Origin of the sequence: Gordonia sp. WA4-43 (assembly GCF_020520305.1) — a bacterium.
GTDB lineage: Bacteria > Actinomycetota > Actinomycetes > Mycobacteriales > Mycobacteriaceae > Gordonia > Gordonia hongkongensis.
Genome location: NZ_CP084736.1, coordinates 4539953 through 4597623, shown reverse-complemented (window position 1 = coordinate 4597623; position 57671 = coordinate 4539953). Strand labels below are relative to the sequence as shown.

Sequence of the window (57671 nt, the reverse complement as noted above, 5' to 3'; positions counted from 1 at the left end):
CCGAACCAGCACTGCCCACGACGCCGCATCTGTCGAAACAAAAAAATCCCCAGCAGTCTCAGACTGCTGGGGATCGTTGTGGTGGCCAGAGTCGGGATCGAACCGACGACCTTCCGCTTTTCAGGCGGACGCTCGTACCAACTGAGCTACCTGGCCGGAAGGTACCGGTTGACGATGAACCGAAACCTTTGGCGACCCTGACGGGACTCGAACCCGCGACCTCCGCCGTGACAGGGCGGCGCGCTAACCAACTGCGCCACAGGGCCTTGTTAAATTATCTGCGCGAACCTCGTTACCGAGTGCCGCGCAGGCGTACCCCCTACGGGATTCGAACCCGCGCTACCGCCTTGAAAGGGCGGCGTCCTAGGCCGCTAGACGAAGGGGGCCGGTCGTGTTCTCCGTTGGGAGCTCGCATAGCTTATGACAGGTCTCGCGCAAACCACAAATCGACTGGTCAGACCCGTAAACGGAGCATCGCGGCCAGCTCGACGACACGCACACCGAGGGTCTCGTTCGCACCGTTTGCACACGTTGTAAACTCATCGACGCCCCGGCTTGCCGGGGCCCTGCCCCTATAGCTCAGTTGGTAGAGCTACGGACTTTTAATCCGCAGGTCCCAGGTTCGAGCCCTGGTGGGGGCACCACGAGGGCGACGATGTTCGAGACACGCCTGGCGCCGAATTCCTCCGAACGGACGAAAATCCGGACAGCACAGCCAGTTTCGGTGAAATGCCGTGGATACTCTCCGCGTGATCCGAACCCGTTTGGCGGTTGTTGCCATTCTCGTCAGCGCTCAGCTGCATCGTCGCACCACCGGCATCGGCCGTTCCGAGCGCACCTGAGTACGTCGCCCTGGGCGATTCCCGCGCCGCTGCACCCACCCGCACGTCGGCCCGAGTGCCGGACGGGTCGCTGATCTCGGCCTGCTTCACGCGCACGTTCGGCCAGGACGCCCGGTGTCGCCACGACGGGGTCATGGCACGGCGAATCGACTCCGGCCTGAGCGCAGTCGCACCGAAGATCGGTACGACGTTGGACAAGATCGCCTCCAGCGCCCCCAACGCCCGTGTGGTCCTCGTTGGACACGGCGGCTACTACGGCCGAACAGGTTGCCCCGGCCAGGCCAACATGAGCAACGCCGACGCCGCGTACCTACAGACCTTCTTCCAACGATTCGACACGATCCTCCGAACAGCCGCCGTCACGCGATCGATGACGTTCGTCGACGTCGCCTCCGCTGCCGTCGGGCACGACGCATGCGCCGGAGCAGCACGCTGGTTCGAGGGGAACTTCTCGCAGTCCCAGACCCAACCCCGCCACCCGACCCCGCTAGGCAGCAGGGCATCGCGGGCCTGATTACTACGGCACTCTCACCGTCAGGCCTCTCGTAACGTTCACCGACACGGCTGGGATACTCCTGCCGTGACCCGATTCCGCCTCGCACTCGTCGCCGTTCTCGCCATCGCGATCAGCTGCATGTCGGTACCGTCGGTTCTCGCCGCGCCGGCGGCACCCGCTTACGTCGCCTTGGGAGATTCACGCGCCGCAGCGCCGACGCTGACCTCAGCACAGCATCCCGACGGGTGCGGACGTACTCGAGACGCCTACCCGACGCACCTCGCCTCCCAGCTCCAGATGAGCTACACCTCTGTTGCCTGCGTGAACGCCACCACTGCAGACGTCACGACCCGCCGACAGTCGACATCATTCGGCGCCCGGCCGGTCCAGATCAACGCACTGTCGTGGTCCACGCGACTGGTGACTCTCTCGATCGGCGGCAACGACCTCCGCTGGTGGTCGATCGTCTCCTCCTGCTTCACGCCAAGCTTCGGCCAGGACGCCCGGTGTCGACACGATCGAGCGATGGCCGACCGGATGACCTCGGCCCTCACCGCAGTCGCACCGAAGATCGGCGCAACTCTGAGCACCATCGCCGCCCGCGCGCCCCTCGCTCGCGTGGTCCTCGTCGGTCACGGCGGCTACTACGGCCGAACAGGTTGCCCCGGCCAGGCGAACATCAGCAACGCCGACGCCGTGTACCTCCAGACCTTCTTCAAACGATTCGACGCCATCCTCCGAACCGCTGCCGTCACCCGGTCGACGACCTTCGTCGACGTCGCCTCCGCCGCCGTCGGGCACGACGCATGCGCCGGCGCAACCCGCTGGTTCGAAGGGAACGCCTCGCAGTCCCAGACCCAACCCCGCCACCCGACGCCCCTCGGCAGCCGTGCGATTGCGAATCTGATCGCGCGAGCACTCTGATCCCGCGGCCAGTGTTTCGAACGCGAACCGAATACGGTCGCCGACGCATTGTCGTTCGGAGTGAAGGGGGCGGTACCCCATCCTTGTCGTCCGTCGGACGCCGGCCTTCCGTGATACGCAGGCTCAGGACAATCGGCAATACCGGTGGGACAATTGTGACTACAAAAAGGTGACGGTCTTACTGCGATAGTCGCGATACTGCCGAAACGGTTCGTATAGGCCGGTGGGCTCGGTGTTTGCGCACGAGCAACACAGACAGTGTGCACCGAACCGTGGGCCGGTCAGGCTAACCGTCTGGGTTGCTTCAACCGGACGACGACCCGGGGCACCCGAACATGTGTTAGTGGCGGATGAGCGGCGGCCATCGACCTGGACGTCAGGTGATGCGGCCCCTGCACTTTCGTATGATCGGACGCTATCTAAGCCGATCACTGTATTGACAAAGTGGACGAGTTCAGAGAGAACCAACAATGAGGAGTCCAAACGTGAAGCGCTTGTTCTCAATGACCGCTGCCGCGATCGCCGCTGCGGGTGTGGTTACTTCCATGGGCGTTGGCAGCGCGACTGCAGCCGAAGCAGACATCTTTTCGGTCAGCGCCACCGCGCAGGATGCGATCATCACGCTGACACCGCCGAGCTTGAATGTGTGCAACGCGATGGCTGTTACGTCGGGGACCGTAGCACCCCCGGTAGGAGAACTAGTCTGGACCGGCACCGATCAGCTGCTGTCACATTCGCCGGCACTAGCAGACACTGTGCGGTTCCGAGGCGTAGCTCAAGCATTTCCGCACTACTTCACACCGCGAACGATCACTATCACTCTGCAGCCGGGTACGTACACAATTGCAGGCCAGTGCACGCCCTACGACGACCAGGGAAACTATGCCGGCGATGACACAGTTCACACGGAGACCTTTGTCGTGAAAGCAACCGGCCCTGGCCCGGGAGACCCCGCCGAGGACGACGGGGCGTGGGGAAGTCTTGGCAGCTTGCTGCCAGGCTGATCCTTAGGACTCATCGAAAGGTGCCCCGCTTTCTGCGGGGCGCCTTTCGCAGTCCGCCCGTGGTGGCCTCTGACCGCCGCTTGAAGAGATGTGTGTGCGTGGTTGCGGGATGGACCCGGCAACTTCACCGGCGACCATCAATCACCGCGTCGGGACTCTTTCGCAGTTAGTTTCGATCGCCCGCGACGACAACCTCGTACGCAGAATCCATATCGTCACCCCGCTCGACCGCGAGCCGTTGCGGACACGACCCAGCGAACTGCGCTCACCCGCGACGAAACACATCGGTTCGAGTGGCCGCAGCGGCCAGCCCTCCCGACCATGCTCACGTCAGCTCATGGCGCGATGGGGATTGCGAGTGTTGTAGGCACCCGCTGTCCACATCACAAATTGCTTCGAGTCAGCAAGGCGCATCGCGGTGTACCCGTCTGGGGCAGGGGTTATCGGCAGCGCCCGTGCCGATGCCACCTGCCGTCCGACACGGCGTCGATGCTGCGACCGCTGGACGGACATCAGGCCCCCTCGATCAGCTCGGTTCCGTGCTCTGACCCGTCCGCACCGAGTTTCCCCAAACCGCAGTTTACGACGGTCCGAAGAGCCTCAAACAGTGAAACCCGCTCGGGCGCCATCAGGGCTCGGGCGGCGTAACCGCGGTCAAAGTCTGTTTGTGACCTGAAGGCCTCCGCTCTAGTAAGGCGGCCACCCACTACCAAAACTGTTCGCATCCCGCGTGTTGGTCAGGCACCGGTCGGCAAGCCCGGCAACTCAACCTCCCACCTTGCTTCGGCCGACGGTCGGGACATCGCGTTGCGCCCCCAGACACGCCGCCGGGATGCAAATCTGTGCCAATCCATCGACGTGTTGACCGTGTTCCGACGTAGCCGATGCCGTGGAATTCTCCAGTCCTGAGCCCCACCGACGCCCCTTTCTCGGTGCGGTTCGTGAGCATTTAATTCGTATCCACAGCATCCCGAAAAATTGATCCACAAACTCAGACAGTCAATAGACAACCGCGGTTCATCAACCTGGCGTTGTCAACTCGAAACACGGAAATGATCATGGCGACACGTCGCGTTGCGCACCGTCGCGCACATCGGAGGCCGAACAAGTCGTCATATGCCCAGCTCAGGGGCGCTTAGTTCGGGCGCAACGGATGCGCCGCAGTCGTTGTCAAGACCACATTCGCGTTTCGAGACAGTCGACAAGAATCACGTGACAAAGGTTTCCGGGCAGATCTGGCCAAGAGTTATGAATCGTCCTGACGCCGAGCATTGAGTCATTCGTCCCACTTCCCGGCCTTTCTCGACAATGCGGCGCCATGGACCGAAACAACGTCGAAAAGAAACCGTGTGAATGGCGCGGAATGCGTTGTAGTGTTCCGATCTGCCAAGGCAATGGGCCGCTCGAATACGCCGGCCGTTCGCCTGTTGTTTCACTCAGGGGGAGTACATGAGCGTTCCCATCGACCGGGTCACGCGTGCCTTCATCGGCACGGAGCGTGCTCCTGGCGCGACGCCGACGACACCGCACCGATGGCTGGTCCCGTACGCGCGCCACGTCGCCTGGACCGACCTGGCACTTATCTCGATCGCCGTCCTGGCGGGCCAATTCCTGCGGTTCGGCGCCGACCCGTTCCGGCCGATCGGACGCGACGGTATCCTTGCACTCCTGGTCACCGTCACACTCATCGTGGGGTGGCAGGCAGCGCTGCGCGTCACCCAGTCCGGTGACCCGCGCATTCTCGGCGCCGGGCCGGTCGAGTATCACCGTGTCCTGAGCGCGTGCTTCGCATGCTTCGGCGTCTGGGCGATCGCCGACGTGGCCTTCGCACTGGGTATTGCCCGCGGTTTCATCGCCATCGCGCTGCCGGCCGGCACTCTGATGCTCGTCGCCGGTCGATGGGGCTGGCGACGACATCTGTTGCTGGGCCGCGAAACCGGACGATACCTCCGATCGGTCCTGGTTGTCGGCTCGCGATCATCCGCCCGGGCACTCATCGAGCGGCTGGACGAGAACCCCGCTCTCGGTTACCGGGTCGTCGGGGTCTGCCTCACCGATGTGCCCGGCGCCGCTGCCACACCGCGGTTCTCCGGACTCGCGACCTACCTCGGGGGCGGCGACGTCCCGGTCTTCGCCGGCCACGACCGCGCTCCCGAACTGGTCCGCACCTGCGGGGCCAACACCGTCGCGGTCACGTCCGCCGACGCTCTCGGACACCGGGCGATGCGCGAACTGTCGTGGGAACTCGAGAACTGCGACGTCGAGATGCTCGTGGCCCCGGGACTGATCGACGTCGCCGGTCCGCGGATCACCGTGCGGCCCGAGGCGGGACTCCCGCTGCTCCACATCGATCGTCCGCGGTACAAGGGTGCCAACCGTTTCCTGAAGCAGACCTTCGACAAGGTCCTGACAGTGGTTGCGCTGGTACTTCTTTCGCCACTGCTCGCCCTGTGCGCACTGGCCGTCAAGCTCGACAGCAGAGGTCCGGTGTTCTACCGCGCCGAACGCATCGGCACCGACAACACCCCGTTCGTCATGTGGAAGTTCCGGTCGATGGTCGTCGACGCCGACACCATGCGTGCCGGTCTCGCCGTCCGCGACGACGGAAACGGGGTCCTGTTCAAGCTCCACACCGATCCGCGGGTCACCCGCGTCGGCCGGATCATTCGGCGCTACAGCCTCGACGAGCTGCCGCAGTTGTTCAACGTGCTGGGCGGGACCATGAGCCTCGTCGGTCCGCGCCCGCCGTTGCGCGAGGAAGTCGAATCCTACGACCTGGTCGTCCGGCGGCGCATGCTCGTCCGGCCGGGCATGACCGGCCTGTGGCAGATCTCCGGACGCAGCGACCTGTCGTGGGAGGACTCGGTGCGTCTCGATCTCTCCTACGTCGAGAACTGGTCGCTGACCTCGGATCTCGCCATTCTCTGGCGCACCGCGAGTGCGGTCCTGTCCCGCCGGGGCGCCTATTGACCGCCGCGTCCGACCACCCTCCGCCCCACCACCACGGATCGACACCATTCGAAGGAAGCATCATGAAAAAGGCCCTGATCACCGGGATCACCGGGCAGGACGGCTCCTATCTCGCCGAGCTGCTCCTGTCCAAAGGCTATGAGGTACACGGACTGATCCGACGCTCGTCGTCGTTCAACACCGCCCGGATCGATCACCTCTATCAGGACCCGCACGACCCGTTCGCCCGTCTCTTCTTGCACTACGGCGATCTCAGCGACGGCGCGCGACTGGTGACCCTGTTGGCGTCGATCAACCCGGACGAGGTCTACAACCTGGCCGCGCAGTCACACGTCCGCGTCAGCTTCGACGAGCCCGAGCACACCGGTGACACCACCGGCATCGGCTCGGTTCGACTGCTGGAGGCGGTGCGCCAGGCCGGCATCCGCTGCCGGTTCTACCAGGCGTCCAGCTCGGAGATGTTCGGCGCCTCTCCCCCGCCGCAGAACGAGGACACCCTGTTCTACCCGCGCTCGCCGTACGGCGCGGCCAAGGTCTACTCCTACTGGGTCACCCGCAACTACCGCGAGGCCTACGGCCTGTTCGCGGTCAACGGCATCTGGTTCAACCACGAATCGCCTCGTCGTGGAGAGACATTCGTGACGCGCAAGATCACCCGCGCCGTCGCCCGGATCAAGGCCGGTGTGCAGAAAGACCTCTACATGGGCAACCTCGACGCGGTGCGCGACTGGGGCTACACACCGGAGTACGTCGAGGGCATGTGGCGGATGCTGCAGGCCGACGAGCCCTCCGACTACGTACTCGCGACGGGCGTTCCGTTCACCGTCCGCGACTTCCTCCAACACGCCTTCGACCACGCCGGCCTCGATTGGCGCGACCATGTCGTCTTCGACGAACGCTACCTGCGTCCCACCGAGGTGGACTCGCTGATCGGCGACGCGTCGAAAGCCGAATTGGACCTGGGGTGGCGAGCCGCGGTCCGCGCGCCGGAGCTCGCCCGGATCATGGTCGACGCCGACATCGCGGCCCTGAAATGCGAAGGCACGGAGTGGATCGACAAGCCCCAACTCGTCGCCTGGAGTCGCGCGTCATGACCGCGACTCCACGAACGAGCTGGTCGCCGGGTCCGCTCGACCCGTCGGTCTCCGTGTACGTCGCGGGCCACCGCGGACTCGCCGGTTCGGCTCTCGTGCGTGCGCTGCGGCGCCGAGGTATCTCCGACATCATCGGGCGGACCAGCCGTCAGCTCGACCTCCGTGACCGGCACAGCGTCTTCGAGTTCTTCGCGCACCACACACCTGACGTCGTGGTCCTGGCCGCTGCCCGCGTCGGCGGGATCGCCGCCAACAACACCTGGCCCGTCGATTTCCTCTCCGAGAATCTGCGCATCCAGGTGAACGTTCTCGACGCGGCGGCCGCGTACGGCGTGGAACGCCTGCTGTTCCTGGGGTCGTCGTGCATCTACCCCAAGTTCGCCCCGCAGCCGATCCGGGAGGGCGCGTTGCTCACCGGCGCCCTGGAACCGACCAATGATGCATACGCGATCGCCAAGATCGCCGGGATCATGCAGGTACAGGCGACGCGCCGCCAGTACGGACTGCCCTGGATCTCCGCGATGCCCACCAACCTGTACGGACCGAACGACAACTTCTCCGGCGAGACGAGTCATCTGCTGCCGGCCATGATCCGACGCTACGAGTCGGCGCGCCGGGGGGCCGCGCCGAGCGTGACCAACTGGGGAAGCGGGACGCCGCGTCGCGAACTCCTTCACGCCGACGACATGGCCGAGGCCTGCCTGTACCTGCTCGAGCATCACGACCACCCGCGCCAAGTGAACATCGGTACCGGCGTGGACCATTCGATCGCGGAGATCGCCGGGATCGTCGCCGACGCCGTCGGTTACGACGGCGCCGTCGAGTGGGACGTCACCAAGCCGGACGGGACACCGCGAAAGCTGCTCGACGTCAGCACGATCCACGAACTGGGTTGGCGGCCGACGATCGGTCTCGAGCGGGGTGTCGCCGAGGTGGTCGAGTGGTACCGGGCGGCGCACCACCCGGAAAATGGCCGGTACTCAGAGGTCGGGGCCGGCGATGTCCGGATCTGAGTCATCGGTGATCGCCGACGACACCACCACCGTCCCGGGCGCGACATCCCGGGAGACCACCGCGGCGGCGCCCACGACGGCGCGTCGGCCGATCGTCACCGGGCCGGTCACCCGCGCACGCAACGCAATCCACGCACCGTCTTCGACGACGAGCTCCCCGTGCGCATCGGCCGGGCATCGCAACACCGCGGCCTGCGACAGCACGACGTTCGCGCCGATCCGGATCGAACCGGAACCGTCCAGCGTCACGCCCTCACCGATCCACGAGTCCTCGCCGATCGCGAGCCGTGCCGGACTGGTCACCCGTACGCGTGGCCGCATCAGCACACCGCGACCGATCTGCGCACCGAACACCCGAAGCGCCGCCAGGCGAAGAGAATTGGGTACGAACACCCATCCGATCGCACGCATCACGAAAGGCCAAGCCAGCGATGACAACTGAGCTAACACGATCACCATCGTATCGAATCGGACGCCTTTCGGGCCCGGCGAGCGCTGTCCAGCCACCGGTTCGGTCCGGGGGTCGCAAGTGTGTCGACTTCATCGCGATCAACTACGCGCCCGAGGTCACCGGTATCGCGCCCTACGTCACCGACATCACCCGGCGCCTCGCCGCCCGCGGGTGGAGCGTGCGCGTCATCACCGGTTATCCGCACTATCCGCAGTGGCGGCTCGACGGCGACATGTCGGACTACACGTCCACGGTCGTCGATCACGGTGTCATCGTGGTGCGAGTGCCGCACAGCATCCCGGAAGGCACTGCGCTGGTGCCGCGCTCGCGGATGGAACTCGAGTTCGGGCTGCGCGCCATCGTCGCTCATCTGCGACCCGAAGCGGTCACCGTCATGGCCAGTCCGCCGCTCATCGCGTCGGCGCTGGTGATGTTGCGCCGCAGGGTCGGGCGCCGCAACCTCTCGCCGATGGGGGTGTGGGTCCACGACCTGTACAGCCAGGCGGTCAGCGAGGCGGCCGCGGGCGGCGGCCTCAGCCGCGGTCTGGTGAGCAGACTCGAGAAATTCGCACTCTGTTCGGCCGACGAGGTGGCGGTGGTGCATCCGCGTTTCGGCGAGATCATCGTCGACCGTCTCGGCGTAGACCCGGCGGTGGTGACCCACGTTCGCAACTGGACGCAGGTGCGCCACGAACCACGCGCGCCGCGCGACACCGCTCGGACCGAGCTCGGCATCCCCGAGGACGCGATCGTCGCGGTCCACGCCGGCAACATGGGCCAGAAGCAGGGCCTGGAGAACCTCGTCGAGACCGCCCGCCTCGTGTCCGAATCACCTGACGCCACAGCGCGGAAAGTCCACCTGTATCTGGTCGGGGACGGCAACGAGCGTCGGTACCTCGAAGACCGCGCACGCGGTTGCGCGGACCTCACGTTCGTCGACTCACTGCCCGACGACCGGTTCCACCTCATGCTGTCCGCCGCCGACGTGCTGGTGGTCAACGAGAAGCCCGGCGTGGTCGAGATGTCGCTGCCGAGCAAGCTCACCACCTACTTCAGCTACGGAATCCCGGTGGTGGCAGCCGTTTCCGAGGAGGGGATCACCGCTGCCGAGGTCCGGCGCTCGCGCGCCGGCGTCGTCGTCCCGGCCGGCGACCCCGCAGCACTGCTGTCGACCATCGCACGGGTCGCCACGGACACCACCGCGGCACACACGATGGGCGACGCCGGCGAGAAGTATTCGCACGAAGTCCTCGGCGCCGACGCCGCCGTCGAGAGGTTCGAGATGTGGCTGCACAAGCTGTCCCACCATGCCTCGGTGCGGGTATGACCGTGACGACGCCGACCACGACAACCGCACGCTCGGAGATACTGGCCGAACTGGAACCCCGACGCCTGCGCGACTACATCGTCGACAAGTCCGATCGCGGCCGCAATCGCTTGTGGATGGTCACCTGGCTGGGTGTCGGTGCCGTGCTCCGGAGCGGGGTGGGCGGCACGCTGCTGCGCTCCTCCGTGTTACGCGCCTTCGGTGCGCGCGTGGGCGCCGGGTGCGACATCCACCGGAGCTTCCGGGTCCACTTTCCCTGGAAGCTGGACCTCGACGACGGGGTCCGCATCGACCGCGATGTGTGGATCATCAATCCCGAACCGGTGTCGATCGGCGCCGACTGCTCACTCGGTCCACGCACGGTCATCTGCTCGGGCGGGCACGATCACCGCTCGCCCACCTTCACCCGCACGAGCGAGTCGGTCGTCCTCAGCGAGCGATGCCACCTCGGCAACGGGGTCACGGTGCTGAAGGGTGTTGTGCTGCAACCCGGTACGCGGGTTCCGGCCGGCGCCTTGGTGATCCCGTCGATCTCGGCGAAGTCGCGTCGAACGACGTCAGGCGGCCGGCCATGAAGATCCTGCAGGTACTCACACTCCTGTCACCGACCGGCGAGTTCGGCGGCCCCGCAACCGTCGCGGTCAACCAGAGCCGCGCGCTGGCCGCACGGGGACACGACGTCACGCTGATCGCCGGCTCACGCGGCGGGCCGGCGTCGGTCCCCGACGTGCCGGGGGTTCGTGTCCGCACGTTCCCGACGCGAACCGTCGGCCTCGGGCACAGCTGCTCACGCATCGTCGCGCCGTCGATGCTGCGCTGGATACGTTCGCACGCAGTCGGTTTCGACGTCGCCCACGTCCACCTCGGACGTGACTTCGTGACCCTTCCCGCCGCACGCCTCCTGTCGAGGAGCAACGTCCCGACTCATGTTCAGACACACGGGATGATCAATCCGCGGCCGTCGCTGCCCTATCAGATGATCGACCGGACCCTCACGATCCCGGCGGTGCGCGACGCTCGAACGGCGTTCTATCTCAACGACGTCGAGCTGCGGACGCTGCGAACAGCGGTCGGCGATGCACCCCGCTACTCATACCTCGGCAACGGCGTGCCGCTGCCCGACGCGGTCTCGGCAGCCCCGCCAGACGGACTACCCGAGGTCCTCTTCCTCGCCCGGCTGCATCCCCGGAAACGAGCGGTCGCCTTCGCCCGCGTCGCCACCGACCTCGCGCCTCGATTCGCGGCCCGCTTCACGATCATCGGACCCGACGAGGGCGACGGGCCGGCCGTCGACGCGGTGCTGCGCACCTTCCGCGCGACGCACGACGCCGAAGTCGCCGACCGCGTCCGGCGCGAGCCGCCGATCGCCACCGACCGGGTGGCCGGTCGACTCGCACAGGCCACGATCTACGTTCTCCCGTCGATCCACGAACCGCTGCCGATGTCGGTCCTCGAGGCGATGGCCGCCGGGCTGCCGGTGGTGGTCACCGACACCTGCGGATTCGCCGGTCTGGTTGCCGATGCCGACGCCGGCCTCGTCGTCGACGACTCGATGGACGCGTTGTCCGCGGCCCTGACCGGTCTCCTCGCCGACCCCGACCGGGCGCGCGCGCAGGGCCTGCGGGGGCGGCGCGCCGTCGAACAGCACTGGGGCATCACGTCGATCGCACGACAACTGGAGGAGCACTACGATGCGGTCAGCTGAGCTCACCGACACGACGGACAGCGTGGAGACAGTGAGCATCTCCGTCCTCGTTCCGTCCTTCGATCCGGGTGCTCACTTCGAGCCGGCGATCCGGTCGGCACTGCGTCAGTTGGGTCCACACGACGAGATCGTCATCCAGGACGCCGGTTCCACGGATGGAACCCAGGACCTCATCGCCGCTCTCGCCGAGACGGAGCCGCGGGTGAAAGCCGTGATCGAGGCGGACGAGGGTCAATCGGACGCCCTCAACCGAGCGCTGGCGCGTGCCACCGGACAGTGGGTGCTCTGGCTCAACGCCGACGACGTGCTCGTCGAGGGAGCGATTGTCGCCATCCGTGCAGCGATTCGTGAGTCACCCGGCACGACGGTGCTCACCGGAGATCATCAACTGCTCCGGGCGGCCGGTGACGTGGTCGGGACGTACCGCGGCAAACCCATCGAGACGCGAACCCTGCTGCGGCGGTCCACCTGCGCGTCGTTCTCCGGGTCGGTGATCATCCGCCGCGACTATCTGGAGTCGCTCGGCGGGTTCGACAAGCATCTGCACTGCACGATGGACTACTCGTTGCAGTTCCGTATCGCCGAAACCGCGCCAGTACAGCAGTCGATGCCGGTTCCGATCGGCGCCCTGCGTTTTCACGATGCCTCCAAATCGGCCAACCTGTGGCGGACCTTTCTCGCCGAGTCGTTCCGACTGCGGCTGCGATATGCAACGTCACCGACGGAACGCCTGCTGGGCCTCCTGGGCACCGCCGAGCAACTCGTCTCGTTCCTCGTGTTCCGCATCCGGTTGACGCCAGGCTATCGAAGGTTGCGCGGTGTCCTCCGCGATTGAGCAAGGTCACGCCGACAAACGACTGCGCACCGACGCCACCGTACGGATTCTGGCCCGGGTGGCGAGTTCCGCGATGCTCGGCACTTTTCTGCTGCTCCTGGCCAGAGCACTGCCCGTGGACACCTTCGGGCAGTACATCCTCGCCTACACGCTCGGCGTGGTGGTCGGCCTCGCCGCGGGTTTCGGTGCACCGATCCGGGTGATGCGTGTCAGCGCATCCGACGACACCCCCACCGCCGCAGCTCTGTACGTCGCGCACACCGTCGCGGTATCCGGCGTCTTCCTCGTCGCCGTAACGGGTCTGATCCTCGCCGGGTTGCCCGCGATCGTCGTTGTGGGCGTGCTGTTCGCCTACTCCGACACCGTCCAGAACTTCGCGCAGAGCTATTTGGCCGGCACCCATGCGCACACCGCCGCCAGTTGTCTCGTCGTCGTCCAGCGTGCCGTACCCCTCGTGGTGTGGGGCGGGTTGGCGCTGTCCGGGGCCGGCCTCGATGCCGCCGCACTAGCCGTGAGCTTCACGTGCACGGCGGTGACCGCACTGGCGGTGCCCGCGGTTCCCATCGGAGTCCGGGGATTGCGGTGCGCCGCCGGTCAGCTCCGCCGGCCCGGTGCTGAAACCGTCCGTTACTGGGCGCTCGCGATGTCGGGAACACTGGCACAGCTGCAGGTCTCGGCGCTCGCCGTCTTCGCCACCCCGCTGACCGTCGGCTATTTCGCGATGGCCACACGCGTCACCGGGCCGCTCACCCTGCTGTCCGCCGCGCTGTCGACAGTTGCGGTCCCCGAACTCGCTCGCACCGTCGACGACGCGTCGACGTTCGACCGGATCTACCGCCGCTACCGGAACCTCGTCATCGTCTACTGCGTCGTCGTCATCCTCGCGGCATGGCCGGCCGCCTGGGCCGTCGTGCGTGTCGTCGGCACCAAATACGAACCCGCTCAACTGCTGTTGACCGGTGTGATCATCGCGGCCGGGATCTCGTCGCTCTCGCAGGCGATCAGCGCCAAGCACATCGCCGCGGGCCGCCCCGACTCGGTGACCGCGGCGATCGTCCTGGGTGGTGGGGCCACCCTGGCCCTCTTGCTCCTCGCCGGCGCGCTCGACCACGTCGGCGCGATCTGGCTCGCACCCATCGCCGGTCAACTCCTCGTACTCGCTGCCCTGCTCTCCGACGTCCACGAAGGTGGGAGAATGACCCGACTCGTCCGAACTCATTGGGAAAAGGCACTTCTGGCGGTCATCGTCGTGGTTCTCACCGCCACCACCGGAGTGGCCTTCGCAGTCGCCCGCGAACCCGCAACCGACACCGCGGCGCACAGCGCCGGGGTCGAGGTGACCTCCGCCGCATCGACGTCGCGGTCGGCGAACGGCGCTGGGGTCGGAGGCGCAGCGACCACCGATGCGGCGGTGAAGATCCTCGTCGTCGGTGACAGCTTCACCGAGGGAACAACATACGGCGGGAAGGGCAGTTCGAACTGGACCCGCATCGCCCAGGGCCGGTTGTCCGACGCCCGACCGGACACATGCCCCGTGCTGTTGCGGGTGTCCGGCCGGGGCGGCGCCGGGTACCTGACCGCCGGTATCCGGCACACCACGTTCGCCTCCGAGGCGCAACGACTGCTCACGCCCGACGTGTCGGCGATCGTGCTCGTCGGCAGCGGCAACGACCTCTCGCATCCGTCCAAGCAGTACCGCGCCGCGGTCGACGACACCATCCGGGCGGTCCGCAAAGCTCGACCGGACCTGCGCGTGGTGATCGTCGGACTCTCCTGGATCCACGACGGCCCGATCGCCCCTGACTATCTGCGCGCCAACAGGTTGCTCGCGGACGCGGCGAAGCGGCACGGCGTCTCCTTCATCGATCCGAACAGATCCGGGTGGTACTCCGCCCCCCGCGACCATTCGATCGTGGGTGCCGATCACCGTCATCCGACCGACGAGGGACATGCCCTCATCGCGGAGCACATGACGCCCGTACTCGAAGGTCTCGCGCGGACAGGCAGGTGCGCATGAGCCCGCTGCGAGCCACCCGTGATCGCGTGCGGGTCAGCCGCGTGGTGACCGCGCTGGGAGTCACCATCTGCCTCGGACTGATCCTCGCGATGGGGATGCTCACGTACTCGTCCCAACACGACACGGTGCAGGCGACGTCGCGCGTCGTACTCACCTATGAACGCGACGCACTGCAAACGCCAGAGGATTTCGATCCCGCACCCACGATGCTCCTGACGCGGAGTATCGAGTCGTACTCGTCCTTGGTCACGAGCGAGAACTTCCTCCGTCGGGTGATCGACACCCACCACATCGCGATGAGTCCCGCCGACCTCCGCCGTGCGGTGTCGATCACGGCCCCACCCGAGACGACGATCATGGATTTCACCGTCCGCGGCGACGACGCGCGCACCGTCGAAGCTGCCGCCATGGGCGTCGGACGTGAATTCACCGCAGCGCTGGCAGAACTCGAGTCACCCGCGCCGATTGCATCGCTCGTGCTCGGGCCGGCCGATGCCGGCCAGACGTTCCCCGAGGCGCTGCTGCGCACCGCTCTGCTCGCGACCCTGGCAGGTCTGACCGTACTGGCGCTGGCCGTGATGTTCACCCGACGCCGCGCCGACCGACCACTCCCCCACCCCACACCGCCCGCTGATGTCTGGAGGACACCATGAAGCGACCCAACAAGTGGCTCAGCCTGATCGTCTGGCTGCTCCCCGCGTCGAAGGCGAAGAACGCAGCGCTGCGTGCCCTCGGCAACACCATCGGACACGACGTCAGCCTGGGACCGAACCTCGTGCTCGGCTGCGGACCGTTCCGCATCGGAGACCGCGGAGTGATCTCCCCGTTCAACATCTTTCGGCAGATGGCACGAGTCGAACTCGAGAAGGACAACTTCATCGGGCGGCTGAACCAGTTCACGTCCGCGCCGTCGTATCAGAAGTTCAGCGACCGCGCCGGAGTGTTGTCGATGGCTGAACAGGCCGCAGTCACGAACCGTCACTACTTCGACTGCTCGGGCCGGATCGAGATGGGGCCCTACAGCGCGGTGGGCGGCACCCGGAGTCTCCTGCAGTCCCACGAGATCGACATCGTCGAGGACCGGACCACGATCGGCACGATCACGATCGGCGAGCGGAGCCTCACGGCGACCGCCTGCCTCATCCTCAAGAACGCTGCCATTCCGCCCTATTCGCTCGTCGCCGCCGGCTCGGTGGTGACCGCGTCGACGGATGCCGCCATCGGCGACGCCGGGCTGTATGCCGGCGCTCCGGCGCGGTGGCGACGCGACCTCCCCGAATGCAAGTGGTGGTACCGGTCGTCGTACATGACGCCGGTGCGGGAGGTCGAGGGATTCTGATGGTTCCGACCTCCAAGTCCCGGCTGTCGACGACGACGGCACTGGCGCTGCTGGCCGCCGCTGTCGTCGCCCTGGTTTCGGCGTGCGACACCGCGGCTCAGGCCGAACGATCCGACGATCGTGTCGCGTCGGCGCAGGGCGCCGCCGTACACGTCGACTACGCCACCGCGGCCGCCGTGCCTCCCGGTTTCGTCGCCGTCGAACGTGGCCGCAACAGCCACCCGCTCCGGGTCTCGGACGGTCGTCTGCTGCACGGCACGTCGTCGGCATCCGGTGCGGCGTCGTACATCTCGACCGACCTCTCGCCCGTCCGGGTCACCCGGATCGGCGCTACGGTGAGTTTCACCGGAGACGATGCCGGGGCGATCGCCCTACTCGTCAGCGCGAAGCCGGTCCCGCAGAACGAGTCCGACGCAGCACCCGACGCCGCGGTGCACTTCGTCGCGACCCGGACGCGATGGTCGTATGCGATCTGGCAGGCGGGTGACGCCGGACAGACGATCCTGGGCCAGGGCACCTACCGGACCGCGTTCGATCGTGATGCGGCGCGGTTCGAGATCGAACTGGACGCGGACCGGGCGAAGGTCTATCTGCCCGACGCCACGTCGATCGTGTTCACCGACAACCGCATCGCCGAGTTCGGCGGCAGCTGGGCGACCTGGGAACTGTACGAGGATGCCCCGGGCACGAGTCCGGCGTCGTTCCGCGAGTTGTGGGCGTCATGACCATGATCTTCGCGACGCTGCTGGTGGCACTGGGACTCTTCGTCGCAGTCGCCTACGACAGGCAGTGGGCTCAGCGTGTCGATCGGTTCCTGTGCAGCTGGCTGATCGCGTTGACGGCGTGGCCGGTCATCGTCATCTACGCCGTGGCCCCGGCGTTGTGGTCGTCGGCCGACGCCGCCGGAGCGATCTTCGCGGTCCTGCTGTACGGCCCCGCAGCGGCGATCAGCGTGGCGGCCGCACTGCATGCGGTGGCCACCCATGACTTCCGCATCGACGGTTCGGCGGCGATTCTCGCGCTACTGATGGTGTACGCGTGCGCGGCCATGATCGTCGACGGGTCGGGCCGGACCGTCAATCTCCTGATGTCGATGGCGCTGCTGGTGGGATTCGTGTTCCGCTACCGATCCTTCGAGCTCGACGACGTGGCCAGGTCTGCCCGCATCGCTCTCGTCGCGACGACGGCGATCCTGCTGGTCTCGGTGCTGTTCAACTCTTCTCGAGTCGTCGGCGCATGTCGAATCGACAAGTGCACCGATCTCGGCGCGGTGCTCACCTCACCGTTCGCCGGCAACGGCAACCTCGCGGGGATCACCATCACGGCACTGCTGCCGTTCGCCGTGTATCGCGTGGCCATGTGGCGTGTGCTCGCCGCGGTCGCCGGGGTCGTGTTGATCGGCCTGCTGGCCGGCAGCCGAACGGCATTCGGCGGAATCGCGGTGGCCGGTGTGCTCGGGGTGCTGCTGGCCGTCCCGTCGATCACCTGTCGCGTGCGCAACCTGATGGTGGGTCTCGCACTCGTGGCGAGCGCGGTCTACTCGCTGTTCCCGCTCTATATCGGTTACACCAACGCCGATTACAGCTTGCGGGGTTATCTGTGGAACCAGGCGCTGCGGGAGATCCCCGACCAGTGGTTCTTCGGCCACAACCCGGCGTTCTGGGTGGAGTCCGGCGCGTCGTTGTTGTTCAAGGCCAACTATTCCCCGCACAACGGCTGGCTGGAGATCCTCCTGTCGGTCGGGGTCTGGGGCGTCGTACTGATCGTCCTGGCCGCCGTCGTCAAGGTGGTCCAGACGACCGACGGCACGACGCGGGCGTATCTACTCGCCTACTTCAGCACCATCCTCGCCCTCAGTTCGCTGGAGGCGGTGTACGTCCCGTACTTCCTCGGCATCGCGCCGTTCGCCGCACTCCTCCCGTACTTCCTGTACCAACACCGTTCGCCCCGATCCCTTCCACCCGTGCGCAGTCACGAGGTGCCCACCGAGTCACAGATGGAGCTCCGATGAAAGTCCTCAATGTCATTGCCGCGAAATGGATGCTCGTCGTGGCATTCACCCTGATCGGTCTCATCGCGGCCATCGGGTACTCGTTGCTACAACCCCAGACCTATGTGGCGACCGTCCGGACGTACATCGCCACCGGCACGTCCGACATGTTGGAGGCCTACCAGGGCAATCAGGCGGCCCGCGCGAGTATCCAGACATTCGCGGTGCTGGCCACCGATCCGACCGTCGCGCAGCGGGCGATCGACAGGTCGGGAGTCGACATCTCGCTGCCACAGTTCCTCTCCGAGATCTCGGTCAGCGTCCCGCCGCAGACCGTCATCCTCGATGTCTCGGTCCAAAACTCGACGTCGGCCGACGCGGAGCGGTTGTCCACGGCGCTCGCACAGGAACTCGTCGGCACGGTCACCGCTCTGCAGGAACCGACCAGCGGCGGTCCGGGTGCGCTGCGCCTGGTGGTCGTCGACCCGAACACCCAAGGCGCCGTGCGTGAGCAGCTCATCGACCCGATACTCCTCGGCATTGGCGCCGTCGGCGGCGCGCTCGCCGGCTTACTGATCGCGCTGCTGCTCCACAGGCGACGCGGTGGCATGTCTGATGTGGAGGGGTTCGACACCATCCCCGACCGCCCGACCACCGGTGATATCGAAGTAACCATCAATCGCCCGTCGAGCGCGATGCGAAGCCAACATGTGCCGGTCGAGCAGTCGACAGCGGCCAACAACCGTCCCCCGGTGGCTGAGCTTGTGACGGGCGAAGCGAGGAGCCGTGTCGAAACCACCGACCGTCCCGCGACTTACGTCGCTCGTCACACCGTCAGTCGGCATTCGGCCCGAGGTGGCGGCGGATTCGGGCGAGGCTAAGCAAGATTTGCTACGACGCGAAGACCTTCGAAAGTAGGCCCGATCGGCGAGGGGTGCCCGTGACGAAATCCCTTGCCGATCATCCGAGCACTGAACTTCGCATCACTCGAAGTCGCGCCACGTCGGGGCGGCGGTCAAGAAAGAAGGGCGCGGATGGTGGTCTCGTACTCCGAGGCGATGTCTTCCGGTTCGCGCCCTATGGGTTGCGCCCCGCGCGGGAGCGAGTTGTAGTCGTCACGACGGGAGTCGATCGACGCCTGATACTCGAGCGTCAGATCTAAGAGTTTCCTACCCAGCATGGCGGATATGAGACCACGAACCCCTGGCCAACGCTGTCCGAATTGCGTCATTCCCTCCGAACAGGGGACAAGTTCAGGACAACGAAACTCACGGAAGATGCCAACGCCGCAGGGACGAACATCGACCACATAGAACCGCTCGGTCATGCATGATCTGGCTACACGGTTCGATCGCGTCAAACTTACTGGCGCTATAAAGCGGAAATCCACAGGAGATGGCTCCACCTGCACGATCGCCGGGGCTCCGGCGATGACAACGCCCTCGATCATCAGCCCCACGCCTACGTGCAGGATTAACACCCAAACCTCTCGCACTAGTCCCTGCCTCGATTGTCGGCAGCGTTCGGGGCTCTCAGCTCAGGACGCCACGCAGCGCACCGACGACCGGCTTGGGTGAGCCGTCGAAACGGTACAGACCGAAGTTCGAGTTGTCGTCCGCCTTGTTGGCGGACAGGTCGCGAGAGGTGAACAGGAAGATGGCCGCGATCCATGACAGTCCGTTGGCGCGATTCACCGCGTCGGTGACGATGCTGGATTGAACGGCTTCGGTGGTCGAAGCGGGCGTGTTCCCGGTCGGCTGCCCGAACTCGGTTACCCACATCGACTTCGTCGAGTCACCATTCGCCACCATGATCGCCCGGCCCTGCGGCAGAACGGCTGCTCCCCCGCCGTCGCCTGCCCGGGGGTCTGCAGTGATTGGGTACGGCAACGTATACGGGTGTACGCCAATGCCATTGAAGTAAGGCTTAGCGCCGAGGGCGTACATGTCCGAGATGAAGGTGACATCTCGCGTTTCGGTGCGGAGACTCGAAAGTCCGCCGCTGATCACCGGCTGATTGCTGCCTCCCGCTCGGATACCTCCGAACGCCGACTTGAGCAGCGGCACGTACTCACCGGCCGTCGGCGGGATGAGATAGTGCGCCAGATTCGGCTCGTTCCACACTTCCCAGGCGGCAACTCGCGATGAGTACCGCACCGCGACCTGTCTCGCGAACTCACCGAAAGTGGCCGGGTCAGCGGGCGCGTTACCGTTGGCAAGTGGATTCGCACCGGACTTTTGCGCCCAAACCGGGGCGGGCCCCTCGAGATTCAACAGGATTGACAGCCCCTTCGACCTGGCTGCACTGACCGCGGAATCCAGTCGCGTCCAGGTGAACGAACTCGGGCTGGAGGGTTGAAGCAGATTCCATTTCGCCGGGATGCGGATTGCCTTCGCTCTGGTCGCTCTGATCTGCTCGGCCTCTCCGGCGAAGTCGGCGCCGGCGTACTGGGTCGAGATCGAGGCCACGCCGACAACGACACGAACTGCTGCGTGCACTGAAGATCGAGAGATCACGGTCGCCGCGGCTACGACCACGACAACGACGAGTGTGAATATGAGGCGACGCATGAGCCCTCCAAGCCGAGTCTCACTCATTGTCTCTGCATCGGGACGCGTGTGCTGAGGTTTTCGACTCTAACGGCTTCACCTCGACCTCGACCGTCAGCTAGGCGGGCGCGCGCTCCTGCCTCGCGTCTGCCCCGGCCATCACGCAAGTGCCTTATTGACCGATGAAACGAGCTGCGGTGACAAGGTTTTGGCGTAGGTGGCAGATACATGTCCGTTGGTGTCGCGATATACGATGACGTCCCCGATGACCGCGGGACAGGCAGTCTGATCACAGAACGATGCGGTCATATCGAGCAGTGTTGCACCGGGAAGCTGTCGCGCGGCACCTATGAGTGGATCGGGGGTCGCCAGCGCGACCTCACGAGGTGTCGAGCAGTTCGCGGTGTTGTCGCTGCCGCCCAAAGAAACGCGCGTGAGACAGTTCAGGGTTTCTTCTGGCACAGCTGGGTTGTCGGCAACAACCAGAATTTTCGTGCCTCTTGATGCCACCGGCCTCCAAGCGGAGAGATACTGGTCGACGTCTCCGAATTGCCTGCTCGCCGAGGTGATCACGAGGTCGTACCGCTCGCTGAGTAACTTGTCCTGCATTTGCGGCAAAACCGTCTTGTCGCAGTCACCACCCGATCGGATGACCCACTGACATCCGTTGCCAACGAACGTGGTCATGCTCCATCGGTTTTGACGCAGATACGGCGATAGCGCCGGGAGAAGCATGGCGGCATGGGAATCGCCGACCACCGCGATTCGTCTCGCATCTGGACCGTCGTAGCCGTAGACACAGTTGCGGAGCTCACGGCCTTGTTCCCGATAACAACGGTAAGCGCCTTGAGTATCGTCCGCGAACGAGTCGAGTCCCGGCAGGAGTGGTTTGGACGGATCCCGTAGCGGACATCCGGGAACTTCCAGGGCCGCAGCACCGAGACATGAAGGCGCATCGTCCTCCCGCGGGGCAACATCGGCGACCACAAGCTCCTGATTGGCCTGCGATTGGGCACTTCGCTGATCAGCTGATTCGACGACCAGGGCACCCATCAGAGCCGCGACTCCCAGGAATGCACCGGCGGTCACCCATCCGGTTGTTGCGCGCCACGGCAATCTGCCGCGGCTGCGCGAATCGGACTCGAGCCACGACGACCGACGAATCGGATTCTCGTACAGGTGAAACGTCACGACGGTGAGAACCGCTGTTGTGACGAGCGCGGTCAGGTAGTACGGACCTCCCTCGGGTATTACTGCCGCGAGCAACACAATCACCGGCCAGTGCCACAAGTACAACGTGTAGCTCACTTCGCCTACGTACACCGACGCCCGATTAGTCAGATGTGGAACAGCCCGTTCCTTGACCCCGATGAACGCAGCGATCACCAGCGCCGTCGACAGCACGGGTAGCGCTGCGCCCGGCCCCGGAAAAGTGCTGTCCGCACTTATCAGGAAGAGCGAAGCAAATACCCCGGCCAGACCGACGTAAGAAAGGAACGGCCTGATCTTCGAAGAAATACGAGCAAGAACAGGGGTACAGATCGCGAGCAGTGCGCCCACTCCGAGTTCCCAGATACGTGTAAAAGTCGAAAAGTACGCGGCGGTCGGAGACGCGACCGATTGCCAACAAGCCCACCCGAACGATGCCAGGCAGATCGCGCCCATCGTCGTTGCGATCCACGCCTGTCTTTTCGGGGGGTAACGTCGCCCTCGCCTCGAGAACCTTCTTGTGGCCGCGAAGAGCGCCACCAGCAGAACCGGCCAGACGAAGTAGAACTGCTCCTCGATCGACAGTGACCAGTAGTGCTGTAGCGGTGACGGGGGCTGCCCTTGCGCGAAGTAGTCCGTCCCGGTCCTTTCGAACCGCCAATTCGACAGGAAGATGGTCGCCCAGAGCCCGTCGATGAACGCGCCCTTCGCTCTTGTCTCGGTCAGTAAGACATAACTGACGATCACCGTTGCGACGATGACCAGCATCGCGGACGGGATGATCCGACGCGCACGATGCACATAGAACTTGCGGAACGACAGCTTGCCGGTTCGCGAGCGCTCTCTAATCAGAACGCCTGTGATGAAGAAGCCCGACAACACGAAGAACACGTCAACGCCGACGAATCCGCCTCGCGGCCAACCGAACAAGTGGTCGGCCACGACCGCCAAAACCGCGACCGCACGCATGCCTTGGAGGTCCAGGCGGACATGAGAGCGACGGGCGTGCGATGCTTCCGATCGCTCCTGCGCAGGTGATTCAACCGTCACAATGATTCACTCCCCGGCGTTACCCTCGAACCCCACCCGACAGCTTCGGTGATGCCTAGGTCGTGGATCCGGTAGCAGTCCCCACGCGAGGAACGTCGCCTTCGACACTCGCCTGATCCCGGGCAGGAGCCACGTGCTTCCCCGTTGCTCGCTCCCTCCCGGCCATCTGCTGTTCATAGGAGTAGTAGACATACCTCGAGTCATGAGCCGAGACGTCGTTGAGAACTATGCCCAAGATCGCCGCCTGTGCGGTACGGAGCGAGGAAAAGGCGGTTGTCAGGTCCTGAGATCGGGTTCGTCCGGCACGAACAACCACCAATGCTCCGTCTGTGAACTGCGACAGGATCGCTGCGTCGGCAACCGGGAGTACCGGCGGTGTGTCCACGATGACGAAGTCGTAGCTCGATTGCAGGGCCTCGATACCGTCCTTTGCCCTGTGAGATCCGAGTAGCTCCGCAGGGTTTGGCGGCAGAGCGCCGGCGACCAAGACGTCCAGTCCATGTACCGGACCTGCCTGCACGAAGTCGGAAATCACGCCGTCTCCCCGAAGGAAGCTGGTCAGGCCCACGGCTCCGGTGAGACCCAGACGACGAGCAATAGAGGGGCGTCGCAAGTCTGCGTCGACCAGCACCACGCGGTTGCCGTCCTCCGCCAGTGCCGCCGCGAGATTCATCGACGTGGTCGTCTTACCCTCGCCCGGCCCGGGACTGGTGACCAGGATGCACCTCGGCGGTTCGTCCACCCGCACGAAAGCGAGGTTGGTTCGCAGACGCCGGTAGCCCTCAGCCGCCCGGGACGAACCAACCGAGAAGTCGATCACCGGGTTGCCGTCCAGATTGTTCTCCGAGGGGACCTCGGCGAGCACCGCGGACGACACACTCCGTTGCACTTCGTCGCCGTTGCGGAGCCGGGTGTCGAACCGCTCCCGCAACACCGCGATGAGAAGACCCAGCACCAGTCCAACCAGGACTGCCAGCACCGTGTTGCGTGCCGTACGCGGCGAGAAGGGTTCGTCCGGCTGAACAGCCGGCGACACGACTGTCAACTTCGCGAGTGGCTGACTTGCTTCATTCGGCTGCTCGAGCGTCGTCACGTACGAGGTCATCGCCTCGGCGACACCGTTGGCGAGCTGGGTCGCCAACGCGGGATCACTGTTCTCCGCCGAAATACTGAGCAGCACGGTGTCCGGATTGCTGGTCGCGGAGAGCGACTCGCGAGCATCGTCGATGCTCATCTGGAGGCCGGAGTCGTCGAGAGCCTCTCGGATTATCACGTCCGAGTCGACGAGTTCCGCGTATGAAGCGACGCGCTGTTGCGATGCCAGCGAGCCCTGATACGCACTCTGCGCGTCTGCCTCAGTTCCGGATGTCACGTAGAGCTTTGCTGATGACACATACAACGGGGTCTGCAACAAGCAATAACCCAACCCGAGGCAGCCGATCACCGCGCCGGACAGCGCAACAATCCACCAGTTTCGCCTGACGAGAAACCGCAGATGGTCCGTCGAGAACGAGCGCGCCGTCGGCGCGCCGTCCGGGGCTATATTGCTACTCGTCAAGGTCTTCCTCCAACTATTCGACTTTTTCCATAGTTCGTCTGCACATGCGATCGATATGGACCATCGATGACGCAGAATCGCTCGTCGGCTCCGGCGATACTGCGTGTCACTCCCTCAGCGAACTATGAAGCGCGCTCATGCACAGAATGTACGGGCTCTGGGGCATCAGAACGAAACGGTGGCAGAATAAACGCTTTCAAAGCCAACTCCTTGAGGTGGCGACGCAGTTCTGGGCTGACACCTCCGGTCTGGTCAACAACCTTCTCGAGACGTTCGAAGAATATTCTGCTGACGTCAGAGTCGACTTCGATCGCGCCGTCTGGACTGCGCAAATGCTCGTAGAGGCCTGCAACCTTGCCCTGGGTTGAGAGGGTCGATGACGGCGTCCCCGACAGTGACGCCAAGACGGCCAGGTGCATACGTCCAGTCAAAACCATCAAACCTCCACGGCACACCTCGTACACCTGCGACGGCGTGAGCAAGTCATTAACGAGAATAATGCCGGGGTCGTCAAACCGCGCGGCGAGATCGCGGAGATAGACATTGTCACTCTTTGTCGCGCGCACGACGTGAGGGAGCAGAATAATCGAAATTCCGGCTGACCTGAGCCGTTCCACAACTCGAACGTAGTGCCCGATCAGGTCGGCATCACTCCCGACGAGACCGCTCATGTTCAGCACTACGAACTCGACCTCTGCGGTGACAAAGTTATGAAGTTCAGCGGGAAGGGACCGATATGACGCGGCGAGGTCTGGTGCCGGATGGGCGAATACTATGTCGGCGCACAGGCCAGCCTTGCCCGCAACACCGGCAGACACCATCCTCGACTGCGACACCGGGTCGCGCAGCCACAGATCCGCATGCTTGTTGACGATCCGCGCTGCCGTCAGGCACGAGGGACGGGCGCGGTCGCTCCAACTGAAGCCCAGAACAGCTGCTGGCACTGACGCGCGGCCGAACAACCCAGTGACCGACCACCGATTGAGCGAGGCGACGAGGTTGTAATTGCCGTCCATGATGTCAGCCCCCACCAGCATCACCCTGGACACGCCGTGCGTGTGAGTCCCCAGCTCGAAAACATCACGCATGTGACCCGCGCCCAAACCGTAGATGAGCTCGGGGAGCGGAACGACTTCGACGTCAAGCGGATTCAACCAGTCGGGAATCTGAAAGTCGTTGACCGATCTGACCACCAATGTCACCGGCCCAGACGCGTTCCACACGGCCGATTCGACCAAAGCTTGGTCACCGATGTTGCCGCCGCCCGGCGGCGCCACGATGAGAACCCTGCCTCCCTGGCGCCGATCACCTCGGTGGCCGATCCCCGACTGTCGCTTCACTCTGCCCGCCGCAAAGACGACGCGATTCAGCCCGTGGATCGCGAGGAAGGCCAGCGGCTGGTCCAATACGGCGCGGGCGCCGGCCTTCAGACTCGACAGCAGTGACTCAAAAGCAGACCTCAACATTTCAGACGACGCTCCTCTGCCCGAATAAGGCGGGTTGCAACGACGGATGACGCACAGGTCCTGACACCGGTCCCGATCGCAAGACCTACCTGCGATCCGCCGGCTCCGCCCAGGAATGAACCCACTGCGACCGCCAATAGCGTGAATGGCGCCGCCACGAGTTTGACGACGGATGACTTGGAAACTTGCCCGATGGCGCGAAGCGACAAACCTGGTCCAACGCTCGCAGAATTGAGCGCGAGGGCCAACGCGGCCAGAGGAAGAATGGAAAGTGCGGCATCGGTTGACGAACCACCGATTGCTGCCAGCCATGAATTCGGTACCGCCGTCACGATGAGCAGGTAGGCGGCGACGACACCGAACACGACGCCCGCCAACGCGAACGGAACGATCTTCAGCCGCTTGATGTCTCCCCGGGCAGCAGCTCTCGCACACAGAGGCCCCAGCGCGAAGATCAATCCGACGAACAGAACCGAGGCGGGAGTGAGGAGCAATAGCGCAACCCGAACCTCGCCCGCAGCGTCAAGCCCGGAGACAGAACCTACGATCAAGATCGAGATCTGGGTGAGGCCACCCGCCACGATGTAGTCGAGCATGTAGAAGCTTCCAGGGCGGCGCAACCGGCGGACCCAGGACCGCACATGGTCAAACGGGAGCCGGAAGCCATAGCCTCGAAGGCCGACGATGAATGCGGCCACAGCGCCCAATCCCCATGCGCAGATCATCGACCACAGCGAATCGACTTGGACGAGTACCACCAGGAGCGCGGACTGAGTCAGCAGCCACGCCCCCTCCGCAGCGAATGCTCGGGTCAAGCGACGCTCTGCGACGAGCACAAAACGCAGACAGTCCTGGGCGGCCGCAAGCGGAGCGAAGGCGACGAACACCAGCACCGCGGTCCGATAGTCAGGCAGCAAGACCAGTAGGAGCGGCAACACCGCGAGCGCAGCGATCGCGCCGAGGACCAGAGAGCTGGCCACTGCTCCACGGGCCCTCGCGCTCGGGTCCATGTCCGCGACTGTGCGCTCGCCGAACGACACCGGCTCACCGGTATACGCGCGCACGAGTCCGACGAGAATCCCCGCAATCGACATGATGACCGCATACACGCCGACGGCGTCGGTCGTCATCGCACGAGCGACAGCCATGGTCAGCAAGAAATTCGACGCATTCGAACAGACCTGCACGCCGATGGCGAACGTAAGGCGGCCCGCTCGGCGATGGTTCGCCAGCGCTGTCGCAACGCGCGTTGAGGTCATCAGGGGTGCCGTCCTGAAGCCTGGCTCGGTCCGCGCAGCGTGACAAGCGGGCCTGAACCGATCAGCGCTGCCACGACGACCAGCAACTGTGACGATCCGGCGTCCCGCATGTACGGGTGGATGAGCATCGCCACCACCATCACTGCGGCGAATACGAAAGCGGCACGCCGTGATGCGTCGAACTGTGAGTCCGGCGCGCCGGCACGTCGAGACCGACCGAATCGCAGCTGGTACATGAGGCTCGCGTACATCGCGACAAACCCGACGAAGGCGAGCAGACCGCCAGCGACCAGAACGGAGATGTACTGCGATTCGACGTACGCGAACACGCGGTCAGTGCTTCGTATAGGTCCGTGGCCGAGTAGGACGTTGTCCAGAAAGAGGGGTAGGTAGTCTTCTCTCCAGACTTCGATTCGAAAGGCTATCGTCTGCGGGAGGATCGAGTCCTGATACGTCGCGGATTGCTGCTCTTCGAGCCGCCGTGAGAAAAGGTCACCGAGTGGCGTGAACGCGGTGACGGCGACCGCCACCAGAAGCGCCCACGCCGCGACTCGAGTCGAGCGGCGAATACCCACCGCGATGAGACTGGCTGCGGCAGCCACCAGGACCATGTCGAACGTCAACGCAGAACCCAGTCCGGCGACAATTCCTACGGCACAGAACAACTGGGTGAACGTGTGGTCGAAGACGCTCTGGCCGCGTGCCCAACCCACGACAAGCAGAACGAGGGCGAGGGCCATGATGCTGGCGAAGGCGTGCCATGAATTGAAGAGTCCGATACTGCGACTGATCTTCCAGTCGAGCGGTTGCAGAATCCGTTCGCTACCCGTGAGTGCAGCCGTCATCGACAACACCGGCGCGACACGCAATGCCTGCAATAGCCCCAGCAGACCCATCAGCGCACAACCGATGAGAACGTAGCGTATCGCCAGTCGAGGCAGTCCCGGCAATGCCCTGCCATACAAGGCGCCGAAATAGATGGCCAGAAGCGCCAACGGCCCAAAGCACACGGATGCGAAACTCAGATTCCCCAATGTGGGATCGAGGAATTGGTGGTAGGCGGTTGCCACGAACAACGCAAGGATGTATCCCAAGATTCCGATTGCGAGCGGACCTGCTGAGTTCACCTTCGCACCCGCTACGACGAACCCAAGAATGAGGAGCAGTGCGACGATCTCGGACAGCTTCAGTCCGGGCACGACGAGCCCTCGCTCGGTTCCGGATAGCAGCGGCATCAGTGCGACCAGGACTGCGATGCAATGAGTCCAGGGCGACGCGACGCCCGCTTCTGCCGCCGCCTGAAGCTGATTGTCTTTCAACCGAGAAGGATCAACTGTCCCGGTGTCTCCGCTTGTGTGTGAGGGTGGCGCACTCATCGCTTACCTCGCAGTGAGGGCGTGCGGCGCCCACCGAAGGGAGCCCGGGCTTCAGCGGACTTCACGACCCGACGCAATTCGTCGATCGCAATCGACTGGTCTGCTCGTACCTCCTCGAACCGCGTCCGTGCAAATCCGGCGAGTGCGTCGGCATCCCTCAACGCACGGGTGACGGCCTCCGAGATCGCTTGTGGATCAGAGGGGTCAACATAGATCGCGGCGTCAGCATGGAAGTCACGCAATACTTCGAAGTCGGAGGTGACCTGTGGTTTGGCCGCGGTTATCGCCTCATATCCCGCTCTCTGCATCGTGTGTTCTCGCGTCGTCAGCGCAATCACCACGTCGCAGTTCGCGAGCTCTGCCTCGTAGTCCTCATCCGTGAGGTATCCAGTGAACAGCACGTTGGTCGACGCAGCTTGTCTTATCGATAACGGAGCCTTGCCGGTGAATCGGAACTCGATCTCGTCGGTGACGAGATGCCCTGCTGCGAACAATAGTTCGTCGATAGGCTCGTCGTTTGCGTACCCCAGTGGACACAGGACGACAGCGGGTTTGTGCGCGAACGGTCGACCACCGGGCTCAGGCATGCGTTCGGGCAGCGGATCGTGGAGAACGATTGCTTCGACACCCGCCCGGTTGCACTGCTGCTGCAGTGCGGAGTTGGTGACGATGCACGATCCCCCCCGCAGAAGCGCGAAGGTCGGCCTCAAGAACGGTCGCCATTTGGGGTTGAGAAAGGCACCGGTGTGAAGGTCGGCGATGACCGGGAGACGCGGGAAGCAAACTCGAACGAGCACGAGCAACGGAAATGGCGGAAGCATCAGAATCACCGAACTAGGCCGCTCCCGTCGGATTTCGCGCACAGTCTCGATCGCGGCGTATAGGTACTTCGTCGGGAAAGACCTTCGCGCAGTCGCTTCGGACAGGAAGATCGCCTTGATGCTCAGCTCTTCGGCGATCGCCCTACTACGGCCATGTGTTCTCACCCAACTGACGATCATGAGCTGACCCCCTGCGAAACGATCCTCTTTCCGACCGCTCGCTGGATGTCCTCGATTCCGAGATCCGGAGCTTCGACGACCTCGGCGAGACCCAGACGACCGACGAGACTCGCGATCTGGATTTGGTGGTCGTCGACATGCTCCCCCCGTGAGCGGCGGCGGGGGACGACGACAGGGTACTTACCGAGTTCGAGGATCCGCATGATGCTGCCCACCCCGGCGTGAGTGATGACAACGTCTGCGGCGAGGATGTTTTCGTCCATTTCTTCGCTGCCCAGCGCTCTGTGTACCTCGCCGGGGAGGTCCTCCCGAAAACTGGAGCCGAGCTGCCACACGGTGCGAGATAGATCGAGTCCACTACTAAGCAGGGAGTCGATGAGCGGATCCAGCCTGTACGGCCGAATCGTTCCCAGAGTCACAAACAGTTTCGGCGAAGTGCGGGTGTCCGCTTGCACAGCTGATCCGTCCTGCACGCACTCGTACGAGTCGAGCACGGTCCTGCGATGCCGCCACCTCGCGGTTGACCAGGCTGGGTGTTGAGTCTCCAGGTCAACCAGATGTGTGGCCGCTAGCATACGACCAGTGAGCGAAGGACCGTCTGTGCGGGACACGCTTTCGATGTACAGTCCGCGAATCCGATGCCGACGAGCAGCTAAAAGGCCGGGTAGCGCAAGCGCCGCTCCTGTACTGATTGCCTGGTCAAACGGCCCGTGCCGCGGGAGTTCGCGTGCGAGTTGACGGTAGACTATCCACGCTGTTCGAGCATCTCTCGGCTCGATGTACGGCACATAGAGGACGTTGCGGCCACGCAGGAGTGCGCGACTCTGCGTCGTGTCAAAAGTGATCCACAGCGAACTGTCCGACGCTCCCAGACTTTCCGCCAGTCTGTCCAACTGGGCGAGGTGGCCTCCGGTCGACGCGATCAAGAGAAGACGCCCGACAGCGGATCTCTCAGAACTTCTCGGCGACTCCCGCTGTTGGGTCATCGAGCGCCTCCAAGTGCGATTGAATCCCCCGACTCGAGCGGCAGCTCGCCGTCTTGCAGGTCGGTGGGAAGGAAGTTCTTGAGGCGAGCAGGGACGCCCGCGTAGAAACCGTTGGGCTGCAGATCGTCAACCACCACCGCTCCGGGAGCGACGACACACCCTTCCCCGATCGTCACCCCTGGACAAACCGTTACCGAGGCACCCAGCCACGCGCCGGCCCCAACGACCACGGGCTCGAATCGAGTGGGAGTGGCGGCCCTCTTGTGTGATGTGCCGACAGCGTGTGTCCCGGTCATCACCGTGCAGTTCGGGCCGAAGTGAACACCGTCCCCCACGGAGATGCCGCCGGTGGGGAAGATCGATACGCCGGTGTTGATGAAGACCCCGTTTCCGATCTCCAGGTTGCGCAGTTCACCGCGGAAGATACCTGACGGGAGGATCCGTGCCTTTCCGATCCGCGCGCCCGCCCAGCGAAGAAGCGCTCTTCGCACGATCGCAGGCACCAAATGGGAGGCGCCCGGTCCGTTGATCAACCAGCTGCTCATGTACGCAGCAAGACTCCGTCCGCTCGTCATCGGATCCCCACCCTGTGGCGCTCAGAACGCAACGGAGACACCGTCACACGTGCATCCTCCGCCGGGTGCCCGACAGCGATCATCATGATGACCAATTCGTGCTCGGGGAGATCGATCTCGCGCCGAAGGCCACGGTCCTGAGACTTCGTCGCGCTCCAGTTCAAGCAGCACGCGCCTATGCCACGCGCGTGCAGGGCGTACAACAGCGTCATGGCGTACAGGCCGCCATCGACGTATGCCTGGTTGCGTTCCCCGGGACTCAGCATCGTCCGGAGGTCGTGCGTGACGAGCAAGACGTGACTAGCCTCGTTACCGAACCCCTTGTTTCCATTCTGGTGCTTGAGAATCCGGTTAGCTTCGACGCCTCTGGGTACGATCCGACACATGGAGCCCTGGCGGTTGCACACCGAGGGCGACGTAGACGCGAGCAGTGCCGCCGCTTCGATCTCGGCCAGGGGCACCATGTCGTCGGTGTAGCTCCGGACGCTCTCACGCGACGCAACGAACTCGTCGAAGCCCGCGGCGAGTTGCCCGCCTGGAAGCGAGAGTTGCTTGATGCCACCCTCCCGTGCATCTAGGCCCAGGAAAAGGGCGAAGCGCTTTCGGACGTCATCGGCCCACTCAGGCGCAGGCCCGAGCTCAGCGTCGAAATAGTCGAAGTAGTCGTCCACTGCACCCAGCGCCATGCTCTTCGCGTGGACTACGTGGCTGTCGCGGTTGTCAGGCAGTTCTTCAACCGATGCAGCGAGCCGCTCGAGCACCTCACGTCCGAACCACGGCCGGGGTTGTCTGAGCGCGAGGCCCTTCTCGATTCGGTGCGAATCCATGACGACCCTCGCGCACGTGGAGTGCTCATCGAGCGCGGCGCGACCGGAGAACCTGCGGTAGCGCCGCCAGTCTGCGACATATCCACGCAGCATCTCGAACTCGTCACGCGTTGAGCGTGCGCCGGGAAGCTCTGCTATCCGGCTTTTCAGTCTGTTTTTCGTCGAATTCAATGGAATCCTTTCGGCCTCTCGGCCGCGCAAGACACTGTGGCGCATCCCGTCAATGGGTCTGCCGCCGGCCTCGGTCGGTTGTTGTGGATCCCCCCACTACGCGCGGTAAAGCCAACCCGCCCCGCTCCAGTTCTCGGCGTTGAGACAGTTGCGTCCGTCGATGATCTTCCGCTGCCGCACATACGGCTCGAGGTCGCCGGGACTCAGCGTGACAAATTCTTGCCACTCGGTCAGCACCAGCACTACGTCAGCCTTCTCACATGCGTCCGCAGCCGACAGAGCATAGTCGAGGGTGGGAAAGAGCTTCCGCGAATTGTCCATCGCTTTGGGGTCGTACACCGCGACCGACGCACCCTGTAGTTGGATCTGACCGGCAACATTCAATGCAGGGCTATCACGCACGTCGTCCGATTTCGGTTTGAACGCGGCCCCGAGGATCGCAATGCGCTTACCCAGAAGCGACCCTCCACACACCTCACGAGTTAGTTCAACCATTCGTGTTCGTCGCCGCATGTTGACGTTATCGACTTCCCGAAGGAAGCTCAGAGCCTCAGCGGCACCGAGCTCACCTGCCCGCGCCATGAAGGCCCGAATGTCCTTGGGGAGACAACCGCCGCCGAAGCCCAGCCCAGCGTTGAGGAACTTGCGCCCGATCCGGGCGTCGTAACCAATTGCATTGGCGATCGCCTTGACATCAGCGCCAGCTGCGTCACAGACCTCGGCAATTGCGTTGATAAATGAGATCTTGGTCGCCAAAAATGCGTTGGCAGAGGTCTTCACGAGTTCGGCAGTTGGAGGGTCGGTGACGATGAACGGGGTGCCGTCCTCGAGCATTGGAGCGTAGATCTCTCGGCACACCGCTTCAGCACGATCACCGGGGAAGGTCCCCAACACGACACGGTCGGGGTGGAGAGTGTCTTCCACCGCGAATCCTTCACGTAAGAACTCCGGATTCCAGGCGATCTCTACACTCACGTCCTTCGCGAGTTCGTCGGCACGCAGGGACAACTTCTCCGCAGTGCCGACCGGAACGGTCGACTTCCCGAGGATCAACGCGTCGCGGGTCAGCAGCGGGACCAATTCTTCTATCGCGGACTCAACATATTGCAGGTCGGCGCTGTACTCCCCCTTCTTCTGTGGAGTTCCCACCGCGATGAAGAAGACATCCGCGAAATCAGCCGCTTCCGCGTAAGACTCCGAGACCGTGAGGACCCCGGAGTCGATGTGACGTTTCAGGAGCTCGGGCAGGCCAGGCTCGTAGAACGGCACCTCACCGGCGGCGAGCTGAGCGCGTTTCTCGGGCACAACCTCGATTCCGAGCACCTCGTGTCCGAGCTCGGCCATACATGCTGCATGCGTCGCTCCGAGGTATCCAAGTCCCAGTACAACCATTCGCATCAGTACGCACCATCTTTCGCTACGACTGCCTTGACCGTCTTCCACAAGATCAGGGCGTCTTGCATGATCGACCAGTTCTCCACATAGGAAAGATCAAGTCGCACAGACTCTTCCCAAGACAGGTCTGATCGTCCGGAGACTTGCCACAGTCCGGTCATCCCAGGCTTGACCAGCATTCGACGGGCTACACGCCCGTCATACTTCTCGACCTCGTCAGGAAGCGGCGGCCGAGGGCCGACGAGACTCATCGTCCCGCCGAGCACGTTGAGGAGTTGGGGAAGCTCGTCAATGCTGTACCGCCGAATGAAGGTCCCGACACGGGTGACCCGTGGATCGTTCCGCATCTTGAAAAGAACCCCGGCTCCTTCGTTTTGCCCTCTGAGATGTGACTTCTGAGAGTCAGCGTCCTGCACCATCGAACGGAACTTCCACATCAGGAAGGGTGTGTTGTTTATCCCGACACGTGTAGCGCGATAGAAGACCGGCCCCTTGGAGTCCAGCTTGATCGCCACCGCCACGACCACGAAGACCGGAGCGAGTACCGCAAGGATCGCAGCCGAGCCCAGCCGGTCGACCGCCGCCTTCCGGAAGCGGTTCGCTCCGTCGTACCTCGGCTTGTCGATGTGAAGTAGAGGCAAGCCGGCGACTGGGCGAACCATCACGCGGGGTCCGGCCACGTCAGTGACGCCAGGCGAGACGACCATGTCTACATCGAGCCCCTCGAGGTCCCAAGAAAGCGCCTGCATCGCGGCGTGCCCGAGCGCCTCCGCTGAGGTCACCGCCACCGTTGTGGCGCCAGACCTGACGACCGAGGTGGAGACGTCGTCGAAAGTCCCGAACACCGGCACACGAGCATCGCCCACAGCGACGGTCTCCCGTGATCCGGAATGGGTGGGTAGGCAGATTCCGACGACCCCGTACCCCAGAGTCGGCTCTTTGATCAGCCTCTCCATCAATGGCACGGCGGAACTGAGATTGCCGACGATCAGCACGTTTTCCAGGTTCTTCTTCTTCAGTCGCTGATTCCCGAGCCTCTGACGCCAGCCCCACCGAGCCAGCACAAGTCCGATCGTTCCGATCGGCAGGGCCAGGGCGAGAAACCCACGCGCGATGTTCAGACGGAAGAGGAGGTCGATCATCGCAAGGACGCCGAAAACAGATAGGCACGCCGAAACGACCCGGCTGTACTCCTGCGATCCAGACCCGGCGATTCTGCGATCGAGAGTGTGGAAGGCTCGAAGGGCCAGCAACCAGCAGATACCCAACGCGACGGACACGATGATTATCGGGGTCTTCGTCGCGGCCACCGGCTCGAGGGCGCTCCCTGCACCGAACCGAACGAACTGAGCGAGGGCGATCGACGCGATCACGATGGCAGCATCGGTCCAGGCCAATCGCGTCAGGTATCCCTGCATCCAGGAGCGTTCACGTGCGCGCCCCGCAGACCGGAGTCGCCGAACGCCACCGCCCTCCGGACGCCTCAGGGTGTCGTAGGCCTGACTATTGGCCACCGCCTACCTCCTCAAATCTCAAAAGAACTAACTGCTCGAATTCGAGAGCTCAACGACGAGATCTTCGGCCTGCGAGCTTGCGCCATCTCCAGTAATGGCGAGTCGCACCATCGATGCGAGAGTATTTCAGTCCGATCACACTCACAACCTGAGAGTGATAACTGCACAGATCCAAGCGATATTTAATGTGATCGGAAAGTTAACAGAACATGCACCTTCGTGCTAAATCACGCAGCCAAACCCAAAGAGGCTGCGGCGACGTTGCACCGTCGCCGGGGTTCGAACTCGGTGGCAGACATCGCATTGATCCGGTTAAAATCTTTGTCTAGCAACATATTTCGTCGACGCAGCTTAGCTTGTCAACCACCTCGGGAATCCTGACATGTCAAACCTTCGGTTTGCGATCACTGATCGGCGGCACCCGAAAGTGGACACATTTTTACACCCACGAATGCGCCGAACCGCAAGAAATGCTCGCCCGACGGTTCCGCCGGGGCCAGTTTCTTCAATTAAGTATCGTAAAATTGCGCGAAGTGAGTGCGTCTCTCAGGAGCTCGAGCACAGCAGGATGAGTCCCCGCAGTCGATCCTCGGTGCTACAGGTTCTTTACAGGGCTTTCAACTGCAGGTGCACGTTAATCGCAGCGCTCGGAGTCGCCCCGGTACCGACAAGCATTCCGCTGTGTCTAACGCTCACGCCAACGTGAGACGGCCGCCACATCGCGGGTTTTGATCTCGCAGCGGAGCAGAAGTAATGCCCATACTGTCCTGATGCCCGACCCGTTCCACGCCCTGGTGCTGATGAACCTTCTCTTCGTCGTGGGTGCGTGGTGCCTCGCCAGGCCGAGTTTCGGCGCCGCCGCGGTTCTCGTGGCCAACAGTGTGGCGTGGGCGCTATGGAATCAGCCGATTGAGGGCCGGGTGTTGGTCTCGTTCAGCATCGAGCACGGGATAACCGAGTCCGACATGTTGTCGGTGCTCGCTGTGGTGATCGCAACTATCACGGCCTACCGGTCGCGAGTCAGAAGCAGGCGGTCGGACGAAGAGGCGTTATCGTCAGCCGGCGATGGGCAGCTCAATCGGAGGTAGGGCACACCGGGGCGCAGCCCTCGACAGCGCTCAACCTGCAGGTGTCACTCCCTTGATCCGATAGATCCGGAACTGCGGTTTGCCCGTCGGCGTCGTCACCGTCATGGCGACCGTCGCGATGCCGGCGCCGTCGGCCCAAAGCGTCGGATAGCGAACGTTGATGGCGTCGAGTGAGCCGAGGCCGGTCGGCCGCTGCGTGAGTATGTACTGCACGCCCTGCTCGGCGGGTGCGTTCAGCTTCGCGAAGAAGTCGAAGTCGCTGCGCACGACGAACTGTTCGGGGCGCTCGGACTCCAGCCAGACGCGCGAGACCCCGAAGGTGTCGACGAGAACAGAGCCCTCCGGCAGATTCTGGCTGTCCAGCCAGGCGGCGACGTTGCCCGACACCTCGCCGAACCAGTAGAACCAGAATTCCGACGGCGGGTGGCGATCAGGCCAGAACGCCGAGCGCAGTCCGTACTCCTCCTTGCCCAGCGCCGGGTTGAGCATCGACGACGCCGTCACGGGTAACGAGGTCGCCAGGACCAGAGCCATCAGCGTGGTGAGGGTGGTCCTTTCGACACACGACCTCCGCAAGCTCCGGTCGCTGCTCAAGGAGCGGCGGGTGTCCCACCTCCGCAAGCTCCGGTCGCTGCTCAAGGAGCGGCGGGTGTCCGACCTTCGCAAGCTCCGGTCGCTGCTCAAGGAGCGGCGGGTGTCCCACCTCCGCAAGCTCCGGTCGCTGCTCAAGGAGCGGCGGGTGTCCGACCTTCGCAAGCTCCGGTCGCTGCTCAAGGAGCGGCGGGTGTCCCACCTCCGCAAGCTCCGGTCGCTGCTCAAGGAGCGGCGGGTGGGCGCAGTGTGTAGGTCACCGGACCCTTCGTGGCTCGTCGCTAACGCTCCTCGCACCTCAGGGAGCAAAGGGAGCCCGGCGGCTTGCGCTCCTCGCAGCGCAGGGAGCAAAGGGAGCCCGGCGGCCTGCGCTCCTCGCAGCGCGGGGATAAGAGGTCGCCTGGCGTCGGTGAGCAGACGGTGGGCGGGCCCGCACGCCACTAGGACCGCGACGACGATCAGCGGCGTCGACGCCAGGTAGAAGCGGAACCAGCCGAAGGTCGAGCCGAGGATCACCGCGGACATCTGGAACAGCAGAACCGAGCCGAACACTACTGCCGGCACCGCGGCGTCGACCCTACGCAACCGGACCGCGATCCAGGCCACGACCGGCAGCACCGCGAACAGCAGCGGTTGCATGCCGAGCAGGTTCGCGACGATCACCTCCGCCAGCGGACCCGCTCCGACGTCCTCGGCCGAGACGATCCCCGCTACCTCCACCTGCGCCGAGTTGCCGTACTGCGAGGAGAACTGGGAAAACGCATTCCCGTCGAGGAGCCAGCCGAGGCCCGCCCACACCACGAACGCGAACGCCGTGGGCATGGCCACGATGGTCGCGTCGTGCACACCGAAGGGGGCCCCGGCCCGCCACCCTGCGCGTCCGGACACTCCTTCTGGACGGTGCCGGCGGGTCGACACGACGAACACCCCGACCGCCACACCCGCGGCCGCGGGTAACGCCTCGTAGCGCGTCAGGTACGCCAAACCAAGGGCGACGCCGGCGATGACCAGATCGAGCACACGTGATCGATTCACCCACAGCAGGATTCGACGGCATGTCCACAGCAGGAAGAACAGGAACGGCGCCTCGCTCATCCCCATCCCCGCGTACAGGATGATCATCGGGTTCAGCGCGAACGCCGCGACCGCGATCCAGCGCAGCAGGCGGCCGGCACCGTAATCGAGGGCGATACGTCGAACCTGCCACCCGGCACCGGCCATGAACACCGCGCTCATGACCGCACCGGCGAATCCGACGCGACGCAGCTCCGGCCACTGGTTCAGGGGCCAGTGCGACGACAGTTCGACGAGCGGGATTTCGATCAGACTCGGCAACGGATTCCACACGAAGCCGATCGCGCCCAGATGCGGGTCCCGGCTCCAGATGGTGAACCCGGCGTTGCCCACGCGACTGCTCGCGTCGGGATTGATGTATCCGACAGCGAAATACAGGTACGCACCGACCGCCAGATACCCGGCGACCAGACCGGCGAACAGCGACATACCCCACCACTGCGTCGCGGTGAGCCGTCGACGGCCCTCACTCACCGGCGGCTGCACACCGGCCGCCGGTGCCGAGGCGTCGTCGTGAAGCTCGACGGTCATGTAGTCGAGCCGTCAGCGGGATCGCCCGAGCCGCCGAAGCGTCTGCGATACAACATGATCGCCACCGAAACGAGGACTGCGATTGCGAAGACGGCGGCGCTGACACCCAGCCACACCACCCAACTGGTGCCGACCTGATCGACCTCGGCCTGCGGACCGTCGGCCCGCACGGTCATCAGCTCGGGCTGACCCGCGCGGCCGGCCACCAGGACGTCACCGCGGAGGTTCGCCAGATCTCCCTGCTGATCATCGAGATACGCGAACAGCGGGTAGACCAGATCCCACGACCCCGAGGTGCTCACCAACACCACCGTGCGCGAGTTCTGCGAGAACGCCTGGATGGTGCCCAGCCCGTCCGGGATCGCCAGCCTGATCTGCGCGGCCAGATCGACGAGCGTCGACGAATCCTCGGTGTTGATCGGCGGATTCAGCGGGCGGGCGTTCGCCGCATCGGCCACGACGAGGGCACCGGTGTTGCTGGCGATCGCCTGCTCCAGCGGCACCAGCACCGGCGACAGTGCGGTGGCCGAACTGCGCTGCACCGACGCGAGCAGTGCGGCGGCGGCGTCGAGTTGCGCCGGGTTGGTGTTGTCGAGCGCGACCTGGACGGTCGGCTGCCACCCGAGTGGCACCGACGAGAAACCGCCCATCCGAACGGGAGTCGTGCTCGACGACGCGGTCGACGACGGGTCGATCTGGAACGTCAGCGGCACGCTGCGAGGCGAACAGGCGCCCGGGGCCGGCTCGTAGGAGACCCGGAATTCGAGCGGTTCGTTGGCCGCCACCTGCGCGGCGGGGATGGTGAACTGCGTGTCCAGCGCACCGGACGCATTCAGCGCACTCGTGTGCAGGATCTCGCCGCCGGTGACGGCCATGACGTTCGCGCGCTCGTTGTCGCGCACCGGGGTGTAGCGCGCCTTCAGCGCGACGTCGACCGCGCCGGGCCGACCGAGGGCGAGGATCGTCGGATCGAAACCCGGTACCAGCGAGGCGGTTCCGAGAGCCTCCACCAACAACCGATCGGAGAACTCCCCGAAGGTCACCGAGTCCGAACCCTGCATCTGCCGATCGCCGACTGATTCGACCGCGGCAGAGGGCGTCTGCGCCAGACCGGTCAGCCCGTCGCGGAACAGGGCCACCTGATCGGGCAGGGAGTCCTGGTCACCGCTGATCACCAACACGGCCCCGGGAAGTCCCGCACGTTCCAGACGGACACTCCCCGCCCCACCCTCCTCGCGGATGACGACCGCCCGGTCCAGCGGACTGGCCGCGCGCGGCAACCGGGCATCGGCCGACTCCACCACATCGATCGCAACACGTTGCGGACGATAATGATTCGCGATGGCGGCGACGACGCCGAGCGTGGTCTGCGCGGCCGCGGCACTCGGGTCCTCCGGGGTGTACACGGTCACCCGGTTGACCACGGTCCCGAACACATCCTGAATGGTGGAAGGCACCGTCGCCGCGCCCCGGAAGGCGACGTTCAGGCTGGTCAGCGCGACCTCCGGCACCGGTCCGCACACCGAATCGTCGGTCCCGTTGCGCAGCGTCAGTCGCAGATCCGCACGGCCGTTGTCGCCCACGGGCACTGCGGTCAGCGGAACGGAAAACGCGGTGCTGAGCTGCCGCGGACCGAACCTCGGTACGACGACGGTACCGATGATCGTGCCGTCGGTGCGGGCGACCTGAATAAAGGCGTCGGTCACGTTGGTCGCCGACGCCACCACACCGGTCAGCGTGGTCGGTGACATCCCCTGCGGCACCGGAATACTCACTCCGACCGGAACGTCGGCGCCGTCGATCGTGACCGAGGTGCCCATTCCCAGTTGCCGCCAGTTGAGCGTCGTCGTGCCGTCTCCCGGCGCCGCCGCGGCCGGAGCCACCGCTCCCATGCCGACGATCAGCGCCGCCAGGACCGCTCCCAGGAGGCGTCGCAGGCGGACAAGACTGTTGCTAGACATTCTCAGGACCTTTCGGCGGTCGGGACGCACCGGGCATGGCCGAGAGTCCGTGCACGGTCTTCTCCCAGTAGGAGGGCTTGTAGATGAGCTGCGCCATGCTCTTGATCGCAGCCATGGACTGAAGGAACCAGTAACCGGGCACGAGCAGCGCGGCACCGAGTAGGTAGGGCTTGCCGAGCGTCCGCGTCGACACGACGCCCAGCATGATGGTCGCCAGATTCCCGACGGTGAACATCAGGACGCACAGGTAGTAGATGGGCCCCGGGAACAGGGAGTGCATGAAGTCGGGCTTGCCTGCGAACCAGATCAGCAGCAGCGCCCAGAACAGCAGGTTGAGGGTGTTGGCGATCGGCATGCCCGCGGTCAGGTTCGAGATACGCAGCGCCGGAACGAGTCCGAGTTCGCGGACCATCTCGACCGGGTGACGGGTGTGCACCAGAAAGGTCTGTAGATAGCCCTTGTACCAACGCGAACGCTGCCGCACCCAGTTCACGACGTCGGCGTTCGCCTCTTCACCGGTGAGCGAGTCCAGAACGACCGTGCGATACCCATAGCGCGCCAGCCGGATTCCGAGATCGGCGTCCTCGGTGACGTTGTAGGCATCCCAGCCGCCGACCTCCCGCAGCACGTCGGTGCGGATGTGGTTCGACGTCCCGCCGAGCGGGATCACACATTTCGACGCACTCAGTGCGGGGAGCATGTACGAGAACCACTGGTCGTACTCGATGGCGAACCACCGGGTCAGGAGATTCTCGCGCTCGTTGTAGTAACCGAGCCGCGCCTGCACCGAACCGACCTCGGGCGGACTTGCGTCGAAGACGGCTGCCGCCCTGCGCAATTGCAGCGGATCCGGGATGTCTTCAGCGTCGTAGATGGTGACGATGTCGCTGCGTTCCGACGGCAGACTCATGGCGACGTTGCACGCTTTGGGTTTGGTCCGCGGCTCGCTCGGCGGGACCAGCACCGGGGTGACCCCGTCCAGATCGGCGTGCTCGACAGCCGCCCGGGTCTCGTGGTCGTCGGCCTCGAGGACCAGCAAGATGTCGAGTTTGTCTGCGGGATAGTCGATCTTGCCGACACCGGCGACGAGGTTGGCGACGATCTCGGGTTCTCCGTAGACCGGCAACAGCACGGTGTAGACCGGCAGGTCGGCGTCGGGAATCGCGCGTGCGTCGTCGTCGGACACCCTCAGCACTCCCCTGCCGGACATGCCGCGGGTGACGAGCACGAACTTGTCGACGCTCGAGACCAGGAAGTACAGAGCGCAGATGCTCAGGATGACCGCGAGTGAGACCCGCCAGGTCAGAAGGAACGCTGCCGCGGTCGCGATCGCGAGCATGACGAGGCCGAGACGCTGCCTGCGGCTCAACGGGTGTCGTGCCGACAGGGTGGAGACATGCCGCGCGTCGGTGACCGGTCCCGCGTCGGGGATGGTCACCGAGCTGGTCGTTCGACGGCGTCGATCATCGACCACGCGAGATCGGTCAGCGCGACATCGAGGTCGGAGTCGTCGACGGGGTCCGGGGTGTCGTCGCCACCGCGGATGAGCCAACTGATGGGTTCGGCGACGGTGGTGGCATAGCTGGGCGGCTTCGGCTCCGCGACGTTCGACGATCCCGGCTGATCACGCGCGGCCATCAGGTAGACGGCGATGTAGCGCTCACCGGCCGGCGTGGGAACCCGCCAACCCCAGAATCGACCGGTCCACAGTGTCTGGTCCGAGGTGCGGACCGACTCCAGGATGTTGGCGATGCTGCCGAGCCGGGTGTGTCGGCCGTCCGAAGAGGCGGGAGTCGAGTGGATCGTCGCCGGCGGCACCGTCTCGTACCAGAGACCACGGCGGTAACTGGAGAAGCGGCCCAGATCCGCCGTGGAGAACACGTCGAGATAGGCGGTGGACAGCGGCCTGTTCTCCGGGCCGGTCTGCCCCGTCGTGACCCGGTACCGGCGCACGTCACCGTCGGACCCCATGACCCGGGGACCCCAGTCGAACACCTCGGGCTCGGTGATCCCGATACCCAGCGTCCGCAACTGTTCGAGCCACTCCTCGCCGATGGGCGGTGACACAACGGGTTTCGGCGATTCCGGTGCAAACGGGGTCACCGCCAGGATCACCAGTGCCACCAACCAGGCCGACGCGAGGGTGGCGATGGACTGCTTGGGCAGGCCGGCGCGTGCCGAGCCCGTTCTCCCGAACCGGTGTCGTACGACGATTGCGATCGCGGTCACCGCACCGGCGGGAACCGTGTAGGCCAGGACCGGGATGTCGTGGAGTACCGCAACCAGCACCGCGCCGCCGACGCCGGACAGCGCCGCAGTTGCGAGGGCGACCCGCGGGTGCCGACGCAGCGACATGTACGTCACGACGAGGGCAATCGCCACGGACAACGCACCGAAGGCGACGGTCGTGCCGCCGAGCACCTGCCCCATCAGCAGGTAGTTCGGCGGGAAGCAGGTCAGCAGGAACAACCAGATGAGGTAGTCGCGGACGACGCGTCGGATCCCGAAGACCACGATCGACGCCGCGAACACCCAGATGAGGAGCGGGATCAGATCGGCGTGCCAGAACGCCGCGACGGCCGGAATCCGGGGGATGACCAGGGCCGCGGTCAGTCCGAGCGCGCCGCCCACGACGACGACCAGGATGCGGTCGAACTCGCCGTCACCGATCTCACGGCCCCGCGACGAGACGTCGAGCCCGAAGGCGATCATCAGACACCACAGAGGTACGAACAGCAGGTATGCCGTCGGCGACCCCTGGCGGAGCGCGTCGAACTCGGCAGCGATGGCCGGCGCGAACGCCAGCATGCCCGCACCGATCGTCGACGCATACCGGGCGCCCATCGACATCTCACGCGGCGCGGTCAGCGTCGCTCGCCATGTGCGACGAGCCGCGCCTTGTGCCGGCGCCGAAGCCGCGTCGGCGTCGACGTCCGCAGATGGCGGCGACGCGGGCACGACCGAATCGAGAACAGTCATCGAGATCCTCCCCAGGACGGCGCCTGAGCAGTGGGCTCCAACGCCAGACGCGGCTCCGGTGCCAACCCTGCGGGCCTCCCCTGGCGACCGAATCGCGAACTGGAATGAGAGTAACGCTAAAAAGAAAGTTGATGGAGCGCATCGACTGCACGAATTTTGCGAGCCGCGGCCGTGGCGGTGCTGGCTTCGGGCTCGACGCGGGGTTGAGCTGTGTTTCGTCTTATGTTGCGGCAGCGATAGTTTGGTAGACATACAGCGTCGCCCTGGGCCGCCGCCTTAGCCGCGATGTGGGCGGAAGTCACGCGACTTACGGCACGAATTTGTAGTTGATGTCACACCCGAGAAAGTGGGTCACCTGACCATGTCGCAACGCTAAAGACGCTGTGCTGCAGCTATTCACAAACGTTTCATGTGGTTCGGCAACAATGTCGAGACGTTTGGGTGGTAGGGCCACCGCGAAACATCATCGACAAGGATTACTTGTTAGTCAGCAGTCGCGGCGGGATCGTCGTGAGTCCATTCGCGAGACCACGTCGACGTCACGTGGTGCTACTGCGTCGACTTCTGGTCGTTTGACAACGGCGGTGTTGGCGCTCTGCGTCCTCGCGACCGGACCAGCAGACCTCGGCCATCCACGTCGGTGACAGTGATCGGTCGGCGCATCCACCGTCATCGGCTGCGCCCTCCGCTTTGGGCCCACCGATTTGGCACGGGTGCGTCAGCCGACGCGTCGGACCGCTCGTCAACCTCGTGAGGGACGACCCTCGGGCGGCGGCCTGGCCGTTGCACCCGTCGAACCTGAGGACCCGTTGGCGCGGTCGGCGTGGCAGGCGGCATCGCCGACAACGGGGACAACTGGCGGGGCTCGGCACGGCACCGCGCCGCCTACACCACCGACCGCAGGCCGGTCGGCGTGGCGGGCTACGGCGGACCCGCTGAGCGCAAGGAGGTCTACGCGCCACTCGCGCAGGTGTCGCCGAACTTCGACCTGCCGGCCACCGCCGATCTCTGTGGGGATGACGAGCACCGAGTGGGCGTTCGTCTGCATCACGAAGGCCGCTACCTGACCGCCCGTGGGGCTCGTGGTCATGGCGCGAATCACCAATTCTGGGCGCGAACTCGAAACGGGTGTGACTGGAGTCAATTACTGACAACAGTTACCACGTTGTCGACGAAAAACGCTGCACAGTCGATGAATTCGTGGTTCCCGGCTTGTGGAAACTCCTCGAAATCGAACGAATGTTCCTGTACCTTGGAGTCATGCCAGAGCTCGCCACTCTTCTCGATCAGCTCATCGAGACCACCCCACCCGCCGACGACCCCACGGGCCGATCAACATTCGACGCGCTGGAGACGCTGCGCTTGATCCGCAACACCGTCGACCACCAGATCGTCACCCACGCAGCACAACTCGACGAACTCGGCGTCGCTCAGAAAGCCGGCAGCACCACCAAGAAGTTGCTGATCGAGTCAGGACATGCACCGGCCGCTGCTCTTCGCACCATGCGCAGTGTCGACGCCCTGCCCGCGCTTCCAGCCCTGACCCGTCACGCCGCCGACGGGCGGTTGACCGGCGAGGTCGTCGACGCCGTCGTCCGCGGGATGAACGAGATCGACAAGCGTTGTGGTGAGCCGCTTTCCGACGGTGACCGCCCCCAATACGAAAGCGAACTCATCGCACAAGCGTTGTCCGGCGCGACCCCGACACAGGTCCTCAAACACGCCCGCGCGATCGCCAACGCTCTCGCCGACGCCTCCGACACCGGTGTTCCCGCAGCCGACGACCCCTCTCTGAACTCGGTGAACGCCCACACCACCGACGACGGCCGCGTCGAAGTCCGCGCCGACCTCACCCAGGTCGTAGGCGAGAAGTTCCTGGCCATGATCGACGAGCGGTCCTGCCCGCGACCCGAACCCGACGGAACCGCCGACCGCCGCACCGCTGAACAACGGCGCGCTGATGCGTTCGAACTGATCCTCGACCAAGCCGCAGTCGGCGCGAGCATCGACACCGTCGGAAGCCCACGCACCCAGTTGATGCTGACGATCCCCGCGACCGGAGACCCGGCCACGCTGCCGTGGACCGGATCGGTAAGCCAAGCGACGGCGAAACAGGTGTCGTGCGACGCCTCGCTGACCGAGATCATTCTCAACGGTGAGGGCGTACCGCTGCAGATGGGCCACACCCACCGGCTGTATCCGTCACACCTACGCAAAGCGATCATCGTCCGCGACACCTGCTGCATCAAATGCGGTGCACCACCGTCACATACCCAGGTCCACCACATCAAGTCGTGGGCTGACGGCGGACCCACCGACCTCGACAACGGCTGCCTACTGTGCCAGCGCTGCCACACCCAGGTCCACCACCACGGCTGGGACATCGTAATGGGCTTCGACCGACACCCCTGGCTCGTCCCACCCGCCAGTATCGACACGCAGCGCCGACCCCTACCCGCCTACAACCGACGCACCATGCGACTCGACGACGCCGCCTGACCGACGTCCCACAACAGTTCTCGCGTAGCACCTTCCGCACCCGGGCATACCCCGGGACCGCATCCGTCCCTTGACAACTCCACAGTGTGAACGGCGGACTGTCAGTGCGCCGCCACTGACGACCGATCCCGAGGCACCACGGCGTCGAGTGCCTCGGCAAACGGTGGGATGAAGTAGCGCGCGCCGAGGACGCAGCAGGCGTGCCCGCCGTCGACCTCGAAACGCTGTGCGCCGGGGATGCCGTCGATCAGCAGCTGCTGCCGTTCGGGCTCGACGACTCGGTCGCGGATGGAGACGACGACGGCGGTCGGGACGTCGACCTCGTGGAGCCATCCGCGAGAGTCGAACTCTCCCAGCCCATTTCCAAAGTCGCCGAGGTGGACCAGCGGCGTCGAGAGGAACTGCCGGAGCGCCCAGATGGTGGTGTGGGCCGCTTTGTCGAGGCTCTTGTCGGACACCCGCGGCAGGATGCGGTAGACGGGGCGGAGGATGCGTCCCATGCGTTCCGACGACGCCCGGTGCCGGGGATCGTGCGTGCTGAAGTACGGACCGGTCGAACAGAGCACCAGACCGGCGACACGTCCCGGATGGCGTCGCCACACCAGCTGGGCGATGCCGCCGCCCATCGAGAACCCGGCGACCGTGAACCGGTCGATACCCAGGACGTCGGCGAGGGCGACGACGTCATCGGCGCAGTCACGGAGGTCGAAGGTGTCGGACTCGATGCCGCGGCCGTGCCAGCGCGCGTCCAGGGTGATGACGCGATAGCGGTCGTTGATCGCCGGGATCGTCGGGTACCAGCAGAGCAACCCGGTGGTGAGCACCGAATGCAGGAGGAAGACGGGGGGTGCGTCGCGCGGGCCCGAGTCGGTGACGAACGCTCGCCCGCGCCCGGGGAGGTCGACCATCCGGCCCTCCGGGATGTCCCGAGCCGGGTACGGGGTGAACACGTGGCGGATGGCGCGCGCGGTGCCGTGAACGAACTCGGGGATCACGTCACCAACGGTACGTGAGATGCTGATCACATGATCGACATCGCCCGTCCGAAAATCGAGGGGTCGATCGCCGTCGCCGACGGTGATCGTCGGATCGGATTCGCCGAATACGGATCGGCCACCGGACGGGCCATCGTCTGGTTACACGGCACGCCCGGCGCGCGGCGCCAAATCCCCGTCGAAGCGCGTGCGTACGCGCTCGAACGCGGAATCCGCCTCATCGGACTCGATCGGCCGGGCGTGGGGTCGTCGAGCCCGCATCGGTACGACAACGTCGCGGCCTTCGCACCGGACCTCGCCGAGGTCCTCGAGGCCCTGGGCATCGACGACTTCGCGATCATCGGGCTGTCGGGCGGCGGGCCGTACGCACTCGGGGTCGCCCATGCCATGCCCGACCGGGTGACGGCGGCGGGCATCCTCGGCGGTGTCGCACCGACGGTCGGGCCCGACCGCATCGAGGGCGGGGCCATGCGACTCGGCACGCTGCTCGCACCGCTCGTCAGCGTGGCCGGTGCGCCGATCGGCCAGGTGCTCAGCGTCGCCCTCGGCTTCGCCCGGCCGATCGCCGAACCCGCGATCTCCATCTACGGTCGCCTGTCGCCGCAGGCGGACCGAGAACTGTTGGCGCGCCCCGAATTCCGGGCCATGTTCCTCGACGACCTGCTCCACGGCGGAAGCCGGCGCATGAACGCGCCATTCGCCGACGTCGTCGTCTTCGCGCGGGACTGGGGCTTCCGCGTCGGCGACGTCACCGTGCCCGTGCGCTGGTGGCACGGCGACGCCGACCACATCATCCCGTACGCCCACGGCGAGCACATGGTGTCGCTACTCCCCGACGCAAAGCTCTTCGAGATGCCCGGCGAGAGTCACCTCAGCACCCTGCACATGTCGACCGACATCATCGACGAACTCCTCGCGCTGTGGGGCCAATCGCGGCCGCCGATGGGCGAGTGATCCGCGGGTAGCGCAGGGTCGATTTACCCCCCGGTGGTCGAGCAGCGTCGAACGAGCGCAGCGAGGACGCCGCGCCCGTCGAGGCCACCTGGTGACCCGCGGCAAGTGGCTTCGACACGGCGCCTCGCTGCGCTCGGAGCCGGCTCAACCAGCGGGTAAGGGGGACTTCGACAAGCTCAGCCGGCGGAAGGGATGGCTCAGCCGGCGGAAGGGGTGGCTCAGCCGGCGGAAGGGGTGGCTCAACCGGCTCAGAGCGGCGCGGTCGCCGACAGCCCGGCCGCGAGGCCCAGCGCCACGGCCATGATCGCCAGTTCGACGACGGCCGCGCGCACGGAGGCGGGCTCGCTGCTGCGATGCCGCTGCACGGCCGGTAGCCATCGTCGTCTGTGCCAGACGGCGAGACCCACGAGGATTGCGAGCACCGCGGCCTTGGCGAGCAGGATCCGGCCGTAACCGCTGCTCACCAGGTTCGCCGGACCGTGGACCTCGATCAGGCCGGAGATCAGGCCGGTCACCGTGAGCACCCCGACCGCCCAGGGCGCGCGCCCGGAGAAGACCGGCAGACTGCGCGCCCACCCCGACCGGCCGCGCACCGAGAGCAACATCGCCGCGAGCAGTCCGCACCACCAGGCCGCGGCCAGCGCGTGGGCACCGATGAGGAACGGCCCCCACGAGTCGTTGCCGGCGTGCCCGGCGATCGAGGTGGCCAGCACCCCGATCGCCGCGAGCGCTCCGACCACGAGCACGGCTATCTCGATCCCGGTCAGCAGGTCCAGCACCACCCACGCGAGGATCAGGACCCCGGCCACCAGCGCCACCATCTCGGGCGCACCCGAGAACAGCACGTCGCCGAAGTCGCCGGCTTTCACGTCGAGCACCTCGACACCCGCCCGATCGGCCGTCCGCACCCAGGCGCTGACCAGCACGGCCAACACCCACGCCCCGGCCAGCAGGCCGATCACCCGGCTCGAGGGCTCGGCGTCGACCGTCGGGAGCGCCCCCAGACCGAGCAGCGTCACGGAGACACCGAGCGCGAGGGTCGTGGGCACGGCGACCAGATCCGGACCGTCGGGACGGGCGAGCAACCAGCTCACCACGAGACCGCCGGCCAGGGTCATCGCGAGGATCAACCCGTTGCGGACGGTCATCTGGTGTCAGCGCCGCGTCGAGGGTCGCCGGCTCAGCCAGAACACGACGCCGAGTCCGGCGATCAGGACGACGGCGGCGCCGGCGATGAACCACCACACCGGGATTCCCTCGTCCGACGACGCATCGACCGCTTCGATTGCCGGGCCGGGTTCACCGTTGCCGGCGACCGTGAGCTCGAACGTGCGCTGTCCGCTGATGACGTGCCCGTCGGCCGAGGTCACCCGGTAGTTGACGACGTACTCACCGGCCGGGCCGAGTTCGCGCACCCCGACACGCAGGTTGGGGCCGTCGACCGTCGGGTCGCCGTTCTGCCAGTAGTGGTCGTCGGGCCCGACGACGTTGAGCACCGCATAGGACGACTGGATCGGCTCGTTGAAGGTCAGCGTCACCGTCTGCGGACCGGACTGCAACGTCGCCCCCTCGGCGGGGTCGGAGGACACCAGCCGCGAGTGCGCCGACGCCGGGGCTGCCGCCCACGATCCGACGAGCCCGAGACACAACAGCGTCGCGAGGACCAGGACGACGCGTCGAACCGGCGCGCGACGGTCAGGCATCGCCGCCGCCACGACCATTGCGACGCAGGGCTGTCAGCGCCGCGACGCCGATGACCGCGCCGAGGGTGCCGACCACCAGGCCGATCCCACCGAGCCAGCGCGCGGCGGAGTCCTCGGACGATGCCGACGACTCGGAGGTGTCCGAAGCGTCGGCGGTGCCCGTCGTCGAGGCGGCGTGCGAGCCGCCGTGATGCCCGTCGCCCGTGGCCGGGGGCAGGGTCAGCGTCGGTGCGGGCAGCTCGGGCTCGGAGCCGTCGTCGGGCGTCGGCTGACTCCAGTCGGCGGTCTCACCGTCGGCGTAGGTCTGCAGCGCGGGGAGTTCGACGGTCTCCTGCTCGGGGAACGGTCCGCCGGAGAACCGGAACTGGCCGAACTGCCCGACCGGCACCCCCGGCGATCCCGGATCGGCGGTCCAGGTGATCTCGGTGACCTTGTCGTCCTTCTTGGTGACGACGGACTTCCAGCCGGGCATCACCTCCGGGCGGGCCGAGGTCAGCCCGGGCAGCGTCACCCGCAGCGCGGTCGTGGCGGCGGCATCGGACTCGTTGGGGACGACGAAGGTGACGACGCCGTACCCACCCTGGGTGACCGTCGGCGCGTTGGCGGTGACGTGCGCCGACGCGGCACCCGCACCCGCGAAGGAGGCGAGGCCGACGAGAGCGACGGCGGTGGCGGGCGCGGCGATGCGGCGGGCGATCGTCGCCCGCGGGGAACTGAGCTTCATGGATTGTGTCTTTCGATGGTGTCGGGACCGGTCCTCGTGGACGCGTGCATCGACCCCACACCGTTCTGGTCTGGGGCCCGGGCGCGTCAGGAGGCAGCCGGTGGTCCGCGAACGCCGGTGCCGCACAACGCGGGTGCGGCCGGAACACAAGGCGGCGTCCAGAACACCGGAGCGGCCGGATGTGCCGCGACGGTGACCGGTGGCACCAGCGATCGGATCACCGAGCCGATCGACGCCAGGAGATGGGCACCGGCGACGATTCCGACCGCGCTGAGCGGGATCGCCACCAGGTGGGTGAGGAGCATCGGCAGCGTCGAGGCGGCGTGGGCGGCGTGCCCGGCGTCGAGCGCGAGAGCCCAGTGACTCGCCGCCTGGGCAGCGGACAGGACCAGCGTGGTCGACGCCGCCGCCGTCGTGAGCCGGCCCCGACGCGGCGCGAGCAGCATCGCCGCGACGACGCCGATCGCGGCGCTCAGCAGGACGCCCGACGAACTCGGCATCGCCCCGCTCGCCGCACCGTGCGCGGCGACCGCGACCGCGGGAACCACACCGGCCGCGGCGACGCGCGCGAACGCGTCGGACGGTCGGCCGGTGTGGGACATGGGGCTCATCCTAGATCGGGCTGGTCGAACCACGACCACGGTGTCGCCGGGCGATGACAGAATCGACCCCATGTCGGATGCAACCCTCGGTGTGGAGGTTCGTGAACTGTCGTCGCCCGACGAGCTCGAGGACCTCCTGCGGATCTTCGACGACGTGTGGCGGCCCGATCCGACGAACCGGCCCGTGGGGACCGACATGCTGCGGGCGCTCAGTCACGCCGGCAACTACGTGGCCGGCGCCTTCATCGGCGACCACCTCGCGGGCGGAAGCGTGGCGTTCTTCGGCGCACCGGTCGGCGAGACCCTGCACAGCCACATCACCGGGGTCACCCGCCGCGGCCGCGGCCATCAGGTGGGTCATGCGCTGAAGATGCACCAGCGTCGCTGGGCGTTGGAGCGCGGACTGTCGACGATCACCTGGACCTTCGATCCCCTGGTCGCCCGGAACGCCTACTTCAACCTCGCGAAGCTCGGTGCGACGCCCGTGCACTACTACGAGGATTTCTACGGCGAACTCGGTGACGAGCTGGGCGGCGATGCCGACTCCGACCGAGTGCTGGTGGCATGGGACCTGAAGTCCGCCGCGCCGTCGCCGCCGGACGGGTCGTCGGGGTCGGAGGGGTCGGTGGAGTCGGTGGACGAGGCGCTCGCCGGTGGGGCCGTGTCGGTCATCGACGTCGACCGGCCATCCCATCCCGTCGCGCACCACGAGCGCATCACGCCGGATGCCGGCGCCGTTGTCGAGGTTCCGCGTGACGTCGAGTCGATGCGGGTCAGCGCGCCGCTCGACGCCGCCCGGTGGCGGATCGCGCTGCGAGGTGCGTTGTCGCCGTTGCTCGTCGAGGGAGAAGCGCGTCGGTCGGTCCGGTTCCTGCGGTCGGGACACTATGTGTTCGGACCGGCCGGTTCGGGGGCGCGGTGACTGAAGTGGCGGGTCCGCTGGAGCTGGCCCCGGCAGACTGGCACGGCTATCCGCACACGCTCGCCGACGTGTTGCCGGCGGTGGCGGGTGCACTCGGGGTTCCGTCCGAGGGTGCGGGACCCGTTGTCCCGCCGAGTGAGTCGGTGGTTCTGCTGCTCATCGACGGCTTGGGCGCGACCCTGCTGGACGACTATGCCGAGCATGCCCCGACGCTCAGGGAACTGACCTCGACGACGCTGCGGGCCGGGTTTCCGGCGACGACCGCGACCAGCATCCTGAGCCTGACGGGCGGGACGTCGTGCGGAGTGCACGGGATCATCGGGTACAGCTTCCGCCCGGGTGACGAATGCCGGACGCGCGGGTCACGACGAGTGCTCAACTCGCTGCGCTGGACGCTCGACGACGCCTCCGGACCGTCGGCGTTGATGACCTATCCCCCGGCCCTCGTACGTACCGAGCGCGGGAGTCTCGAAGAGCTCGCCGCAGAGGGTGTTCGGGTCACCTATGTGATGCCCGGCGAGTTCCGCGGAACCGGCCTGACGATGGCGGCCTTCCGCGCCTCGGGACAGTTCCTGCCCGCCGTGACACCCGACGGCATCTGCGACGCCGTGCTGACAACCCTGCGGCGTCGGAGTCGGCACCGGCGTTTCGTGTATGCCTACTACAGCGAACTCGACATGGCGGGCCACATCCACGGCCCGGGGTCGGCGGAGTGGCTGGAGAAGTTGCGCATCGTCGAACGGCTGGTCGCCGACCTCGCCTCCGAACTGGGCGATGGCGCAACACTTCTCGTCACCGGTGACCACGGGATGATCACCGCCGACCGGGCGATCGACATCGACACCGCTCCTGCCCTGCTCGACGGCATCGACGCGGTGGCCGGCGAGGCGCGGGTCCGGCACGTCTATGCGACACCGGGATCGGCCGACGACGTGCTGAGCGGTTGGGCGTCGTATCTCGGCGACGCCGCGCACGTGGTCTCGCGCGAGCAGACCATCGACGAAGAGTGGTTCGGACCGATCGTCAGTGACGCTGTGGCACAACGCATCGGCGACGTCGTCGTCGTGGCCCGCGGCGCCACCACCCTCACCCGCAGCAAGCGCGAGACGATGGAGTCGATGATGCTCGGCCACCACGGCGCCTGGACCACCGCCGAGCAACTCGTGCCGCTCATCGTGGCCCGGGCTGCGTACTGAGACGCAAGCCCCAGCGACGGTTGACGACCCAGCGTGCCGCCCCGCGGAGACGACTTTGAACAGTTCGTCCCCCTCAGCATGACCGAAGGGCATAGTGCCCTTCGATCGTGCTGAGAGGGACGAACTTTTCGGCTACACCGATCACTACGACGCTTGCCTTCCCGACTCAAACGACTAACCTGAGACATTGACATCCTCCTTTTGTGGTTGGGATAACCAAGCCCCTACGACCACATCAGGAGGATGTCCCAGTTACCAGCCCTTCTACTGCTCCCTGAGGAGCGAGCTTGCGAGCGTCACGAAGGGTCTTGGTGAGTCTGGTTGCGAAGACCCTTCGTGACGCGCCCTGCGCAAGCTCCGGACGCTCCTCAGGGAGCGGGGGTTGGCCGCGCCCTCCGCAAGCTCCGGGCGCTCCTCAGGGAGCGGGGGTTGGCCGCGCCCTCCGCAAGCTCCGGACGCTCCTCAGGGAGCAGGGGGTTGACGCGCCCTCCGCAAGCTCCGGACGCTCCTCAGGGAGCAGGGGGTAGGTCGCTCTTTCGGACGAGGGAGCAGGAGTTATGGGCTTCTTTCGTATCAGGGAGCAGTGGCTCAGCACCCCCGTCGGGCTCGGGAGCATGGGTTATGCGCTTCTTTCGGATTAGAGCGGAGGGAACACCTCAGGTTGGAGCGTCCTCCTCGTCGGTCACCAGGTCGAGGCGTACGCCCAGGAGGCGGACCGGGCGGTCGATGTCGAACTTGGTGAGCAGGTCGGCGACCACCGACTCGAGTTGGGCGAAGTCGAGACTGGGCGCGGGGAGCTTCCTCGACTTGGTGCGGGTGTAGAACGTGGTGGTGCGGACGGTCACCGCGACCCGGAACGGCAGGCGTTCCTCGCCGACCACCTGATCGAGCAACTCGCGCAGGAGATCCGCGGCGGCGGTGCGCATCTCGGTGGCGTCGCTGAGGTCGGTCGCGAACGTGCGGGACTTGGAATGCGAACGCGCCAGCCAGGGTTCGGCGGTGATCGTCGAATCACCGCCGCCGCGGCAGAGGACGTACAGCCAATTGCCCTGGTGCGGACCGAAGGTGGCGATCAAGTCGTCGCGGGGAGTGGCGATCAGCTCGGTCACCGTCTCGACCCCGGCGGCGGCGAGCTTCGCCGACGTCTTCGGGCCGACGCTCCACAGGTCGCGGGTGGGCCTGTCCCCCATCAGTTCCAGCCAGTTGCGGTCGTCGAGCACGAACACGCGCGGCGCGTCGACACCGCTTCGCGCGCCGCCGGGCGGACGCTTGGCGAATCCGGTGGCCATCTTCGCGCGCTGCTTGTTGTCGCTGATCCCGACGCAGCTCGTGAGCCCGCACCGGTCGAGGATCTCCGAACGGATCCGTTCGGCCAGGTCGACGATGGCCGCGTCGTCGAAGGGGTCGACCTCCGCCCCGCGCGCGCTCACCCCGAGGTACGCCTCGTCCCAGCCCCAGACCTCGACCGGGTGACCGGTGGCCCGCAGGACGTCCATGACCTCGGCGGACGCCGCGTCGTAGGCGCCCATGTCGAGCGGCAGATACACCGCGTCGGGCAGCTTGCGGTGCGCCGCCCGCAACGGCATCCCCGCACGGACACCCACGTCGCGCGCCTCATACGACGCGCAGGTGACCACTTTGCGCGCCTCGGTCGGATCGCCGTTGCCGCCGACGATCACCGGCACCCCGACCAGTTCGGGGGCCCGCAGCCGCTCGACCGCGACCTGGAACTGGTCGAGATCGACGTGCAGGAGCCACCGATAGCGCTGCGAAACCGACGTGGTCACGACGCCCAGAGTAATCGCCGCGCGCCCGGTGGCCGATCAGATCAGCCGGCGATACAGATGTCGACCTCGCCCAGACCCATCGACCGGCACGAGGTGCGCAACGAGTGCGGGTTGTACCGCAGCACGGAGAGGGAACGGTCGGTGACGCCGCCGGCGTCGGCGAACGCGGTACTCGCAGCGGTGATGTGAGCGGCCAGCTCCGCACGGGTGGCCGGGTCGGACATCGCCACGGCGTGGGTCAGCACCTTCTCCAGGAGGGCGCGATCCCGATGCAGCGGCAGGGGCATGAGATTGAGTGCGGGCGAAGCGGTCCCACAGTTCGTCGGGTCGGTCAGCGCGTGCGCCGCGGCGAGCAGGTACGCGACGGCGACCGGCGCCGGACGCCGACCGTCGTGGTCGGCGTCGCGGTACGACCGCACCACCTTCGACGGCTCGACGTCCGTGGCGATCGGATCACCATCGGGACCACCGAGACCCAGGACGGCCAGCGCCTCGTCGTGCGGCGACGAGACCTGTTCGGCAGCAACGGCTTCGGTTCGCATCAGCCGAAGCCGCGCGATGATCGCCCGGTGCCGGTGCACCGCCGCGTCGACCTCACGCATCAGATCCGGCGTCACCCCGAAGTCCGCGGCACTCTCGGCCAGCGCCGCGTACCCGGTCAGGACGATCGACTCCTCGATGTCGATCGCCTCGCCGATCGCCGACGACGTGAGAAACGTGCGCGCACCGCGTCTCGATGTGCCCACAGACAGAACGCTGGTCAACGTCAACCCCTCCACTCAGACGACCGTCGACGACCTGTCGAACCATGACGATCGTGGACACCGACGAGGAGCGAGATCGGAGCCCCTCGAGTCGACCCCCTACGCCCCGGCACCCCCCACACGATGTCGGCCATCGGCGCAGTGCGAGGATACGCTGAGCTAGGATCGTTTGTGAGTCGAATGACTGAACACGCCGGTGCTGCGCCCGTTTCGGGACCAAAGGCCCTGTCCCGGCGAGCCCCCGGCAACGACCATGTAAGGGGCGACAGGCATCAGGAGGGGGACATGCTGCGATTCCTCGCCCGCGAACTCCACTGCTGGCGTGTGATGCACGCATCGTCGAATGGCCTGGTCCGCCGCGCCGACCGCCTGGAAACCGCGACACTCGTGATGTTGTGGATCGCAGCACTCGCCGGGCTCATGGTCGCCCTGACCGTCGGGGGCAACACCTATGCGGCGCACAAGGCGACGATCGAGCACCAGGGACCCCGACATTCAGTCAGCGCCACCATCATTCGCACGTCCGTCGAGGGCATCGGGGAACCACGCATCGGTGCACCGAGTGCCGGCGTCCCGGGCGTCGGTGTTCCGAGCGCCGACGTGCCGAACGCCGACGTGCCGAACAACAGCGGCCAGAACACCACCGACCACACCACCGTGGCGTGGCAGGACCCGAACGGTCACCGGCTCACTGCGTCCGTCGGCGCCGAGCCGCTCGACGCCGTCGGCCGGGTCCGGACCGTCTGGCTCGACGACACCGGCGCGGTGGTGGGCCCACCCGTGACCACGACGGACGCCGTGATGGAGGGCCTAATCGCCGGTGCCGGGGTGGTGATGCTCGTCGTGCTCGTCTGGTGGGGCTCGACCGTGCTCGTACGCCTCGTCGCCGACCGGCACCGGTCACGAGAGTGGGACGCCGCCTGGCGTCAGTTCGACATCGACAGCCATCCCTGACCGACGACCTGCGCGTCGGCGTGCGGGTCAGCCGCTGACGACCGCCCAGATGACGAACGCCACCCAGGCCACGGCGCCCAGGATGTTGATGACGAGCGCCGTCGTGGTGAGGGCATCGCGACGGCCACCGGCACGCGTGATGCCCACGACCGTGAGTACCAGGCCGACGATCGTACCCAGGCACAGCGGAAACCCGAGAATTCCCACGATGAGTCCCGCCAGCCCGAACGCATTCACCTTCCCCGATTCCGGAATCGGTTGCACCGAGCCGGGTTGCGAGATGTGGGCAGGTGGGGCGACGGGTTGTGGAGCGACGGGCTGCGGGGCGAGGGGTTGCGGGACGACGGGTTGCATCACAGGCCGCGCCGCCACCACTGATGTGCCGGCGGGCATCCGATGCAGCCGCGGCCACTGGTCCGGCCGCAGGTCCACCGGTCCGACGGCCGCGAACACCGCACCCGGTTGCACGGCGGCGCCCGACCGCAGGTCGAGGCCGTGCACCGTGCCCGCGACCGGTGCGTCGATCGTCACCCGTCCGGCCGGGGAATCGACGGTCGCGAGCGGTTCCCCCGCCCGTACGGGCTGGCCGTTGCGCACCGAAACGGCGGCGATCACCGAACCGCCGGGCAACGCGGGGAACGCGATTCGACGACCCGACGCGTCGACCGCCGGGCCCACGGTCCGCCGCGGATCGGTCTCGCGCCCGGCGTCGAAGCTGTTGGCCTCGGTCCCCGGGACGACGTTGGTCGAGCGGAGGAGCCCACCCTGCGCGACGACGACCTTCGGGTCGCCGATCCGGGCGACCCGGCCTACCGACGACAGCGCGGACTGCAACATCGGGATGCTGCTGGTCCCGCCCGTGACATAGACGATGACCGGCCCGCCCGGACCGGTACCCGCGGCGTCGGCCCGCGCGATCGCGTCCCGGGTCAGCTCGACGGCCCGCTCCACGAACGGTCCGATCATCGCCTCGAACTCGCGTCGTGTCAGCAGCAGCGTGTGCCGGGTGCCGGGCAGTTCGATGACGGCCTGCGCGGTGTCGGACAGCGCTTCCTTCGCCGTCCGCACCCGATCGGCCAGGGCGATCGCGGCGGCCGGGGATCGGAGCCGGCTCGGGAGGTCGGGGTCGAGTTCGGCGGCCTCGTCGTGCACCCAACGGATCATCCGGGCGTCTAGGTCCCGGCCGCCGAGGTGATTGTCGCCGCCCGACCCGGTGACGGTGAATCCCTCGGCGCCGTCGCGGACGAGGACCGCCACGTCGCACGTGCCGGCGCCGAAGTCGAAGACACACATCCGTTCGCCACCACTGACGTCGTGCCCGCGGTACACGTAGTACCAAGCGGCAGCGAGTGATTCGGAGGCGACACGCAGTGCGTCGGCGGGGATGCCGGCCCGCTGCGCCGC

At 65.8% G+C, this 57671-nt stretch carries 48 protein-coding genes and 4 tRNA genes (1 of these 52 cut by a window edge); 22 read left to right on the top strand and 30 right to left on the bottom strand.

The genetic code is table 11. From position 1 onward, the window contains the following. Nucleotides 1-79: 79 nt before the first annotated feature. The 3 genes from LEL84_RS20790 to LEL84_RS20780 all read right to left on the bottom strand — a co-directional run bounded on the left by LEL84_RS20790 (nt 80) and on the right by LEL84_RS20780 (nt 386). Nucleotides 80-156 (bottom strand) — tRNA-Phe (locus tag LEL84_RS20790). Between the two features lie 33 nt (nt 157-189). Continuing rightward, nucleotides 190-266: transfer RNA gene (locus tag LEL84_RS20785), tRNA-Asp, on the bottom strand. Between the two features lie 47 nt (nt 267-313). Continuing rightward, a tRNA-Glu gene (locus LEL84_RS20780) sits at nt 314-386 on the bottom strand. A gap of 182 nt (nt 387-568) precedes the next feature. Here LEL84_RS20780 and LEL84_RS20775 point away from each other — a divergent pair. The 3 genes from LEL84_RS20775 (at nt 569) to LEL84_RS20765 (ending at nt 2262) form a co-directional block, all read left to right on the top strand. Next, nucleotides 569-644 (top strand) — tRNA-Lys (locus LEL84_RS20775). A gap of 331 nt (nt 645-975) precedes the next feature. After that, a complete protein-coding gene (locus tag LEL84_RS20770) occupies nt 976-1356 on the top strand; it encodes a hypothetical protein (RefSeq protein ID WP_226512684.1) in 381 nt (126 codons plus the stop codon). Nucleotides 1357-1422: 66 nt separating this feature from the next. Next, on the top strand, nt 1423-2262 hold the full coding sequence (locus tag LEL84_RS20765; protein WP_159370242.1) for an SGNH/GDSL hydrolase family protein: 840 nt from the start codon (nt 1423-1425) through the stop codon (nt 2260-2262). Nucleotides 2263-2716: 454 nt separating this feature from the next. Here LEL84_RS20765 and LEL84_RS20760 read toward each other — a convergent pair whose 3' ends face one another. Next, a complete protein-coding gene (locus LEL84_RS20760; RefSeq protein WP_226512683.1) occupies nt 2717-2884 on the bottom strand; it encodes a hypothetical protein in 168 nt (55 codons plus the stop codon). A gap of 1831 nt (nt 2885-4715) precedes the next feature. On the opposite strand from LEL84_RS20760, the gene LEL84_RS20755 reads away from it, so the two are divergent. From LEL84_RS20755 to LEL84_RS20745, 3 genes are all read left to right on the top strand, one after another. Beyond that, a complete protein-coding gene (locus LEL84_RS20755) occupies nt 4716-6236 on the top strand; it encodes a sugar transferase (RefSeq protein WP_226512682.1) in 1521 nt (506 codons plus the stop codon). A gap of 62 nt (nt 6237-6298) precedes the next feature. After that, nucleotides 6299-7330, top strand: a complete 1032-nt coding sequence (gene gmd, locus LEL84_RS20750; RefSeq protein ID WP_226512681.1) for a GDP-mannose 4,6-dehydratase — start codon at nt 6299-6301, stop codon at nt 7328-7330. Continuing rightward, nucleotides 7327-8343 carry a GDP-L-fucose synthase family protein gene (locus LEL84_RS20745; RefSeq protein WP_226512680.1) on the top strand — a complete coding sequence of 339 codons (1017 nt, stop codon included), beginning with the start codon at nt 7327-7329 and terminating at the stop codon, nt 8341-8343. The genes gmd and LEL84_RS20745 overlap by 4 nt, the downstream gene beginning before the upstream one ends. Here the strand turns inward: LEL84_RS20745 and LEL84_RS20740 are convergent. Continuing rightward, nucleotides 8311-8754 carry an acetyltransferase gene (locus tag LEL84_RS20740; protein ID WP_226512679.1) on the bottom strand — a complete coding sequence of 148 codons (444 nt, stop codon included), beginning with the start codon at nt 8752-8754 and terminating at the stop codon, nt 8311-8313. The two genes, LEL84_RS20745 and LEL84_RS20740, sit on opposite strands and share 33 nt — an antisense overlap. 20 nt (nt 8755-8774) lie before the next feature. On the opposite strand from LEL84_RS20740, the gene LEL84_RS20735 reads away from it, so the two are divergent. From LEL84_RS20735 to LEL84_RS20690, 10 genes are read left to right on the top strand one after another with little or no spacing between them, the layout of a single operon-like run. Then, on the top strand, nt 8775-10121 hold the full coding sequence (locus LEL84_RS20735; protein WP_226512678.1) for a glycosyltransferase family 4 protein: 1347 nt from the start codon (nt 8775-8777) through the stop codon (nt 10119-10121). Beyond that, nucleotides 10118-10696, top strand: coding sequence for an acetyltransferase (locus LEL84_RS20730; RefSeq protein WP_226512677.1), 579 nt, complete (start codon nt 10118-10120; stop codon nt 10694-10696). The genes LEL84_RS20735 and LEL84_RS20730 overlap by 4 nt, the downstream gene beginning before the upstream one ends. After that, nucleotides 10693-11826 (top strand): glycosyltransferase, encoded by a 1134-nt coding sequence (locus tag LEL84_RS20725; protein ID WP_226512676.1) that lies wholly within the window; start codon nt 10693-10695, stop codon nt 11824-11826. The genes LEL84_RS20730 and LEL84_RS20725 overlap by 4 nt, the downstream gene beginning before the upstream one ends. Continuing rightward, a complete protein-coding gene (locus LEL84_RS20720) occupies nt 11813-12661 on the top strand; it encodes a glycosyltransferase (RefSeq protein ID WP_226512675.1) in 849 nt (282 codons plus the stop codon). Before LEL84_RS20725 ends, LEL84_RS20720 begins: the two co-directional genes overlap by 14 nt. Beyond that, nucleotides 12645-14678, top strand: a complete 2034-nt coding sequence (locus LEL84_RS20715; protein WP_226512674.1) for a GDSL-type esterase/lipase family protein — start codon at nt 12645-12647, stop codon at nt 14676-14678. The genes LEL84_RS20720 and LEL84_RS20715 overlap by 17 nt, the downstream gene beginning before the upstream one ends. Then, entirely contained in the window at nt 14675-15331 is a 657-nt protein-coding gene (locus LEL84_RS20710) for a hypothetical protein (RefSeq protein ID WP_226512673.1), read from the top strand. The genes LEL84_RS20715 and LEL84_RS20710 overlap by 4 nt, the downstream gene beginning before the upstream one ends. Next, a complete protein-coding gene (locus LEL84_RS20705) occupies nt 15328-16017 on the top strand; it encodes an acyltransferase (protein WP_226512672.1) in 690 nt (229 codons plus the stop codon). Before LEL84_RS20710 ends, LEL84_RS20705 begins: the two co-directional genes overlap by 4 nt. Then, entirely contained in the window at nt 16017-16742 is a 726-nt protein-coding gene (locus LEL84_RS20700) for a hypothetical protein (protein WP_226512671.1), read from the top strand. The genes LEL84_RS20705 and LEL84_RS20700 overlap by 1 nt, the downstream gene beginning before the upstream one ends. Further along, on the top strand, nt 16739-18028 hold the full coding sequence (locus LEL84_RS20695) for an O-antigen ligase family protein (RefSeq protein WP_226512670.1): 1290 nt from the start codon (nt 16739-16741) through the stop codon (nt 18026-18028). The genes LEL84_RS20700 and LEL84_RS20695 overlap by 4 nt, the downstream gene beginning before the upstream one ends. Next, nucleotides 18025-18888 carry a YveK family protein gene (locus LEL84_RS20690; protein ID WP_226512669.1) on the top strand — a complete coding sequence of 288 codons (864 nt, stop codon included), beginning with the start codon at nt 18025-18027 and terminating at the stop codon, nt 18886-18888. The genes LEL84_RS20695 and LEL84_RS20690 overlap by 4 nt, the downstream gene beginning before the upstream one ends. Before the next feature lie 134 nt (nt 18889-19022). Here LEL84_RS20690 and LEL84_RS20685 read toward each other — a convergent pair whose 3' ends face one another. The 13 genes from LEL84_RS20685 to LEL84_RS20625 all read right to left on the bottom strand — a co-directional run bounded on the left by LEL84_RS20685 (nt 19023) and on the right by LEL84_RS20625 (nt 34943). Then, nucleotides 19023-19334 (bottom strand): hypothetical protein, encoded by a 312-nt coding sequence (locus LEL84_RS20685; RefSeq protein ID WP_226512668.1) that lies wholly within the window; start codon nt 19332-19334, stop codon nt 19023-19025. Nucleotides 19335-19539: 205 nt separating this feature from the next. Next, entirely contained in the window at nt 19540-20475 is a 936-nt protein-coding gene (locus tag LEL84_RS20680; RefSeq protein WP_226512667.1) for a cellulase family glycosylhydrolase, read from the bottom strand. A gap of 240 nt (nt 20476-20715) precedes the next feature. Further along, nucleotides 20716-22734, bottom strand: a complete 2019-nt coding sequence (locus LEL84_RS20675) for an acyltransferase family protein (RefSeq protein WP_226512666.1) — start codon at nt 22732-22734, stop codon at nt 20716-20718. A gap of 136 nt (nt 22735-22870) precedes the next feature. Next, nucleotides 22871-24373 carry a polysaccharide biosynthesis tyrosine autokinase gene (locus LEL84_RS20670; RefSeq protein ID WP_413466884.1) on the bottom strand — a complete coding sequence of 501 codons (1503 nt, stop codon included), beginning with the start codon at nt 24371-24373 and terminating at the stop codon, nt 22871-22873. Nucleotides 24374-24495: 122 nt separating this feature from the next. Then, nucleotides 24496-25839 (bottom strand): polysaccharide pyruvyl transferase family protein, encoded by a 1344-nt coding sequence (locus LEL84_RS20665; protein WP_226512665.1) that lies wholly within the window; start codon nt 25837-25839, stop codon nt 24496-24498. Further along, nucleotides 25833-27098, bottom strand: a complete 1266-nt coding sequence (locus tag LEL84_RS20660) for a hypothetical protein (protein WP_226512664.1) — start codon at nt 27096-27098, stop codon at nt 25833-25835. The genes LEL84_RS20665 and LEL84_RS20660 overlap by 7 nt, the downstream gene beginning before the upstream one ends. Further along, entirely contained in the window at nt 27098-28417 is a 1320-nt protein-coding gene (locus LEL84_RS20655) for an O-antigen ligase family protein (protein WP_226512663.1), read from the bottom strand. The genes LEL84_RS20660 and LEL84_RS20655 overlap by 1 nt, the downstream gene beginning before the upstream one ends. A gap of 53 nt (nt 28418-28470) precedes the next feature. Beyond that, nucleotides 28471-29475 carry a glycosyltransferase gene (locus tag LEL84_RS20650; RefSeq protein WP_226512662.1) on the bottom strand — a complete coding sequence of 335 codons (1005 nt, stop codon included), beginning with the start codon at nt 29473-29475 and terminating at the stop codon, nt 28471-28473. After that, nucleotides 29472-29969 (bottom strand): glycosyltransferase, encoded by a 498-nt coding sequence (locus LEL84_RS20645; protein WP_226512661.1) that lies wholly within the window; start codon nt 29967-29969, stop codon nt 29472-29474. The genes LEL84_RS20650 and LEL84_RS20645 overlap by 4 nt, the downstream gene beginning before the upstream one ends. A gap of 488 nt (nt 29970-30457) precedes the next feature. Then, on the bottom strand, nt 30458-31006 hold the full coding sequence (locus LEL84_RS20640) for an acyltransferase (protein WP_226512660.1): 549 nt from the start codon (nt 31004-31006) through the stop codon (nt 30458-30460). Nucleotides 31007-31032: 26 nt separating this feature from the next. Beyond that, nucleotides 31033-32034, bottom strand: coding sequence for a nitroreductase family protein (locus LEL84_RS20635; RefSeq protein WP_226512659.1), 1002 nt, complete (start codon nt 32032-32034; stop codon nt 31033-31035). Between the two features lie 96 nt (nt 32035-32130). Next, nucleotides 32131-33432, bottom strand: a complete 1302-nt coding sequence (locus LEL84_RS20630) for a UDP-glucose dehydrogenase family protein (RefSeq protein WP_226512658.1) — start codon at nt 33430-33432, stop codon at nt 32131-32133. After that, nucleotides 33432-34943 carry a sugar transferase gene (locus LEL84_RS20625; protein WP_413466883.1) on the bottom strand — a complete coding sequence of 504 codons (1512 nt, stop codon included), beginning with the start codon at nt 34941-34943 and terminating at the stop codon, nt 33432-33434. Before LEL84_RS20625 ends, LEL84_RS20630 begins: the two co-directional genes overlap by 1 nt. A gap of 770 nt (nt 34944-35713) precedes the next feature. On the opposite strand from LEL84_RS20625, the gene LEL84_RS20620 reads away from it, so the two are divergent. Continuing rightward, on the top strand, nt 35714-36031 hold the full coding sequence (locus LEL84_RS20620; protein ID WP_226512657.1) for a hypothetical protein: 318 nt from the start codon (nt 35714-35716) through the stop codon (nt 36029-36031). Between the two features lie 30 nt (nt 36032-36061). Here LEL84_RS20620 and LEL84_RS20615 read toward each other — a convergent pair whose 3' ends face one another. The 4 genes from LEL84_RS20615 to LEL84_RS20600 all read right to left on the bottom strand — a co-directional run bounded on the left by LEL84_RS20615 (nt 36062) and on the right by LEL84_RS20600 (nt 43167). Further along, nucleotides 36062-38227 carry an ArnT family glycosyltransferase gene (locus tag LEL84_RS20615; protein ID WP_226512656.1) on the bottom strand — a complete coding sequence of 722 codons (2166 nt, stop codon included), beginning with the start codon at nt 38225-38227 and terminating at the stop codon, nt 36062-36064. Next, nucleotides 38224-40188 (bottom strand): hypothetical protein, encoded by a 1965-nt coding sequence (locus tag LEL84_RS20610; RefSeq protein ID WP_226512655.1) that lies wholly within the window; start codon nt 40186-40188, stop codon nt 38224-38226. Before LEL84_RS20610 ends, LEL84_RS20615 begins: the two co-directional genes overlap by 4 nt. After that, complete coding sequence (locus LEL84_RS20605; protein ID WP_413466990.1) at nt 40181-41527, bottom strand: glycosyltransferase family 2 protein; 1347 nt, start codon at nt 41525-41527, stop codon at nt 40181-40183. Before LEL84_RS20605 ends, LEL84_RS20610 begins: the two co-directional genes overlap by 8 nt. Nucleotides 41528-41622: 95 nt before the next feature. Further along, nucleotides 41623-43167, bottom strand: coding sequence for a hypothetical protein (locus LEL84_RS20600; RefSeq protein ID WP_226512653.1), 1545 nt, complete (start codon nt 43165-43167; stop codon nt 41623-41625). Nucleotides 43168-44406: 1239 nt separating this feature from the next. Between LEL84_RS20600 and LEL84_RS20595 the strand changes: the two genes are divergently transcribed. Further along, nucleotides 44407-45666 (top strand): HNH endonuclease signature motif containing protein, encoded by a 1260-nt coding sequence (locus LEL84_RS20595; RefSeq protein WP_226512652.1) that lies wholly within the window; start codon nt 44407-44409, stop codon nt 45664-45666. 101 nt (nt 45667-45767) lie between these two features. On the opposite strand, the gene LEL84_RS20590 is transcribed toward LEL84_RS20595, so the two are convergent. Continuing rightward, nucleotides 45768-46661 (bottom strand): alpha/beta fold hydrolase, encoded by an 894-nt coding sequence (locus LEL84_RS20590; RefSeq protein ID WP_226512651.1) that lies wholly within the window; start codon nt 46659-46661, stop codon nt 45768-45770. Nucleotides 46662-46691: 30 nt separating this feature from the next. Between LEL84_RS20590 and LEL84_RS20585 the strand changes: the two genes are divergently transcribed. Next, complete coding sequence (locus LEL84_RS20585) at nt 46692-47615, top strand: alpha/beta fold hydrolase (RefSeq protein ID WP_226512650.1); 924 nt, start codon at nt 46692-46694, stop codon at nt 47613-47615. A 248-nt stretch (nt 47616-47863) separates the two neighbouring features. Here LEL84_RS20585 and LEL84_RS20580 read toward each other — a convergent pair whose 3' ends face one another. The 4 genes from LEL84_RS20580 to LEL84_RS20565 all read right to left on the bottom strand — a co-directional run bounded on the left by LEL84_RS20580 (nt 47864) and on the right by LEL84_RS20565 (nt 50644). Next, the gene (locus LEL84_RS20580; RefSeq protein ID WP_226512649.1) at nt 47864-48763 is read right to left on the bottom strand and encodes a copper resistance D family protein; all 900 of its coding nucleotides are present in this window, start codon (nt 48761-48763) and stop codon (nt 47864-47866) included. Between the two features lie 6 nt (nt 48764-48769). Further along, nucleotides 48770-49318 carry a copper resistance protein CopC gene (locus LEL84_RS20575; RefSeq protein WP_226512648.1) on the bottom strand — a complete coding sequence of 183 codons (549 nt, stop codon included), beginning with the start codon at nt 49316-49318 and terminating at the stop codon, nt 48770-48772. Next, nucleotides 49311-50042 carry a YcnI family protein gene (locus tag LEL84_RS20570; protein ID WP_226512647.1) on the bottom strand — a complete coding sequence of 244 codons (732 nt, stop codon included), beginning with the start codon at nt 50040-50042 and terminating at the stop codon, nt 49311-49313. The genes LEL84_RS20575 and LEL84_RS20570 overlap by 8 nt, the downstream gene beginning before the upstream one ends. Nucleotides 50043-50128: 86 nt before the next feature. Then, nucleotides 50129-50644: a YtxH domain-containing protein gene (locus LEL84_RS20565; protein WP_226512646.1), complete on the bottom strand. Its 516-nt coding sequence runs from the start codon at nt 50642-50644 to the stop codon at nt 50129-50131. Between the two features lie 70 nt (nt 50645-50714). Here LEL84_RS20565 and LEL84_RS20560 point away from each other — a divergent pair, with 70 nt between their 5' ends. Together LEL84_RS20560 and LEL84_RS20555 are read left to right on the top strand one after the other, a co-directional pair. Further along, on the top strand, nt 50715-51566 hold the full coding sequence (locus LEL84_RS20560; RefSeq protein ID WP_226512645.1) for a GNAT family N-acetyltransferase: 852 nt from the start codon (nt 50715-50717) through the stop codon (nt 51564-51566). Beyond that, the gene (locus tag LEL84_RS20555) at nt 51563-52762 is read left to right on the top strand and encodes an alkaline phosphatase family protein (RefSeq protein WP_226512644.1); all 1200 of its coding nucleotides are present in this window, start codon (nt 51563-51565) and stop codon (nt 52760-52762) included. Before LEL84_RS20560 ends, LEL84_RS20555 begins: the two co-directional genes overlap by 4 nt. 656 nt (nt 52763-53418) lie before the next feature. Here LEL84_RS20555 and LEL84_RS20550 read toward each other — a convergent pair. Then, complete coding sequence (locus tag LEL84_RS20550; RefSeq protein ID WP_226512643.1) at nt 53419-54549, bottom strand: DNA polymerase IV; 1131 nt, start codon at nt 54547-54549, stop codon at nt 53419-53421. A gap of 41 nt (nt 54550-54590) precedes the next feature. Continuing rightward, nucleotides 54591-55295, bottom strand: a complete 705-nt coding sequence (locus tag LEL84_RS20545; protein ID WP_226512642.1) for a hypothetical protein — start codon at nt 55293-55295, stop codon at nt 54591-54593. 303 nt (nt 55296-55598) lie between these two features. On the opposite strand from LEL84_RS20545, the gene LEL84_RS20540 reads away from it, so the two are divergent. Beyond that, nucleotides 55599-56267, top strand: a complete 669-nt coding sequence (locus LEL84_RS20540) for a hypothetical protein (RefSeq protein WP_226512641.1) — start codon at nt 55599-55601, stop codon at nt 56265-56267. Between the two features lie 27 nt (nt 56268-56294). Here LEL84_RS20540 and LEL84_RS20535 read toward each other — a convergent pair whose 3' ends face one another. Further along, nucleotides 56295-57671 carry the 3' portion of an Hsp70 family protein gene (locus LEL84_RS20535; RefSeq protein ID WP_226512640.1) on the bottom strand. Its footprint extends 408 nt past the window's final position, so only the last 1377 of its 1785 coding nucleotides appear in the window; its start codon lies beyond the right edge, outside the window; its stop codon occupies nt 56295-56297.

Bases quoted from the DNA above. Each gene is read 5' to 3' on its own strand.
- LEL84_RS20725 (WP_226512676.1), top strand. From the start codon at position 10,693: ATGAAGATCCTGCAGGTACTCACACTCCTGTCACCGACCGGCGAGTTC.
- LEL84_RS20735 (WP_226512678.1), top strand. From the start codon at position 8,775: ATGACAACTGAGCTAACACGATCACCATCGTATCGAATCGGACGCCTT.
- LEL84_RS20620 (WP_226512657.1), top strand. From the start codon at position 35,714: ATGCCCGACCCGTTCCACGCCCTGGTGCTGATGAACCTTCTCTTCGTC.
- LEL84_RS20585 (WP_226512650.1), top strand. From the start codon at position 46,692: ATGATCGACATCGCCCGTCCGAAAATCGAGGGGTCGATCGCCGTCGCC.
- LEL84_RS20565 (WP_226512646.1), bottom strand. From the start codon at position 50,644: ATGTCCCACACCGGCCGACCGTCCGACGCGTTCGCGCGCGTCGCCGCG.
- LEL84_RS20675 (WP_226512666.1), bottom strand. From the start codon at position 22,734: ATGCGTGCGGTCGCGGTTTTGGCGGTCGTGGCCGACCACTTGTTCGGT.
- LEL84_RS20685 (WP_226512668.1), bottom strand. From the start codon at position 19,334: ATGACCGAGCGGTTCTATGTGGTCGATGTTCGTCCCTGCGGCGTTGGC.
- LEL84_RS20705 (WP_226512672.1), top strand. From the start codon at position 15,328: ATGAAGCGACCCAACAAGTGGCTCAGCCTGATCGTCTGGCTGCTCCCC.
- LEL84_RS20540 (WP_226512641.1), top strand. From the start codon at position 55,599: ATGCTGCGATTCCTCGCCCGCGAACTCCACTGCTGGCGTGTGATGCAC.
- LEL84_RS20650 (WP_226512662.1), bottom strand. From the start codon at position 29,475: ATGATCGTCAGTTGGGTGAGAACACATGGCCGTAGTAGGGCGATCGCC.
- LEL84_RS20665 (WP_226512665.1), bottom strand. From the start codon at position 25,839: ATGTTGAGGTCTGCTTTTGAGTCACTGCTGTCGAGTCTGAAGGCCGGC.
- LEL84_RS20700 (WP_226512671.1), top strand. From the start codon at position 16,017: ATGGTTCCGACCTCCAAGTCCCGGCTGTCGACGACGACGGCACTGGCG.
- gmd (WP_226512681.1), top strand. From the start codon at position 6,299: ATGAAAAAGGCCCTGATCACCGGGATCACCGGGCAGGACGGCTCCTAT.
- LEL84_RS20630 (WP_226512658.1), bottom strand. From the start codon at position 33,432: ATGCGAATGGTTGTACTGGGACTTGGATACCTCGGAGCGACGCATGCA.
- LEL84_RS20660 (WP_226512664.1), bottom strand. From the start codon at position 27,098: ATGACCTCAACGCGCGTTGCGACAGCGCTGGCGAACCATCGCCGAGCG.
- LEL84_RS20740 (WP_226512679.1), bottom strand. From the start codon at position 8,754: ATGCGTGCGATCGGATGGGTGTTCGTACCCAATTCTCTTCGCCTGGCG.
- LEL84_RS20610 (WP_226512655.1), bottom strand. From the start codon at position 40,188: ATGTCTAGCAACAGTCTTGTCCGCCTGCGACGCCTCCTGGGAGCGGTC.
- LEL84_RS20745 (WP_226512680.1), top strand. From the start codon at position 7,327: ATGACCGCGACTCCACGAACGAGCTGGTCGCCGGGTCCGCTCGACCCG.
- LEL84_RS20575 (WP_226512648.1), bottom strand. From the start codon at position 49,318: ATGCCTGACCGTCGCGCGCCGGTTCGACGCGTCGTCCTGGTCCTCGCG.
- LEL84_RS20730 (WP_226512677.1), top strand. From the start codon at position 10,118: ATGACCGTGACGACGCCGACCACGACAACCGCACGCTCGGAGATACTG.
- LEL84_RS20615 (WP_226512656.1), bottom strand. From the start codon at position 38,227: ATGACCGTCGAGCTTCACGACGACGCCTCGGCACCGGCGGCCGGTGTG.
- LEL84_RS20605 (WP_413466990.1), bottom strand. From the start codon at position 41,527: ATGCTCGCGATCGCGACCGCGGCAGCGTTCCTTCTGACCTGGCGGGTC.
- LEL84_RS20580 (WP_226512649.1), bottom strand. From the start codon at position 48,763: ATGACCGTCCGCAACGGGTTGATCCTCGCGATGACCCTGGCCGGCGGT.
- LEL84_RS20600 (WP_226512653.1), bottom strand. From the start codon at position 43,167: ATGACTGTTCTCGATTCGGTCGTGCCCGCGTCGCCGCCATCTGCGGAC.
- LEL84_RS20770 (WP_226512684.1), top strand. From the start codon at position 976: ATGGCACGGCGAATCGACTCCGGCCTGAGCGCAGTCGCACCGAAGATC.
- LEL84_RS20560 (WP_226512645.1), top strand. From the start codon at position 50,715: ATGTCGGATGCAACCCTCGGTGTGGAGGTTCGTGAACTGTCGTCGCCC.
- LEL84_RS20720 (WP_226512675.1), top strand. From the start codon at position 11,813: ATGCGGTCAGCTGAGCTCACCGACACGACGGACAGCGTGGAGACAGTG.
- LEL84_RS20570 (WP_226512647.1), bottom strand. From the start codon at position 50,042: ATGAAGCTCAGTTCCCCGCGGGCGACGATCGCCCGCCGCATCGCCGCG.
- LEL84_RS20755 (WP_226512682.1), top strand. From the start codon at position 4,716: ATGAGCGTTCCCATCGACCGGGTCACGCGTGCCTTCATCGGCACGGAG.
- LEL84_RS20595 (WP_226512652.1), top strand. From the start codon at position 44,407: ATGTTCCTGTACCTTGGAGTCATGCCAGAGCTCGCCACTCTTCTCGAT.
- LEL84_RS20695 (WP_226512670.1), top strand. From the start codon at position 16,739: ATGACCATGATCTTCGCGACGCTGCTGGTGGCACTGGGACTCTTCGTC.
- LEL84_RS20640 (WP_226512660.1), bottom strand. From the start codon at position 31,006: ATGAGCAGCTGGTTGATCAACGGACCGGGCGCCTCCCATTTGGTGCCT.
- LEL84_RS20690 (WP_226512669.1), top strand. From the start codon at position 18,025: ATGAAAGTCCTCAATGTCATTGCCGCGAAATGGATGCTCGTCGTGGCA.
- LEL84_RS20710 (WP_226512673.1), top strand. From the start codon at position 14,675: ATGAGCCCGCTGCGAGCCACCCGTGATCGCGTGCGGGTCAGCCGCGTG.